The sequence below is a fragment of the Branchiibius sp. NY16-3462-2 genome (assembly GCF_001594145.1).
In the GTDB taxonomy this organism is placed as follows: Bacteria; Actinomycetota; Actinomycetes; order Actinomycetales; family Dermatophilaceae; genus Branchiibius.
Map to the genome: position 1 here is coordinate 1 of NZ_LVCF01000030.1, position 56,725 is coordinate 56,725.

Here is a 56,725-nt window from a genome sequence, read left to right on the forward strand (position 1 = left end):
CACCGTCTCCTTGCCCTCGGCGATCTGCCGCCAAAATCGGCGCTGGTCACCACGCAACGGTCCAAGCCGGGACATCCACATCACCCATTTCAAATCAGGGTGTTGCGCTGACCCTTTGAAGCTGCCGCGGAATCCGGCTCCAGAATCGTCGATCTCCTGCACAACCGTTCCGGTATCCACAAGGCCCTCAGCACCGCGGGCTGGCAAGCCCCACGCTGGCTGCATGGACCTTGGCGATCAAGTACTTCGATCCGGCGGGATTGTGCCTACCCGGCGGTTGCGCGCGGCTGGTGTCAGCGATCACCAGATACGACAAGCCCTCCAACAACGCACGATCCATCGCGTTCGCAAGGGATGGGTCGCCGTCGCGGAGGTCGACCGCGAGATCGTCCAGGCGATCCGCGCTCACGGAGTGCTCACCTGCATCAGCGAAGCCGCTCGTCGCGGTTTGTGGTCAATGGACGACGGCCAGTTGCACATCGCCGTCCACAGCCATGGCGGCAGGATTGCGACCGCCGGTTGCGTGGCGCATTGGGCGACACCATGGGTGCCACGCGATCCAGATGCCGCCGTTGATCCGATCGAGAACGTGCTGGTCATGGTGGCCCAGTGCCAGTCTCGCGAGAACGCTGTGGCCACATGGGAAGGCGCATTCCGCCGCAAACTGGTGACGCCGGACGTCATGCGTCGGCTGGCGCTTCCACCTCGTGGCCGGGAAGTACTCAAGGTCGCGTCGCTCTGGTCCGACTCCGGCCTGGAGTCAATCGTCACGGACCGGCTGCGCTGGTTGAAGCTGCGGGTGGTGCCCCAAGCCTGGATCGCAGACCACTGGGTCGACCTCCTCATCGGCGACCGGCTCGTCGTGCAGATCGATGGCACGCACCACGTCGACGGCCAGCGGGAGGAGGACATCGCTCACGACGCCCGGCTTGCCCTTCTCGGGTACACCGTCATAAGGGTCAGCTACCTGCAGGTAATGAACGACTGGCCGACCGTGCAGCACCGCATCATGCTGGCGGTGGCACAGGGCCTACACGTCGCCTGACGAGCGCGAACGGCCAGCTGTTTGGCAGGTCATCGATGATTTTGGAGCCGTTTGCTCGCGAAACTCCCTGCAGAACCTCGATCGCTCCAGAATCGTGACGATCGACGACGGCGTCTGACCGCCCGGCCGGTCAGCTGGGGTTGTCGAACCCGAGCCGGCGGGCGTTGCGCTGACGCATCCGGGAGGACCGCAGCCGCTGTAGCCGCTTGACCAACAGCGGGTCGACTTCGAGGGCTGCCTGCTGATCGATCAGGTCGTTGAGGATCTGGTAGTACCGCGTCGCGCTCAGCCCGAAGGTCTCGCGGATCGTCTGCTCTTTAGCGCCGGGCTGCCGCCACCAGTCGCGCTCGAACGCCAGGATCTGCCGATCGCGCTCGGACAAACCGCTGGTGCTCGCGGGCTCCGCGGACGGTGTCGGGGCGTGCAGCGGCTCACTCATGGCACCGATGCTAGCCGCGAACTACACCGATGTCATTCAGGACCCGGAACAGACCTCGATCGATTCGCCTCTGGACATCACCGGCCGGTTCCCTCGCGGCCCGGAGAGCTGAACGATGCGATCCTCGAGCTGCGCCACCGCGATCACGTCGCCCGCGAAGACATTCTGTGAACCAGTCGCGACGACGTCGATCGCAGCGGGCGTCTCGCTGTTCAGCCGCACGGCGACATCCTTCACGTCCGCTCCGAACGCGACGACCACCTGGATGTCGTTGGTGCCGGTGATGTCCTTGAAACAGCTGACCGTTTGCGCTTGCGGCACCCAGTAATCGCCCACCGGGTGGGTCAGCGCCGCTGCACCGATGAGGAACCGCCCGGTGAACAGCAGAAGCCCGACGTAGACAGCGGCAACCACAAGGACGCCCGCGAGCCACGTCTGCAACCGGCGCGGCTGCGCGTCCCGGATGGAGGGGCGTGACTCGGTTCCAACCGTCACGCCACCAGTAGACCAGCGCAGCAGCCGTTCATGCAGGTTGTGCCGCAAACAGGGGTCACCACGCCACGACCGACACCCACTGCTGCAGGTTGTGCCGCAAACGGGGCGACTCAGGCCATCGAGTCCAGGATCGCGTCGATATCCGCTTCCGACGTCTTGGGGTTCACGATCGCGAACCGCGCCAGCGTCTCCCCCGCGTGTGACGTCGGGACCACGAAGCCCTGCTGCGACTCCAGCAACGTGTCCGACCACGCGTAGTAGTCCGCCGGCTCCCACCCCAGCCGCCGGAAGACCAGCACCGTGAGATCGGCACCCCGCACCGCCTCGACGTACGGCCGCGCGGCCACCTGCTCCTCGGCGTACCTCGTCACGGAGAGGGTTCGCTCGATCGCCGCGGTGTAGGCGTCCGTCCCGTTGGACACCAACGAGAACCAGAACGGCAGCCCGCGAGCGCGCCGGGTCAGCCCGATGCTGTAGTCGGTCGGGTTCCAGTCCTCGGCGTCGTTGAGGACATCGAGGTACGACGCATGCTGGGTGTGCGCGGCCCGCGCCAGGTTCGGGTCGCGATAGAGCAGCGCGCAGCAGTCGAACGGTGCGAACAGCCACTTGTGCGGGTCGACGATGAAGGAGTCGCAGCGCTCGATCCCGGCGTACCGCGCACGCACGGACGGGGCGGCCAGCCCGGCCCCGCCGTACGCGCCATCGATGTGCAGCCAGAGGCCGAACTCCTCGCAGACGTCGGCGACGGATGCCAGGTCGTCGATGATCCCAAAGTTGGTCGTGCCGGCGGTGGCGACGACGGCGAAGAAGTCCTCGGTGCCCTCGGCCTCCAGCATCGCGCGCAGGTTCTCACCCGTCAGCCGCCAGTCCTCGACGTCCACCGGGACCAACTCGGCGTCCATCACATCGCACGCTGACTGGATCGAAGAATGCGCTCCGGCGGTCGCGGCAACGCGGTAGGGCCGGCGGCCGGTGCGAGCGCGAGCCGTGGCCCGGGCCGCCACCAGCGCCGACAGGTTGCCGATGGTGCCGCCGGGGACGAAGACCCCGCCCGCGGCCGGCGGCAGACCCACCAGGTCGGCGATCCAGCGCAACGCCTGGTTCTCGGCGTAGACCGCGCCGGATCCCTCCAGCCAGGAGCCCGCGTAGATCGAGGACGCACCCACGACCAGGTCGAACATCGCCGCCTCGCGCGTCGGCGCACACGGGATGAAGGACAGGTAGCGGGGGTGGTCGATGGACAGGCAGGCGGGGCCGAGGTCCTCCTCGAACAGCCGCATCGCGGCCAGTCCACCGATCCCGCCGGCGGAGATGGCGCCCGCGGCAACGGTGTCGAGTTCTACCTTCGTGCGCGGGAAGTCCAGCGGCACTGGGTCCAGGGCCAGACGTTCCTTGGTGTAGCGCAGTACCTCGTCGCCGAGCGCTCGGGTGGTCTCGTCGAATTCGTGCACGCCCCGAAGTCTAGGTTTGACCTTGTGACCACGACCGCCCTGCCGCCGCACATCGACGCTTCGTGGGCACCCGCGCTCGAGCCGGTGGCGGACAAGATCGCCGGTTGCGGAGCTTTTCTGCGTGAGGAGATCGCCGCGGGTCGGGGCTACTTACCTGCGGGAGACGCGGTGCTGCGCGCCTTCCGGGTGCCGCTACCCGACGTACGCGTATTGATCGTCGGACAGGACCCCTACCCCACCCCCGGCCACGCGGTCGGCCTGTCGTTTTCCGTTGCGCCACAGGTGAAACCGCTGCCCGCGTCGTTGCGGAACATCTACCAGGAACTCGTCGACGACCTGGACGTGGACGCCCCCAGCACCGGCGACCTGACCCCGTGGGCGGAGCAGGGCGTCATGCTGCTGAACCGGGTGCTCACGGTGCGACCGGGCGAGCCGGGCAGTCATCGCGGCATCGGCTGGGAGCATGTGACGGCCGCCGCAATCGGCGCCCTCGCCCAGCGGGGTGGTCCGCTGGTTGCGATCCTGTGGGGGCGGGACGCCCGCAACCTGGCGTCCCACCTCGGGCAGGTGCCGACCGTGCAGAGCGCGCACCCCTCACCCCTGTCCGCACGCGGCGGCTTCTTCGGGTCGAAGCCGTTCAGCCGCACCAACGAGTTACTCGAGGCGCAGGGCGCCGACCCGATCGATTGGAGGATCCCGTGACCTGGTCCCGTTACGTCGCGATCGGTGACTCGTTCACCGAGGGCATGAGCGACCCGTCGCCCGACCTACCCGATACGTACGTCGGGTGGGCCGACCGCCTCGCGGCGCACCTGGCGTCGAAGGCGGCTGACGAGGGTCGCGACTTCGGCTACGCGAACCTCGCGATCCGTGGCCGGCTGCTCGCGGACGTCGAGGGCCCGCAGCTGGACGCGGCCCTGGAGTTGCAGCCCGATCTGGTCAGCATCGTCGGCGGGCCCAACGACCTGCTGCGCCCGGGCGCCGACGTCGACGACCTCGCCGACCGGCTGGAGGCGGCCGTGGCGAAGATCCGGGCGACGGGTGCTGACGTGCTGATGTCGACCACCGCCGACCCGGGATACGCGCCGCTGCTGAAGAGGATCCGACCCCGGACCTCCGTCTTCACCGCGAACATCTGGGGTATCGCCCAGCGGCAGGGCGCCTACGTGCTGGACATGTGGAACCTGCGGGTGCTGCGTGACCCGCGTCTGTGGGCGACCGATCGTCTGCACCTGACCACCGAAGGCCACCAAAGGGTTGCCGCGCAGGCCGCCTGGGCGCTCGGAGACCGTGACACCGAGCGGGATTGGGCAATACCGTTGCCGCCAGCACCTCCCCTGTCACGACTCGCGGCGGTTCGCGGGCACGCAGAGTGGGCTCAGGAATACCTTGGACCCTGGGTTCACCGCCGGCTCACCGGTCGCAGTAGTGGTGACAACGTGGCGCCGAAACGACCCGACCTGACCCCGATCGACCCGATCGACCCAGCAGATGGAGACATCGCATGAGCTACCTGCCCACCCGCGTCGCCGCAGCCGCTGCCGCAGGGACCGTCCTGCTCGCCGGTTGCAGTTCGACCTCGTCATCGCCGGCGACCAACACCGGGACCGGGACCGGTACCACCACCTCGACCGGCAAGAAGACGGTGACGATCCTGGCTGCCGCCTCACTGACGGAAGCGTTCAAGAAGATCTCCGCCGACGTGATGAAGCAGCACCCGGACCTGGACATCAAGATCAGCTTCGGCGCGAGTTCGACCCTCGCAACCCAGTTGAACAACGGTGTCGACGCCGACATCATCGCGCTGGCCGACGAGAAGTCGAAGACCACCATCACGCCGTCGCTGATCGAGGGCAAACCCACCCAGCTCTTCGCGACCAACCGACTGGAGATTGCGACGCCTGCCGGCAACCCGGCGCACGTGACCGGTCTTGCCTCCCTGAGCAGTTCGTCGATCGACACCGTGCTGTGCGCCAAGCAGGTCCCGTGCGGCCGGGCGGCGCAGACCGTGCTGACCAAGGCCAACGTCAACCCGCACGTCATCAGCTACGAGACCGACGTGAAGGCCACGCTGGCCAAGGTCAAGACCGGTGACGCAGACGCAGCGATCGTCTACCAGACCGACGTGTCCTCGGCGGGTTCGGCTGTGACCGGTGTTGTGATCCCGGCGGACCAGAACACCGTCACCAAACTGCCCATCGTGCAGTTGACCGACACCGAGGGAGCCAAAGAGTTCTACGACGCGGTCATCTCCATCGAAGGCCAGGACGTCCTGAAAAGCCTGGGCTTCGGGCAGGTCTGACCCGCGGCCGCTGTGGCCACCAGCCACGGGCGCAGCCCCTTTCGCAGCCCACTAGCGCTTCTGGCGCTAGTGGGCTTGGCGTTATTGGCTATTCCTCTGGCATCACTGCTGATTCGTGTTTCGTGGACAACCCTTGGACCCGATCTGCAGACCGCCGGCGCCAAGGACGCCATCTGGTTGTCGATCCGGACCACGTTGACGACCGTGGCGCTCTGTCTGCTCTTAGGTACGCCGCTCGCCTGGGTCCTCGCGCGTAGCGAGGGCCGGTGGGTGCCCTGGGTCCGCGCCGTCGTCACAGTCCCTCTCGTGCTGCCACCGGTCGTCGGTGGTGTGGCACTGCTCCTGGCGTGGGGACGGACCGGGGTCATCGGCGGACCGCTCTACGACTGGTTCGGCTGGCGACTGCCCTACAACTGGTCGCGGGTCGTGATCGCCGAGGTCTTCGTGGCGTTGCCGTTCTTCGTGCTCGCCGTGGAGGGTGCGATGCGGTCCCTCGATCCGCGCTATGACGACATCGCCTCGACGCTGGGCGCTACTCCGACAAGGACATTCAGCCGCGTCGTCATCCCGCAGGTACTGCCGGGGATCGCCGCGGGAGCCATGCTCGCCTGGGCCCGTGCGCTGGGTGAATTCGGCGCCACCATCACCTTCGCAGGCTCCTTCCCCGGCACGACCCAGACCGCTCCCCTGGCGGTCTACCAGGCGCTGGACGTCGACCAGAACGCGGCGACCGCGTTAGCGGTGATCATGCTGCTGGTGTGCGTGGTCGTGCTGGCTGCGTTGCGGGGGAAGTGGCTGCGGTGAGCGTCCTTCTCGACGGCCGGGTCGAGCAGGGCAGCTTCACCCTCGAGGTGTCGTTGCCCTTCGAATCCGGAACGGTCACCGGCATTCTCGGTCCGAACGGCTCGGGCAAGACGACTTTGCTCCGTGCGATCGCGGGCCTCACCCCGCTCACGAGCGGCACGCTGACGGTTGATGACTCCGACTGGACTTCGCTTGCGCCACAGGATCGTTCGGTGGGTCTGGTGCTCGCCGACCCGGTCCTCTTCCCGCACCTGAGCGCCACCGACAACGTGGCATTCGGACCGCGCTCGCGAGGTGTTGCCACGTCAACTGCGCGCCAGCGTGCGCTCGAAGAACTCGACGCCCTCGGCATCGCGGACCTCGCGTCCCGCAAACCGAAGGCCTTGTCGACCGGTCAGGCGCAGCGGGTCGCACTGGCTCGGGCTCTCGCGACCGACCCCGCCGTCCTGCTGCTGGACGAATCCCTCGCCGGCCTGGATCCGCAGACCCGGACCTCCGTGCGGGGTGTACTCGCTTCTCGTCTGGCCCATTTCGACGGCACCACGATCATGGTGACGCACGATGCCGTGGACGCGTTGACCCTCGCGGATGAGTTGGTGTTCCTGGAGGACGGGCGCCTGACCCAGCGCGGCACCCCGGCGCAGGTGTCGGCCGCTCCGCGATCGACGTACGCCGCGACCCTGGTCGGCCTCAATCTCCTGCCCGGCAACGCAACGGGTGACGGTGTCGTCGCCACGGGCCTCGGCGAGGTTCGCACCACCTCGGACGTGACCGGCGGGTGTTGGGTGAGCATCCGCCCCAATGCGGTGTCGCTGTGGCGCTCGCCTCCCGAGGGATCACCTCGCAACGCGTGGCAGATGACCGTGATCGGCGTCGAGGTACTCGGCCAGACCGCCCGGGTCATGCTGTCTGCGGGCGATGCTCGCCTCGTGGCCGAGGTGACCACGCTGGCGGTCAACGAGTTGGGGCTAATTGCTGGCGCCCAGGTATGGGCCAGCGTGAAGGCCACCGAGATCGACTGCTACCCGCGTTAGCCGCCCAACGGCAGGTGGCTGACCGAGAAGCCCTTGGCACGCAGTTGCGGCAGTAGCCAACTGATCGCATCGAGTTCGGCGTCGTTCACCGAGGTGCGGCCGTCGTGGGACAGGATGATCATCCCCGAAGACGGATGAGTGAGGACGGCCTGGCACTCCTGGCGGCTGCCGCCGGTGCGGTGCGACCACAGGACGACCTCCTCCAGGCCCGCCTGGTGCGCGGCCCACAGGACCGGGGCATCCAGGCGCCCGTACGGTGGTCGCATCCTTGTCGGGGCGACTCCCGTCAGGTCGGTGATGGCGTGGCGGGTCTCCGTCAGGATCCTGGCCAATTGGGCTGGCTCGAGGGTCGTCATATCGGTGTGGTCGCCGCCGTGGACGCCGATCTCGTGACCGGCGTCGTGCACCTGACGGACCACGTCCGGATGACCCTTGATGAACTCGTGCAGCATGAAGAACGTGGCGGTCGCCTCGTGGCGATGCAGGATGTCCAGGACCTTCGGCGTCCATACCGGTGACGGGCCGTCGTCGAAGGTCAGATGCGCAGTGTGGGTTGCCGGGGCGTCCGTGTGCCAGGTGACCCGCACATTCATCGGCGTGGTCACAGTGTCCGGCATCGGCGAGACGCGGTAGGTCGGCGAGCGGTACGTCACGACCTCATCAGTGGCGGCTGCCGTACCAGTGGCGGTCACAACGGCAATGCCGGTGCCACCGAGGATGGCCGCGCGCCGACTCAACCCCCGTCCGCGGCCCCCGTCAGCCTCCGGCGTGCTTTCCACCCGCGCAGAATATGCCCGCTATCGCAAAGCCCGCACACAGGTTTCTTATAACAGCGCGCAGCACCCGCCAGCTTTGCGATTGGTTGTCCCATCGAGGCGAGAATCGTGGGTCAACAAATCCCAAGGTCGAGCGAACTACCCACCCGTGAGCGCTGCCCGGATCGCGGCGGCGAAGGTGTCGACGTCTTCTTCGGTCGTGTCCCAGGCGCACATCCACCGGACCTCACCGGTGGTCTCGTCCCAGAAGTAGAACCGGAAGGTCTCCATCAACTTCAGCGACACCTCTCGCGGCAGGACCGCAAAGACCGCGTTCGCCTGCGTCGGCCGCGGCAGCGTCACGACATCGGCGACCGCATCCGCCAACCGCGCAGCCATCGCGTTGGCGTGCCGGGCCGAAGTCAAATAGAGGTCTTCCGACAGCAACGTGAGCAACTGCACCGACAGGAAGCGCATCTTGGACGCCAACTGCATGGACTGCTTGCGCAAGAAGACGATTCCGTGCACCGCAGCAGGATTCAGCACCACCACGGCCTCCGCACCGAGCAGGCCGTTCTTGGTGCCGCCGAAGGACAGGATGTCCACCCCGGTGTCGGTCACGAGTTGCGCCAACGACACTCCGAGCGAAGCCACCGCGTTGCTGATCCGCGACCCGTCGACGTGCAACACCAGGTCGTGCGCATGCGCCCACGCCGCAACCTGGCGGATCTCCTCGACCGTGTAGGCCGTCCCCAGTTCGGTGGTCTGGGTGATCGACACCGCGCCGACCGGCGCCCCGTGTTCGTCACCCACCCGCAGCGGGAACGCGTCGAGCAACGCCGGCGTCAGCTTCCCGTCGGGAGTGGGAATCGTCTTCAGCTTCAGGTGCCCCACACTCTCCGGCGCGGCTCCTTCGTCGACATTGATGTGCGCCGTCTCCGCACAGATCACCGACTCCCAGCGCTGGGTGACCGCCTGCAGCGCAATGACATTCGCACCGGTGCCGTTGAAAACGGGGAACACCTCGACCGGCCCCTCGAACAACTCCGACATCCGGTCGCGCAATGCGGCGGTGTAGTCGTCCTCGCCGTAGGCCACCTGGTGGCCGCCGTTGGCCGCGGCCAGGGCGTCGAGCACCTCGGGATGGACTCCGGCGTAGTTGTCACTGGCGAAACCGCGCGCCGACGCGTCGTGCAGGGAATTCATACCGACAAGGTCACCACACGGCGCCGTTGATCTCGGCAGCGGGCCGGTCCCACAACCCGACCAGCTGTGCCGCCAGGTCATCGACATCGGTGAAGTTGCGATACGCCTTCGACGGATTCGCCTCGCGCATCTGCGCAGTCACCAGCGCCATGATCCGGATCACCGACGCTGCTGCTGCCGGGTCGTCCGAGGAATGTGCGAACGAGTCGGCCACCGACCGGGTCCAGGATTCGGCGGCCGCCTTCGCCGCGGCGTACGGCGCATTGGTCGCCGTCGGCTTGGCCACCGAGGTCGACGACACGATGGCCAGGCGACCCCGCGGGCTGGCCACCAACGCGTCGTGCAGCGCCCGCGAGGTGTGCTGCAAGGTACGAATCAGGTTCTCGTGCAACCAGTCCCAGTCGGCCAGGTCCGTCTCGACGATCCCCTTGCCGCCGCGCCAACCGCCCACCAGGTGCAGCAGACCGTCGACGTGGCCGTAGGTCTCGACCAGTTCGTGCCCCCACGCCAGGGTGGCGGCCTCGTCGGTGAGATCGACCACCGACGGTACGACGCCCGGCCCTTCCAGCGCCGCGAGGCGTTCCGCTGAGCGCCCGACCGCGACGACCGTTGCGCCAGAAGCCGCCGCGGCCCGGGTCGTGGCACGACCGAGATCACCGGCCGCGCCGGCAACGACGACGACCAGACCGGACAGATCCGTCACGCCGCGACAACCTGCGGGGCCAGGCTGACGCCCGTGATGCCGCGGGTCGAATTGATCACCGGAGCCATCTTCTTGCGCAGCGACTCGTAGAAGACGTTGAGCGGGAACTCATCGGGCTGCACCAGATCCACCAAGGCCTTGACCGGGCCGTCGAGCGGCAGGCTGGCGGCACCCTTCGCCCACGCCGACGCGGGGTGCGGCGCGACGTACGCGGTGACGAACTCGTACGACGCCAGCCAGTGCCCGACGCGCGAGCGGTCGATCCCGGTGCGGTAGAGCGTCTCGACCTCTTCACACAACTGCACGATCACCGACGGCACCCGGCGCCAGTCGAAGGACAACCGGTTGTCGGTCCAGCGCAACGCGTCGTGCTTGTGCAGGTAAGCGAACATCAGCTGGCCACCCAGCCCGTCGTAGTTGCGCACCCGGTCCCCGGTGATCGGGAAGCGGAAGAGCCGGTCGAAAAGCACTGCCAACTGGACGAATCGGGCGTAGGGCTGGCCCTCCTCCTCCAGGAGGACGGCCTGGCGGAAGGTGTTCAGGTCGCAGCGCAGTTCTTCCAACGCGTACATCCAGAACGGCATCCGCTGCTTGATCATGAACGGGTCGAACGGCAGGTCACCGTGACTGTGCGTGCGGTCGTGGATCAGGTCCCACATCGCGAAGGTCTCCTGCGCCAGCGACTGTGAGGCGAGCAGCCGCTCGGCATCCGGCGGCAGGTCCAGCGACAGCAGCGACGACGCCGCGGTGACGACCTCGCGGAAACGCGCACCCTCGCGGTCACAGAAGATCGCACCCCAGTGGAACTTCGGAACCTCCCGCACCGCAACGGTTTCGGGGAAGAGGACCGCTGAGTTGGTGTCGTAGCCAGGGGTGAAGTCGATGAAGTTGACCGGCAGGAACATCGTGTTGTCGTAGGTGGCCTCGACCTGCCCCAGCCAGTCCGGCCACATGACCTTGATCAGCAGCGCCTCGAACACCCGGTCGGGGTTGCCGTTCTGGGTGTACATCGGGAACAGCACCAGGTGCTCGACGCCGTCCTCGCGGCACAGGTCCGGACGGAAGAGCACGAGGGAGTCCAGGAAGTCCGGCTTGCCGAATCCCTCGTCACGCCAACGAGATAGGTCACCCGGCAGAGCAGCCAGGTAGTCCGCGTCGTGCGGGAACTGCGGCGCGAGTTCACCCACCCGGTCGATCATGATCTGGACGAGCTCGGCCGCCCGGGACACGTCGTACGTCGATAAATCGATCGAACCGTCCTTGGCCTGCATCAGGCGCAGCTCCTCGACGGCATCCTTCAGCGCGAACCAGGCCGGGGATGACGCGATCTCGCTGTGCTCGACGGGCGCAGCGGGCGCGCGACCGGCGGCCGACGCCCAGGTCACGACGTTGCTCCAGAAGCGTTTGTGGTCCAGCTCGGCGATGCTGTCGTCACCGACCAGATCCGAGTCGGCCAGGACGACGACCCGCCCTGCGTCGACCCGGGCGGCAACGGCGAGCGCCTCCCCCGCGGGGTACGCCGAGGCGCTGCTCCGCGCCAGAACCGTCACGTCCGCGTCGGCGGAGGTTTCGATCACGCCGGCGCGGTAGAAGCACAACTCACCGACCCCGGCCAGAAGTCCTTGACCCAGTCCCCCGGCGACCTCGCCGAGCACCCAGGTCGCGTTGCCCTGGTGGCGGTGGCCACCGTCGGCGCTCTCGTGCACCAGCGTGCTGCGCACGTGCAGATCGAAGCGGGCCAACAACTCGTTGACGTTGTTGCCATGGGTGTCCTGATCGCACTCGGCGAGCACGACCAGGCCGCCGCCGGCACGCACGAACGATTCGATGGCGTCCAGCTCAGCGGCGTCGAAGACCGGGGACAACGCCCCGGCGACACGCTCCGAGGCGGCCTGTGCGGGGTGGGCGATCACGTAGACATCGGCAACCCGCAGTTGGTCGGCAGTGACGGCGCCCCCCTCGCGCGCCACGACCTGCAGGCCACGGGCGCGCAGGGCATCAGCGGCCAGATGCAAAGAGGCGTCGGCGGGGTTGGCCGGGTTCATGGCGGCGGCCTGTGCGCGGTCCAGGGCCCAGGCGCTGCTGTGCGCCTGCTCGACCAGGACGGTGGGGAACTCACTCATGACGACCTCCGGGGTTGACGACGGTTGACGACTCGCGCCACGACGCGCGGAGAATTTGCGGTAGAGGCCAGGCTACTCAGAAATACTTACGGAATACTAACGCTGACCTAACACTTTATGTCCAACCGCCCGCTGCGTCGGCGGGAGGAAGCTCACAAACAACGAAGAACTATGGACCCGGCGGCGACCCCTAGACTGGGCCGCATGTCTTTGAACGTTCTACAAGTTGTCACGGTCAGCACCCGCCCCGGCCGCATCGGCGGCCCCATTGCCGACTGGTTCGTCGAGGCCGCTCGCGAGCACGGCGGGTTCGAGGTGGACCCGGTCGACCTGGCCGAGTTGGACCTGCCGATGATGAACGAGCCGAACCATCCGCGACTGCAGCAGTACACCCACGACCACACCAAGGCCTGGGCGGCGCGGGTCGAGCGCGCGGACGCCTTTGTCTTCGTGTCTCCCGAATACAACTTCGGCATCGCGGCACCGCTGAAGAACGCGCTGGACTACCTGCAGAAGGAATGGGCCTACAAGCCGGCGTCCTTCGTCAGCTACGGCGGCGTCTCCGGTGGCCTGCGTGCGGTGCAGATGGCCAAGCAGGTCATCACCACCCTGGGCATGTACGCCATCCCGCAGCAGGTCATCATCCCGTTCGCGATGAAGCAGATCGAGGACGGCGTCTTCACGCCCAACGACGAGCAGGCTGCTTCGGCGACCATCGTTCTGGACGAACTGCTGAAGCTGACCGACGCCCTGAAGCCGTTGCGCCAGGGGTGACCTACCGCGTCAGGCGCGGGACGACGTACGCCAGATGTTGATGCCGGCGTCCACGGCGTGCTGGTCGATCTGCGCCAGCTCGTCCGGCCCGAAGTCCAGGTTGTCCAGCGCGCCCAGGTTGTCCTCCAACTGCTCCACGCTCGAAGCGCCGACCAGCACCGAGGTCACCCGGTCATCGCGCAGCGCCCACGCCAGCGCCATCTGCGCGAGGGACTGACCACGCGCCTCGGCCAGCTTGTTCAGCGCCTTGACGTGCTTGATCGACTCCGGCTTCAGCAGCTTGGGATCCAGCGACTTGCCCTGGGAAGCCCGCGAGCCCTCCGGGATCCCCTTGAGGTACTTGTCGGTCAACATCCCCTGCGCCAACGGCGAGAAAGCAATGCAGCCAACGCCGTTGGCGCCGAGCACGTCCAGCAGGTCCTCCTCGATCCACCGGTTCAACATCGAGTACGACGGCTGGTGGATCAGCAGCGGAGTGCCCAGTTCGCGCAAGATCGCGAGGGCTTCGCGGGTGCGGTCTCCGGAGTAGGAGGAGATCCCGATATAGAGCGCCTTGCCCGCGCGCACCGCCGAATCGAGTGCACCGAGGGTCTCTTCCAGCGGGGTATCGGGGTCGAAACGGTGGCTGTAGAAGATGTCGACGTAGTCCACGCCCATCCGCTGCAGCGACTGGTCCAGCGACGAGAGCAGATACTTGCGCGAGCCGCCGCCCTGCCCGTAGGGGCCCGGCCACATGTCGTAGCCGGCTTTGGTGGATAGGACCAGTTCGTCGCGGTAGCGCTTGAAGTCCTGGGCGAAGATCGTGCCGAAGTTGCGCTCGGCGCTGCCGTAGGGCGGTCCGTAGTTGTTGGCCAGGTCGAAGTGGGTCACCCCGAGGTCGAACGCGCGGCGCAGCGTCGCCCGCTGCCGTTCGAGCGGGACATCGTCACCGAAGTTGTGCCACAGGCCGAGGGAGACCGCCGGCAGTTGCAGACCACTGCGTCCGCACCGTCGGTAGGTCATCTGGTCGTAGCGTCCGCGCAGGGCCTGGTAATCGTCACTATGCATGGTCACGGTCGCCAGTCTGCCCCTTCCCAGGGACGTACTAGCATCGAAGGTGCCGACAGAAGGAGCATGCGATGGACGAAAACCCGATTGCCCCGATGAGTGACGATGAAGCCTGGGAAGCCCTGCGCCAGCACGAATTCGGTCGCCTGGCCTTCCACCTGCTCGACGAAGTGCACATCGTGCCGATCAACTACGCCGTCGATGCCGGCAAGCGCATCATCTTCCGGACCGCCGAGGGGTCGAAACTGCTCGGCATGGCGATGAATTCCGACGTCGCCTTCGAGATCGACCAGTACGACGACGACAACGCCTTCAGCGTGATCGCCCGTGGTCAGGCCACCACCCTGGAGGGCAGCGCGGCGTACGTCGCCGATGACCTCCCGCTGCGCCCCTGGGTCCCCACGGCGAAGTTCAACGTCGTTGCCATCGAGGTGACTGAGATCAGCGGGCGGCGGTTCCATCTCGACAAGCCGTGGACCCACATACACATCAGTTGAGACGGGAAGGCTCACTGACGAGCCGACGGTTGGGTAGCCACAGCGCCCGGCGGTAGCCTTTCTACAGATGTAGAAAAGGAGGCGTCACCATGACGCAGTCAGTACCCACCACCAGTTCCATCGAGCGGGTCACGGTCCTTGGCACCGGGGTCCTCGGAGCCCAGATCGCCTTCCAGAGCGCCTACTCCGGCAAGAAGGTCACCGCCTACGACATCTCGGACGCGGCCCTCGACAAAGCCCGGGGCACCTTCGACGGTCTGGTCACGACGTACGTCAAGGAAGTGCCCGGTGCGGCCGACGGGAAGGCTCAGGCCGCCCGCGATTCACTCACCCTCACAGCGGACCTGCAGGCGGCGGTCGCCGACGCGGATCTGGTCATCGAGGCGATCCCGGAGGTCGTGGACCTCAAACGCGGAACCTTCGAGAAGATCAACGAGTTCGCCCCTGCGGCAACGATTTTCGCCACCAACTCCTCCACCCTGCTACCGAGTGCGATCACTGACGCCACCGGCCGCGAGGACCGTTTCCTGGCGTTGCACTTCGCCAACCAGATCTGGCGGGCCAACACCGCCGAGGTGATGGGGACGCCGAAGACTGACCCGGCGGTGTTCGACCGCGTGGTCCAGTTCGCCAGCGAGATCGGCATGGTGCCGATCCCGATCCACAAGGAGAAGGCCGGCTACGTCCTGAACTCCCTGCTGGTGCCCTTCCTGGGCGCGGCCCTCGAACTCGCCGCTGGAGGCTATGCCGAACCCAAGGACGTCGATAACGTGTGGCGTATCGGCACGGGCGCACCCTTGGGTCCGTTCCAGCTCTACGACATCATCGGCCTGGTCACTCCGTACAACATCATGAGCCACGGTGACGCGGACGCCCGCAAGCTCGCCGAATGGCTGAAGGTCAACTACATCGACAAGGGCAAGACGGGTCTCGCCTCCGGCGAGGGCTTCTACACGTACTGATACGAAGGAGTTTCGCCACATGTACTACAGCAGCGGCAACTACGAAGCCTTTGCCCGCCCGCGTAAGCCCGAGGGGGTGGATGACAAGACCGCCTGGTTCGTCGGCGCTGGCCTGGCCTCCCTGTCGGGCGCGGCCTTCCTGATCCGCGACGGTCAGATGGACGGTTCGAAGATCACCATCCTGGAAGAGCTCAAGCTCCCTGGCGGTGCGCTCGATGGGATCAAGGAGCCCAAGAAGGGTTTCGTGATCCGCGGCGGCCGCGAGATGGAGAACCACTTCGAGTGTCTGTGGGATCTCTTCCGCACGATCCCATCGATCGAGGTCGAGGGCGCCAGCGTGCTGGACGAGTTCTACTGGCTGAACAAGGACGACCCGAACTTCTCCCTCGAACGCGCCACGATGGACCGCGGGCAGAGCGCGCACACTGACAACAAGTTCATGATGTCGCAGAAGGCGCAGAACGAACTGGTCAAGCTCTTCATGGCCACGCGCAAGGAGATGGAGAACAAGCGGATCGACGAGGTCTTCACCGACGAGTTCTTCAACAGCAACTTCTGGCTCTACTGGCAGACGATGTTCGCCTTCGAGAAGTGGCACTCGGCGCTGGAGATGAAGCTCTATGTCCACCGCTTCATCCACCACATCGCCGGTCTGCCCGACCTCAGCACGCTGAAGTTCACCAAGTACAACCAGTACGAGTCGTTGGTGCTGCCACTGTACAAGTACCTGCTGGACCACGGGGTGACCTTCCACTTCGACACCACGGTCACCGATGTCGACTTCGACCTCAGTGACCCGGACAAGAAGAAGGCGACCTACATCCACTGGATCAAGGAAGGCGCCGAGGGCGGCGTCGACCTGGGTGAGAACGACCTGATCTTCATGACCATCGGCTCCTTGACCGAGAACTCCGACGAAGGCGACCAGCACACCGCGGCCAAGCTCAACACCGGACCGGCACCGGCCTGGGACCTATGGCGCAAGATCTCCGCGAAGCACGAATCCTTCGGTCACCCGGACGTTTTCGCGGGCGACATCGAGAAGTCCAAGTGGGAGTCGGCGACGGTGACCACGCTGGACCACCGGATCCCGGAGTACATCCAGAAGATCACCCAGCGCGATCCGTTCAGCGGCAAGATCGTCACCGGCGGCATCGTCACGGTCAAGGACTCCGCCTGGTTCATGAGCTGGACCGTCAACCGGCAGCCGCACTTCAAGCAGCAGCCCAAGGACCAGATCGTGGTCTGGGTCTACGCCCTGAACAGCGACACCCCGGGTGACTACACCAAGAAGTCGATCCAGGACTCCACGGGTGAGGAGATCGCCTCCGAGTGGCTCTACCACCTGGGTGTGCCCGAGGCCGACATCCCCGAGCTGGCAGCGAACGGCGCGAAGACCGTGCCGTGCATGATGCCCTACGTCACGGCGTTCTTCATGCCGCGCCAGGCCGGCGACCGCCCGGACGTCGTCCCCGAAGGTTCGGTGAACTTCGCGTTCATCGGCCAGTTCGCCGAGTCCAGGGAACGCGACTGCGTCTTCACCACCGAGTACTCCGTGCGGACCCCGATGGAGGCGGTCTACACCCTGCTCGATATCGAGCGAGGTGTCCCCGAAGTCTTCAACTCGACGTACGACGTGCGCAGCCTGCTCACCGCGACCAATCGGTTGCGCGACGGCAAGGAGCTCACTTTGCCCGGATTGAAGTTCGCCCAGCCGTGGATGAAGGCGAAGGTGACCAAGAACGAGGTCGGCGAACTGCTGACCAAGTACGGCGTCATCTGACCCGAAACCGCACCACACAGGGGAGCCCCGGCCGATCCGGCCGGGGCTCCCCTTGTGCGCGGCCGGGCCCGCGCACCCGTGAGTGTCCTGGGAGTCGGGCGGGTCGCTGTATCTATGCGGCAGCTGTGTGTCATGGTGTCCCTGCCGACATGGCGTCGGTCTGATGGAGCGGCCTCGGGGGTCGATACGTGAATACCACACGACGGGTGCTGGCCGGATGCGCCGCAACCCTGATCGCTGCGACGACCATTGGCGCGAATTCGGTTGCGAGCGCGAGTAATTCGACGGTTGCCGCGAAGCCGGCAGCCAGCAGATCCGCGGTGTCTGCAACGAAAGCCATCCGGCTCATCACCGGTGAGACGGTGCTCCGACGACAGGTGTCGGGCCATCCGGTGACGACGGTCATCCCGGCAGCCGGGGAACGCGGCGGCCTGGTGCGGATGAGCAACCCGAAACAGTCGTTGCTGATCCCCACCGCCGCGCTGCCGTATCTGGGCAGCGCTCTGGATCCGGCGCTGTTCGACATCTCGAAGGTCTCGAGCGGCCTGACGGTGCACGTCGCCGCCCCGAAACTGGCGAGCGTGAAGATCCCCGGTCTGCACGTCACCAAGCGGACGTCGACCGAGATCACCGGCACGTTCGACCGCAGCGGAAGCGCCGCGTTCGGCGCGGCTCTGCGCAAACAGGCCGCGGCCGATCGTGCCGCCCACCGCACGAGCACCAGCCTGTTCGGTGCGGCCCGGATCAGTGTGACGGCGGGGCCGGCGCACATCGTCAAGCCTGCCTTCGCACAGGTCACCACCCGGTTCGCGGTACGCGACCGCAGCGGGCGGCCAGCGAATTTCGCGATGCTCTTCCTGCTCAACCTGGACAACCCCGATAAGTTCGCCAATCCGGTCATGGTGATGGCCGGTCAGGCCAGGGCGAGCCTGCCCAAGGGCCGCTACACCGTGTTCGCCGTGATGAGCGACGACACCTCCGACTCGGTCGTCAGCCTTCCGCTGATCCACGCGAAGACCAACCTGCAGAAGTTCACCATCGACGCGCGGCGGGCGACGGCAAAGGTCTCGCTGGTGACGCCCCGACCGACGGCCGCCGACTACGAGCTGACCTCCCTCGATGTCGAGCAGGAGGTGACGTTCCAGGGCGAGGACTACCTGGGCCAGACCTACGTCGACAACGGGGTGATCGAGTTCGGCCGTCGCGACCTGTTCGTGGCCCCCAGCGCTGCACCGCCCGTCGGCACCCAGACCGTGAGCACCGCGTTCCTGTTCGGCAACGACCAGATGTCAGCGACGCCCTACTCCTATACCGCCTCCTATCAGGCCAGCGGTGCCATCTCGGGGTCCCAGCGGCACGTGGTGCGCGACGTCGCCACCCTCGCCATGAGCTACTACCCCAGCGCGCCGGGGGTCACCGGCGGTATCAGCCACATGGCGGTGCCTGCTGACGACGCACCCGTGTCGACGTTCGCCTGGTCAACCCCGCCAGGCGGCCGCGCGACCGACTACCTGGTCTCCCCGAAGGGGATGCTGTGGCAGGACGACTACCTCCCGTCGATGGACCTGATGGCTACGTCGATGGTCGATGTGCAGGATCTGCCTCGTGCGCGCGTGGCCGGGCAGACGTACCCCGTGGACTTCCTGCGCGGGCCGCTGGCACCGGGGCTGCCGGTCGCTGCGGTCGGTCCGGCGACTGTCTGCTACTCCTGTCGCTCCGATGACCAGATCTTCGTGGCTCTGGCCCCTCTCACCGACTCCGTGCCCGGCCACTTCGGGTCCGTGGGCATCGCCCCGGACGGTCCCACTGTGGCCGACTTCAAGGTCTGGCAGGACGGCAAACTGATCGACAGTGAGAGCAACAATTCCGCGATCATGCTCACAATGCCCGCACGGGCAACCACGGTCCGGGCCCGGCTCGAGACCTGGCTGCGACCAACCGGCTTCGCGCGGTCCCCGCACGCCGTGACCGACCTGACCATCCGCACCTCGGCCGCCGATCCGATCGCACCCGGCTCGTGGGACTGTGGCGACGACCCGTGGGGTGAACCCACGTCCTGCCGGGTCCCCGCCGAACTCACGACCTCTGTGCCGTTGCCGACCGCCCTGGACAGCACCATGACCGTGGGAGCGCACCCCTTCACGTTCTCGATCGCTCCGATCATCGGTAAGGCCGCGGTGACCGCGACACTGCAGATCAGCCTGGATGGTGGGCGTACCTTCAGCAACGTGCCGGTCACCGCCCTGGGCGGCAACCAGTTCCGCGCCGCGCTGACGAATTCGCCTGCGTCTGTAGGGAAGTCGGTGACGATCAGGGTCAGCGGGCACACCGCGGACGGTGCCTCGATCACGCAAACCACGGACTCGGCGTACGTCGTGAAGGGAGCCTGAGATGCATGCCGCCATGCGCAGGTTGCTGGTCCCGCTGCTGAGCGTGGCCCTGGCCGGACTGGGTGTCCTCGGCACCGAGCCAGCTATCGCTGGCCCCTCCCCGTTGCCCCCGAGCGGGACGGCACGGGACGCTTGCGCGGCTGTCCCGGCGGGCAAAGCCCGGTGCCTGGCGCAGTACCGCACCTCGACCTCCGGGCGCCGGATCAATCTGCCGCAGGTGATCCAGACCCTCGGACCCTCGCAGATCGCCTCGGCCTACGGCCTGCACGGTGGTGCGGTCGGCGTGACCGTGGCGATCGTGGGAGCGTTCAGCAATCCCCACCTGGAGAAGGACCTCGCGGTCTATCGCAAGCAGGCGGGGCTGCCGGCTTGTACCAGGGGCAACGGTTGTCTACGCATCGTCAACCAGCGGGGAGCGAGCGCCCCGTTGCCGCCGACGGATCCCGACTGGGGCCTGGAGGCGGCGCTGGACGTTGATGCCGTCTCCGCCGCGTGCCCGGCCTGCAAGATCCTGGTCGTGGAGGCCGACGACAACGACGACGTCTCGCTGGGCACCGCAGTCAACACCGCGGTCCGGCTGAAAGCAGCGGTCGTCTCCAACAGCTACGGCGGTCCCGAATACACCGCGGTGCGCAGCCTCGCCACCCGTTACTACCGACACCCCGGTGTGCCGATCGTCGCCTCGTCGGGTGACGACGGGTTCGAGCCGGCCAGCTTCCCGGCGAGTTCACCGACCGTGATCTCTGTCGGTGGCACGTCGTTGACCCGCAACCCGCGCACGGTCCGTGGCTGGAGTGAGTCCGCGTGGGAGAGCGGCGGCAGCGGCTGCTCGGCCTGGTTCGCCAAGCCGGCTTTCCAGTCGCGGCGGTTGACCCACTGCCCGACGCGCACCAGCACCGACCTGTCCGTGGTCGCCGACCCGTACAGCAACTTCGCCGTGTACGACACCTTCGGCACCCCCAACGACTGGCTGTTGGTCGGCGGGACCAGCCTGTCGGCGCCGTTGGTCGCGGGGATGATTGCCCGCGCCGGCCACGCGAAGTCCTACGGCGCGTCTGCGGCGCGGATCTACCAGCACCGTTCGTGGTTCCGCGACATCACGTCCGGAAGCAACGGCTACTGCGGCGGCGACTACCTGTGCACGGCCAGGAAGGGCTACGACGCCCCAACCGGAGTGGGAACGCCGCGCGGCCTGCGCGGCCTGTGATCTGCTCGATGTGACCGGGCGCACGCTGGTCCGCGACCGTCGAGGCGCAGACAGCGACCTACGATCGAAGAGCATGACGCGGTGCGCCAACCGCATCGTTGCCACCGTCTCACCGATGACGTCTGGGGCCCGAGCACCGGGACACCGTAGTGGACGATCCCCACGAAGGGATGAGCCGTCGGCTGCTGCTGGGAATAGCACCGGCGATAGCCGCAGGCGCAGTACTCGGTCCGCTGAGCGGATGCCGCTCCTCCCCGTCCGCTGCCGTAGCTGGCGCGACGGTGGCAACGCCGGGCGCTGTCTTCGACTCGGATCGAATGCACCGGGCACTGTCCGCGGTGCCGCACCGCCGGATGAGTGGGGTCACCGCACCCCGGCTCGCTGACGATCTCATCCCACCGACCAACCGGTGGTTCTCATCGCTTGCCCTGGGGCCGAGGTCGCGGCCGGTGTTCCCGCTTCCGTTGAGTTTTGCCTCTACCGCAGGGGGTTTCGCGTTCGGTGTGCCGGTGGTGACCACCACCGCCGACCAGATCACCGGCCCCGCGAGCAGCGATGTGACCGTGCTGCTGCCCGGTCTGCGCACGACCATGGTCACGGCGTACGACGAGGCCAGCGTGACCGTGACGTTCCTCGGTCCCCAGGGTGCCCTGGGCCACGTCGTGCTGGCCCGCGGATCGCCGTACCTCACCCTGACCGCGGACGCCGCACTGTCTGTCCGCACCAACCTGGCCTTCGCCGCGGACCGCGACAGCCGTGCTGGGTCGGGACGACACTACGGGGTGGTTGCCGACGGCTGCACGATCGACGGCACCCAGGTACGGCTGGCCCCCGGTGACCGGGTGACCTGGTTCCCTGTCCCTGACGGCACGACACGCACCAAGATGGCGGCGCACGCCATCCGCCTCACCGGTACCGATCTGGGCTACTCCGTCACCACTCAGTCGGCGACCACCCGGATCACCTACCGCGGCAACGGATCCGGCGCTTTCGGGGTTCTGCTGCACCACCGCGACGGGTTGGCCGACGGCATCTCGAACGACCTGGGCAGCCTGCCGACGGTCTTCGGGCGAATGGCTATCTGCAGCGGATCAGCGCTGCAGTGGAGCAGCCCCGTCCGGCCGTTACGCGCGGGACTGCCGGTCGAGTCGCTACCGACCGCCGATCGCGCCCGACTCGCATCGCAGGTGCGCGCCGACGTTGCTGGCGCTGCCTTCCCGGCGGACACGTACTACGGCGGCAAGGCGCTCCAACGCATGGCGCAGCTGTGGATGCTCGCGGGTCAGCTCAACCTGAAGGACGCGGCGGCGGCTGCCAAGGCCGCCCTGGTCGGCCAGCTCGACCTGTGGACCGACCCCGCCGGAGCAAGCAAACGGAGCAGCAAGTGCTTCGTCTATGACGACCGGGCGCGCGGTCTGATCGGCCTGCAGCCGTCCTTCGGCAGCGAGGGCTTCAGCGACCATCACTTCCATTACGGCTACTTCCTTTACACCGCAGGCATTCTGGCCGCTGAGGATCCGGCACTCCTCACGCGCTGGCAGCCGGTGATGGACCTGGTGGCTGCTGACGTCGCGAACAGCGGAGGGACAGGTCTGTTCCCCGACCGACGCACCTTCGATGCCTATGCCGGGCAGTCCTGGGCCAGCGGCAGTGCGCCGTTCGACCTGGGCAACGACCAGGAGAGCTCGTCCGAAGCAGCCAACGCGTGGATCGGACTGGCCTGGTGGGCCCGGGCAACCGGCAACTCCGGACTGGCCAGCGAAGCGGCCTGGATGCTGGCCGGGGAGACGCGGGCCGCTCTGAGGTACGGCCTCTATCTCGACGGGACGGACCCGGTCTACCACGGGTACCAGCATTCGATCGTCAGCCTGACGTTCGGGGCGCAGCGGTCCTACCGGACCTGGTTCTCCGACGCGCCGACAGCCAAACTGGCCATCCAGTTACTTCCCGCCTCTCCGACCGCCATGTCCTACCTTCGGTCAGTACCTCCTGATCGGATCCGCTGGAACGTGCGATCTGCCACTGCCAGTGGCGGTTTCGGTCAAACATTCGGCGACTACGCCCTGATGTACTCCGCTCTCGCCGGCACCAAGGATCGTTCGCAGGCACTCGCGGTCGTCCAGGACACCGGGTGGCGGCAGGTGGATCCGGGCAACTCCCTTGCCTATCTGCACGCCTGGTTGCTCACCGCATAGCAAGTGCGTCGCGGTCTGACAATAGCCGGGCGGTGAGTTCACCCGTTATCACGCTGTGGCAGTGATCACGGGGACCGATCTGCCGAAACCGTCTGCGCTGCGGTTGAATTGATGCATCGCCCCAGTCCGGTGCTGAACCCGGGGCAAGTGAACGGCATTCTGACACCGCTCTCGCGGACTCCCCCGGACGACGTCGCAGTCGACACCGTCAGCCCCTCGTTACCCGCACTCGCCAGGCCCGCTCCGCGGCCGCCCGGTGTGGTGCTCGGTGCACCCTGCGCAGGAGATTCAGATGACCTCAGCGACCATTGCACTGCCTCGTCTGTTCTCCACCGATCCGGAGGCACGGCGGTTCCGCCCGGATATCCAGGGGTTGCGCGCTGTCGCGGTGCTGGCGGTCGTGCTGTACCACGCCGGCGTACCGATGCTCACCGGAGGATTCGTCGGCGTCGACGTCTTCTTCGTCATTTCCGGTTTCCTAATCACCCAACAGTTGCTGCGCGAGTTGGCGTCGACCGACCGGATCTCGATCAGTCGCTTCTATAGCCGGCGGTTCAAGCGTCTGCTGCCGCCAGCGTTCGTGGTCATCCTCACCACCTTGTGCTTCGGCCGGTTCGTCCTGCCCCACGACCAACTGCTGTCGCTGACCTCCGACGCCTTCTGGGCCGCGGTCTACGGCATCAACTATCACCTTGCCCTCGAGGGCATCAACTATCAGACGGCGGCGACACCCTCTCCGCTGCAACACTTCTGGTCCCTCGCCGTCGAGGAGCAGTTCTACCTGGTGTGGCCAGGACTGCTGCTGCTGGCGGCGATGACGGTTCGGCGTTATCGGCGCCAGGCCACCATCACCGGCCTCCTATCCACGATCTTCGCCGTCAGCCTCACCCTGTCGATAGTGACCACTGCTTCGAACGTATCGATGGCGTACTTCAGCCTGCAGACCCGCGCCTGGGAACTAGCGGCTGGCGGCCTGCTCGCGATGGCGGCACACCACCTCCGCCGCGCGCCCGAACAACTACTGCGATGGCTCGGATGGGGCGGCCTGTCAGCGATCGTGCTCAGCGCGCTGCTCTACTCGGACGCCACCGCGTTCCCCGGGTGGGCGGCCCTGCTTCCGGTCCTCGGCTCTGCTGCGGTCATCGCCGGCGGAATGCAACCGGTGCACCGCTCGGTGGAGACGGTGCTTCTCGACCGGCGCGCGATGCAGTACGTCGGACGGACGTCGTATGCGTGGTACCTCTGGCACTGGCCGATGCTCATCCTGCTGCCGATCTGGTTGGGACGTGACCTGGCGCTCTGGGAACGCCTCGAGGTGGTGTTCATCGCCTACTGGTTCGCCGTGCTCACCTACTTCATCGAGAACGCGGCGCATCGCAGCTCCTGGCACCACCGGCGTTGGCTGGCGGCCGGGGCGGCAATGTCCGGCGGCATCATCGCCGCAGCCTCACTGGTGACGTTGCTGATGCCCTCCCTGCAGGGCACCGGATCGGTCGCGACGGCGAGCACGCTGCGGACTGCTGATTCCTCCACCGTGCAACAAGCGCTCGCGCGCAGCTTCAACATCACGGCGGTGCCCGCGAACCTCACGCCCACCTTGAGCAAGGCGGAGACGGACAGTCCATGGGAGGGTGACTCGCAGTGTTTCGCCCCCCTGGCGCGGACGACGCCGAAGGCGTGCGTCTTCGGTGACCCGAAGGGGACGAAAACCGCTGTGCTGATTGGGGATTCTCACGCCGACCAATGGCTCAACGCCCTTGAGGTGGGGGCCAAGGCGAATGGCTGGCGGATCATCTCCTTCACCAAGGCTGCCTGCCCGGTGGCTGATCTTCGGGTGTGGAACAACGACCTGAAACGCGATTACACCGAGTGCACCACCTTCCGCTCCGATGCCTGGGCGCGCATCAAAGAGCTGAAACCACAGCTGATCATCGCCAGCGAGGCTGACGCGGTCGGCGCGGCCACCTACGGCGCGCACAGCTGGGCCGACGCAACGCTTGCACAGATGAAGGTGCTCGCCGGACCCGACACCCGGCTGGCGTACCTCGGTGACTCGCCGTACATGCCCAAAGACGCCAACGGCTGCCTCGAACGCAACCTCGACGACGCTCGTCGATGCATCTACAAAGTTGATCAGAACCCTGCCTGGACCGACTTCTACCGCACCATGCGCACCACCATGCAGAAGGCCGGAGTGGGGTACGTCGACACCCACACCTTCTTCTGCAACCAGTACGTGTGTCCCGCGGTCGTCGACAACATGCTGACGCACCGCGATCAGGGTCACGTGACCCGCACCTATGCCGACTGGCTGGCACCGATGCTGACGCCGATCTTCGAGAAAGGTTCCCCATCATGACCGTCGTGAGAACTGATGCACAACCACTGCGGCTACGACTGCGCCGGCGCGCGCCCGTAGCAACCGCCGATGCCGAACTGCCATCGCCACCGGACGACAAGGAGGTCTGGCTCTACTACGGCCGGCAGCACCTGTGGTTCATCTGGCTCCGCAGCTTCGCGACCGTCAGTTCGGTGGCCAGTCTGCTGCTGTTCTCCCTCACCACGACGATCGTCTGGCTGTTCTGGATTCCGTTCACCATCTTTGTCGGGTACATGGTGCTCACCCACTACGCGACGACCCGCAAGCGGCGGTTCAGCCGACTCGACCATGAGCGCATTGTCGAGTTCTGGGCTCCGGAGAAGTATCCGAGCGTCGACATCTTCCTACCGAGCGCGGGAGAGGAAGTCGAGGTACTACGCAACACCTACCAACACGTCTCGGCAATGGCCTACGAGGGTGTGCTGACGGTCTACGTTCTGGATGACGGCGACCGCGCCGAAGTAGCCACACTCGCAGAGGAATTCGGCTTCCAGTACCTGGTGCGACCGGACCGTCCGCACATGAAGAAGGCGGGCAACCTCAAGTACGGCTTCAACCACTCGGACGGCGATCTCATCGTCATCTTCGACGCCGACTTCTGCCCGCGACCAGATTTCGTGCGCCAGTTGGCGCCCTACATGGACGACCCGAAGATCGGCATCGTCCAGTCACCACAGTTCTTCGACACCCACCGGGGGATGCCGTGGTTGCAACGGTGCGCCGGGGCAGTGCAGGAGAGCTTCTACCGCTGGGCGCAGGTGTCGCGCGACTACCTCGGCGCACCGATCTGCGTCGGGACGTGTGCGATCTATCGGCGAGCCGGGTTGGAGCAGTCCGGCGGCTTCGCCCAGATCGGGCACAGCGAGGACGTGCACACCGGTGTGAACCTGCTCAAGGTCGGTTTCACCACCATCTACGTGCCCGTCATCCTGGCGAAGGGGCTGTGCCCCGACCAGATGTCCAGCTTCATCTCCCAGCAGTACCGGTGGTGTGCCGGCTCGATGAGCTTGTTGCGGGACAAGAGATTCCATGACTCGCCGCTGCGATACCGCCAGCGGATGTGCTTTTTCACCGGCTTCGGCTACTACATCTCTACGGCGGTGGGAGCGTTCGTGCTGCCGCTGCCCACCCTGTTCATGTTGTGGGGCATGCCGGACCGGGTGAAGCTGTCCAACTTCTTCTGGCTCATCCCGACCTTCCTCATGTACCCGTTGATCCGCGCGATCCACAAGAGCGGTTGGGGCGCATCGACGCTGCGCGTCTACACGATCGCGTCGTTCAGTCACGCTGCAGCGATCTTGCACACCATGCGCGGACGAACGGCCGAGTGGGTCCCGACCGGTGAGTCACGGCGTACGTCGATGACCAGCAACACCATCATGGTGATGATCACCTGGACGGCCGTCACCAACCTGGGCATGCTGATCGGCATCCTGCACTTCGTCTGGGCGGGTTACAGCCCGGTCGATGCCACGCCGATCTTCGTCGTGGCCCTGCTGAACCTCAACATCTGGGTCCCCATCTCCGTGCTGGCGTGGCGCGAGCGGCGGATCCGTCGCGAGCAGATCCGGTCCACGACCTTGGTCGCCCCGGAGACCGCCTGACCTTGCGCCGACCCGCGCCTACTTCGACCAGACGATCGGGTCGTCGCGGTACTTGTTGTCCGAGTAGTCCTCGTAGTTCCACCGGCTGTCGTCGTAGGTGGCCCCGGTGACCTCATCGCCGGTGGGTGCCAGGACGATCGTGCAGCCGACGGCGGTCGCGCCGACGGGGATGGTCAGGTTGTCACCGCTGCCGGTGGCCTTGAAACTCTTGCTGTCACAAGGGCCAAGGCTGCCGAAGACGATCAGGCTCTGCGCCTCGGTGCCGTCCTTGAGGGTGCCGTCGACGCTGGGCACGCTGACGCCGAGGTTGGAGGCGCCCTTGGTGGACAACAGCTTGGCGTTGACCGTGATGTAGTACGGCGTCTGGCCCTTGAACTTCGCGGCGTTCTCCAACTTGGAAAGGTCTGACTCCGAACCCTTTTCGATCTTCGCGACGCTCAGCTCGACGGTGGTCTCGTAGTACTTCGGGTCCTTCGGGTCATCGCCGCGGTTGGTGTGGATGACGGCCGCCTGACCGACCTTCAGCTTGGTGCCGGGCGGGGTAACGGTGCCCGGAGTGCCCTCCGTCGCCCCACCGGCGGCCGAGGTGCTGGGCGCCTGCGCGCTCGAGGACGCGGTCTCCGAACTGGTCGGGGAGTCAGAGGTGCTGGGCGCGGCGCTACTGGAGGAGGTGGTGCTGGTCGTCGTCCCACCGCTGGGTGAGGAGACACTGACGCTGCTGCCACAGGCGGCCAGGCCGAGCACCGCGGAGGCGGCGCTGACGGCAATCAGTGGGCGGTGGATGGTGATGCGCATGGTGGGCCCTTCGGAGGTTTCTGCTGATCGGGTACGGCCTCGATACAAACAGAAACACCCAGCCAACTCACAGCCGAAAATGTGGGGAGTTCCCCCTACTTGTCGCTATTAGCCCAACGCGGCGAAACTTGCTACTGCGGTGGTCCGTCCCGCCCGGTCGCGCGCCTTCCGAGCGCCTGGTTCGTCGCCCGGACCGACGACCAGACCCTGAAAGTCGAACAGCGGCGAGACCAACCGGTAGTCGCAGTGCGTACCTTCGCCGGTGCGCACTCCGTCGCGACGAGCGCTCTCGGCCATCATCAGCGCCTGCAGCGGCCCGTGCGTCAACAACCCGGGATAACCCTCGACCAGGGTGGCGTACTCGCGGTCGTAATGGATCCGGTGCCCGTTGTAGGTCAGCGCCGAGAAGCGGAACAGCAGCGGCGGCGTGACCTCCAGGCTCCACTCCCCCTCGGCGGCCGGTTGATCATCGCCGATCTGTGCGATGGGCTGCGCCGCGACCATGTCCCGGTAGACCACGTCCTGTCGCTCATCGACGCAGAGCGTGTCACCCTGCGTGACCTGGTGGCGGACACTGACGAACGTCAATCGCCCACTGCGGCCATGCTTTTCAATCGTGTCAATGACTTGCGTACGCCGAGTGGCCACCTGGCCGAGCCGCAACGGTGCCAGCGTGCGCACCTGACCGCCGGCCCACATCCTGCGCCGCCCCGGCTCCGGTGGGGCGGGCAGCACGCCCCGCAGCGGATGCCCGTCGGGGCCGAGGTCGGCTTGCGCGGGCCGGTCCAGCAGGTAGATCCAGTGCCACATCATCGGCAGCGTGTCGCGTGGTACCTCGACACCGATGAGCCCGGCGAGTGCTTCGGCCGGGCCGGGAATCAGAATCTCAGACCGCTCGATGACTTCCGAGGTCACGCGACCACCTTTGCCAGCCGGGCGAATTCGGCGCGCAACGCCTCGTTGTGCGAACCCAGCGCCGGGACGTCACCCATCGCAGGAGTGGCGTCGGACAGGACGACGGGCGGAAGCAGCGCATCGATGGTATGACCGCCGGGGGTCATCACACTGCGCCAGCGATCCCGCGCCTGCAGCTGCGGGTGCTCGTGGAACTGGGCTGGCGTACGCATCCGGGCGCACGCGATCCCGACCTCGTCCAGCCGGTCGACCAACTCGTCCGCGTCGTACGCCGCGAACGCCTTCTCCAGCAGCACCGTCACGTCGGCGTCGTGCTCCACCCGTTCGGTGTTGTGCACGAAGCGCGGGTCGTCGATCAACGACTCATCGCCAATCACCCTGCGGCACAGTCCTGCCCACTCGCGGTCGTTCTGCACACTCAGGAAGATCGTGTTGCCGTCGCCGGCGCGGTACGGACCGTAGGGAGCGATCGAGGCGTGCTTGGCCCCCGTGCGCACAGTCGGCCGCTCTCCGTAGACCGCGTAGTAGGTGGGTTGCATCATCCACTCGCCCAGCGCGTCCAGCATGGCCACTTCGACGGTGGCGCCTTCGCCGGATCGGAACTGGCGCAGCAGAGCCGACAAGATGCCGGAGTAGGCGTACATCCCGGTGGCGATGTCCGCGACGGAGACACCGACCTTGGCCGGTTCGTCGGGTGAGCCGGTCGTGCTGAGCAGACCGGCCTCACACTGCACGAGCAGGTCGTAGGCCTTCTTGGACCGGAACGGCCCGTCCGGGCCGTAGCCGGAGATCGAGCAGTAGACCAGCTCCGGACGTTGCACTCGCAGTGTGGCCGCGTCCAGGCCGAGGCGCTCGACGGCACCGGGGATGAGGTTCTGCACGACGACATCCGCTTCGGCGATCATCGCGTCAAGAATCGCCCGGTCGGCGGTGTCCTTGATGTCGAGTTCGATCGACTCCTTGCCCCGGTTCAGCCAGACGAAGTAGCTGGAGTCACCGTGCACGGTGCGGTCGTACTCGCGGGCGAAGTCGCCGACGTCGGGGCGTTCGACCTTGATGACGCGCGCGCCGAGATCGGCCAGTTGCCGGGTTGCGAACGGTGCGGCGACCGCCTGTTCGAGGGAGACCACCGTGATGCCGTCGAGGGGAAGCATGTTCCAGTCCTAACTACAGATCGTTGATGGCGTGTCGTTGCAGGATCCGGCGGGCCCGCAGCACCACCGGCCGGTCGACCATCTGGCCGTCGACCTGCAGCGCCGTGGACAGGTCGTCCTCCTCGAGGCGTTCGACGCCGCCGATCGCGTGCGCGATCTGCAGTGCCCAGTCCAGTTGTTCGGCAGATGGCGCGAAGCCCACGTTGACCGGGACGACCTGCGAGGGGTGGATGCACAGTTTGCCGCCGAAGCCCAGTGCCCGGGCGGCAGCTGCATCGCGACCCGCCTGCTCCGGGTCCTTCACCGCCGTGCTGACCCCGTCGATGGGACCAGTGAGTCCGGCTGCCCGTGCGGCCAGAACGAGCGCGCTGCGGGCGAAAAGCATTGCCTCCCAGGTTTCTTCGGCATCGATGTCGACCGCGAAGTCGATCGATCCGAAGGCCAGGGTGACGACGCCGTCGCACCGTGCGATCCGGTCGGCCTCCTGCAGGCCGACCGCTGACTCGACCAGAGCGATCAGGGGCACGTCGGCACCCAGGTCTTGGCGCGCCGTACGCACACCGTCAACCGTCGCCTTGGGCACCATGACGCCCAGCGCGCCGGAACCTTTGATGGCCACCACGTCATCGGCGTACGCCGAACTGCCGGGAGCGTTGACCCGCACCCAGGCGTCGCGCCCGTCGCCGACCCATTGCGCCACGGCCTCGCGGGCGGCGGGTTTCGTCGCGACGGACACGGCGTCCTCCAGGTCGAGGATGACCTGATGGGCACCGGCCGCGTGCGCCTTGGCGAAGCGCTCGGGCCGGTCGCCGGGGACGAACAGCCACGACGACGAGGCGTCGACCGGGACGGCGCGGCCGGTGCGAGGTTCCATCAGATCAGTGTGCATGTCCGCGGGCCTGTTCAGCGTGCTACCGGGTTGCGTTTGACCAGTTGACGGGCGATCACACCGCGCTGGATCTCGTTGGTGCCTTCGCCCACGATCATCAGCGGGGCGTCGCGGAAGTAGCGCTCGACGTCGAACTCGGTGGAGTAGCCGTAGCCGCCGTGCACCCGGATCGCGTCGAGCGCGACCTTCATCGCGGTCTCCGAGGCGAACAGTTTGGCCATCCCGGCCTCCATGTCGGCCCGCTGCCCGGTCTCGTAGCGACGGGCGGCGTACTGCACCAGCTGACGCGCCGCAGTGAGTTGGGTTGCCATGTCCGCCAACAGGTTTCCCACCGACTGGTGCTGCCAGATCTGCTTGCCGAAGCTCTCCCGCTCCTGCGCGTAACGCACCGCGTCCTCCAGCGCTGCCTGGCCGACACCCAGGGCGCGGGAGGCGACCTGGATGCGGCCGATCTCCAGACCGCGCATCATCTGCGAGAAGCCCTGTCCTTCAACGCCGCCCAGCAGGCTGGCCTGAGGGGTGCGGAAGTCGTTGAAGCTCAGCTCGCAGCTCTCGACACCCTTGTAACCCAGCTTGGGCAGATCGCGGGAGACCTCGAAGCCCGGCCCGTGCTCGATCAGCAGGATGCTGATGCCCTTGTGCGCCGGCTGGGCGTCCGGATCGGTGCGGCACAGCAGGGCGATCAGCTGCGAGCGCCGCGCGTTGGTGATCCAGGTCTTGCCGCCGTTGACGACGTAGTCGTCGCCGTCCTTGCGAGCGGTCGTCCGCATCGCCTGCAGGTCGGAACCGCCGCCCGGTTCGGTGAGGGCCATCGTTGCGCGGATCTCGCCGGTGGCCATCTTGGGCAGGTAGCGGTCCTGCTGTTCCTGGGTGCCGTAGTTGACCAGCAACTTGGCCACGACGCTATGGCCGCCCATCGCCCCGGCCAGGCTCATCCAGCCGCGGGCCAGTTCCTCGGTCACCGCGGCGTAGCACGGGACGGAGACGCCGGCGTCGTTCCACGGTTCCGGGATCGCCAGGCCGTAGATGCCCATGTCCTTCATCTGCTCGATGAGGTCCTCGGGGTAGGTGTTGCCGTGTTCCAACTCCTGCACCACGGGCTTGACCTCGGCGTCGACCCAGTCGTGGACCAGTTTGACGATGGCGGATTCTTCGGCGTTCAGTTCGTAGGCGGTCAGATCAGACACGGGCAGTCTCCTTCGGTTCCGCACCATCGTGCTTGGTGATGATGTCGGCTGTCGAATACCGTTCGGTGATGACTCCATCAGTGCCGGAAACCGTGGGGTCCTGCGACTCCAGCGTCGAGTGCTTCGAGGTCTCCGGGATCAGCAGGATGGCCACCAGGGTGAGCGCGACACAGCCGATCACCCAGTAGAAGAAGGCGGATTCGTGTCCCGCGTTCTTCAGGGAGAGGGCCACCGTTTCCGTGGTGCCGCCGAAGACCGCCGCCACGAGGGCGTGCGGGACGCCGACGCCGATGGCGCGGATCTTGGTGGGGAAGAGCTCCGCCTTCACGATGGCGGCGAGAGCGGTGTATCCCGAGAGGAACACCAGGCCGATCATCATGCCGCCGAAGGCGACCAGGCCGCTGTGGGTGTTGCCGACGATGGTGAAGATCGGGACGGTGCTGATCATGATCCCCAGCGCGAAGAAGAGCATCACGGGCTTGCGGCCGAAGCGATCGGATATGGCACCGGTGAGCGGCTGCAGGAACATGAAGATCAGCAGCGCGATGAAGCTGACGACCGACGCCATGCTCTTGGGCAGGCCGGCGGAGTTGACCATGTACTTCGTGAAGTAGGTCGTGAAGGTGTAGAACGCGACCGTGCCACCGATGGCCAGGGCGAAGACCGCCGCCATCTGCTTGGGGTACTCGGTCAGCAGCGACTTCAGACCACGCTTCTCGATCTGCTCGCCCTCGTGGAAGGTCGCGGCCTTGTGCTGTTCCTTCTGGGCCTGGTCGGCCTTGAAGTGGTCGGTCTCGTCCATGGTCCGGCGCAGATAGAGCACCGCGAGGCCCAGGATCGCGCCGATGACGAAGGGGATGCGCCAGGCCCAGGCGGTGAGGACCGAGTCGGAGAAGATCTGCTGCATCACGATCATGACGATCAGCGCGAGCAACTGGCCCAGGACGATCGAGACGTACTGGAAGCTGGAGAAGAAGCCCCGTCGCTTGGGAGTCGCGATCTCGCTCAGATACGTTGCGCTGGAGCCGAACTCACCCCCGACTGACAGACCTTGGACCAGGCGTACGACGAGTAGCAGGATCGGTGCCGCCAGCCCGATACTCGCGTAGCTGGGGATCAAAGCGATCGCCAGGGAGCCACCACTCATCAGCAACACCGACAGGGTGAGGGCAGCGCGCCGGCCCTTCCAATCGGCGTACGCGCCAAGGAGCCAACCACCCAGCGGACGCATCAGGAAGCCGACGGCGAAGACTGCGGAACTGGCCAGCAACTGCGCGGTGGGACTCTCACCCGGGAAGAAGCTGGCGGCGAAGTAGAGGCTGAACGTCGCGTAGACGAACCAGTCGAACCATTCGATCGTGTTGCCGAGACAGCCGCGGATGACATTCGCCGCGACGCCGTGTCGGCGCGGGGCGATCGTCGGGGTCTGCACGCTCATGAGGTGCTCCTTCGGGGGCGAGGGTTGTGAGCCGTGCCACACATCATGAGCTGTGATTCAGCGCACCCTGTAATACTTCCTGGTGATGGATTGATAGCCGTAGCTCATGAGGGTGGCAATGGATCTGAAACAGCTCACCGCACTGGTGACAGTCAGCGAAGTCGGCAGCGTGACCAAGGCGGCCCAGGTCCTGCACATCGTGCAGCCAGCGGTGACTCGCCAAATCCGTTCTCTCGAAGAGGAATTCGGCGTCACGCTCTTCGAGCGCAGCCGTCAGGGGATGACCCTGACACCCGAGGGCGAGGTGCTGGTCGAGCGGGCCCGGCGGGCGCTGCAGGAGTTGGACCGAGCGCGCGCCGAGCTGCGGCCCAGCCCCACCTCGGTGCGCGGCATCGTCACCATCGGCATCCTGGAAAGCACCCTCGACCTGCTGGCGCAGCCCCTCGCGGACGCGGTGCGGTCGCACTATCCCGATATCGAACTGCGGGTGCTGTCGGCCTACTCCGGGCACTTGCAGCAGTGGATGGACGCCGGGGATGTCGACCTCTCGCTGCTCTACAACCTCGCGTCGACGCCATCGATCTCGGTGTCGCCACTGGTCAGCGAACCGCTGTGGGCGGTGGCGCCTGCCTCGGCGAAACTGCGCGCTGACCGGCCGATCCCGTGGTCGCGGGTGTGGCAGGAGGATGTGGTGCTACCCGTGGCCGGGCACGGGTTGCGGATCCTGATCGACCAGGCGCGCGCGACATCCGGGGCAACACCGCACGTGACCATGCAGACCAACTCGATGCACGTGCAGAAGCAACTGGTAACCGCCGGGTACGGGTGGACGGTCCTGCCGGCCGCCGGCATCGCCTCGGACCTGGGCGGCGGACAGGTGAGTGCCGCTCCCCTGGTCGAGCCGGAGATCAAGCGCTCGATGGTGCTGGGTCTGCAACGCGCGGGCCGGGTCCCCGCGCACGTGGAGGCCGTGGCCGCCGAGGTGGTGCGCGCCGTACGCCGAGTGGTCCGGGACGGCGCCTGGCCCAGCGCCGAATTAGCCTGAGTTACGGTCGCTTGAGTCCCACACGAGGAGCCGCCGATGGACACCCCGCCCGTCATCACCAGAGACGACGTCAGCGCCGCGCAGCAGGCGCTGCGCTACGAATTGACGACGCTTGCCTATCGCCTACCTGATGCGGAACGCGCCAAGGCGGGCATCGAGCCGTGGTTGGCTGCCCCTGACGCTGAGGGCCGACTGCTGGGCTGCTGGGAGGGCGAACACGGGCCGCTGGGACGCGTCTACGTCCTGCGCGGTTTCGACGACGAGGCGCAACTGTCGCGTGAGCGCGAGCGGGCCGCTCATAGCCGCGTGCCGTTCGGCGCCGGCCCGCACCTCACGGACCTCGCGATGCACGGCTACGCCCCGTTCCCCTTCATGCCGCCGATCGTGACCGGCGCGTTCGGCGCGGTATATGAGATCCGGGACTACCACCTGGTCCCCGGCGGGCTGCCAGCAACGATCGACGGCTGGCGCCAAGCGCTGCCTGCGCGCCATCTGGTGGACCCGATCACGGTCGTCATGTACGCGCTCGACGGACCAGCCCGGATCCTGCAGATCTGGCCGTTCTCCGGCTTGGACGAGCGCGTTGCGATCCGCCGCCGCCTTTACGACGAGGGCACCTGGCCACCCCCGGGCGGACCAGAGCACATCGCGGAAGCGAGCTCGGTGATCGCGTGGCCGCTACCGGGCTCACCATTGCACTAGGCGCCACCGACGTTTGATCAAGTGCTCGATGGTGCTGGGTCTGCAACGCGCGGGCCGGGTGCCCCCGGACGACCTGAGGAAAGCGGATGCTTTTCGAGGGCTTCATGACTTCAAGTCATGCATGAAGCCCTTCAGATTGATGCGTTCATAGCGAGTGACAGCACCTGGCGGGACGCCGAACTAGCCTGATAACCATGGCTCAACCTGTTGCTGTCCAGGCCTGGCACGCGTTCGTCACCGATCCGACGCCCGCCGGCCTCCGCGCACTCCTCGCCGACGATGCGGTGTTCCGCTCCCCGGCGGTTCACACCCCGCAGGAGGGCGCCGAGTTGACCTACGCCTATCTATGGGCGGCGGCGCAGGTGCTCGGCCCCACGTTGGTCTATCGCCACGAGTGGTACGACGAGCACTCGGCGGTGCTGCGCTTCAACGCGACCGTCGACGGACTCGAGGTCGACGGCGTCGACATCATCACCTGGAACGAGGATGACAAGATCACCGAATTCACCGTGATGACAAGGCCGTTCAAGGGGTTGCAGGCAGTGATCCAGGCGATGGGCGCCGCCCTCTCCCAGCAGCAACGCACGTAATAGGAAACGCTGTCCCTCGCGGCCGTCCCGGGTTGACCGGGTCCATCCGTCAGGCCGTGATTGCCGTACTGCTCCCGCCACTGCCGAGTAGGGCAAGAGGACGGGGTTAGCCGCGGGCCAGGTCCTTGAAGGCAGCCAGCATCGGTGCGACCATCGGCGCCCGGGCGGCCGGTGGAGCAGTCACCGCGAAGAGAGTTCGCGCGGGCGCACCCCGCACGCGACGTACGTGCACGCCATGGGTGGGATGGCACGCCGTACGGGGAATCAACGCCACACCCATCCCGGCCGCGACCAGAGACAACGCCACCTCGTAGGACTCACTCTGGTAGGCCACCCGCGGCTCGAACCCCGCGAGCGCCGCCAGCGCGTCCAGTTGCGTGCGGTGCCGACGCCCGGGAGCGCCGCTGACCCAATCCTCGCCCGCGAGCCCGCTCAGTCCGACCGGCGCGTCCCCACTCGCGAGGCGGTGGTCAGAGGGTACGGCGAGCATGAGCGGATCGCGCATCAACCGGTGCAACTGGATCGAGTCCGCGACCAGCGGCTCGGCGTACTCGGCCACGACGGCGACATCGAACTCGTCGCCGCGCACCCCGAGAATGCCCTCGTGCGAGCCGGTTTCGACCACGGACGGCTCGACGAGGGGGTGCCTCAATCGCACGTTCGCCAAACCGTCGGCAACCAATGGGCGCACGGTCGACGCCAGCGCCCCCACGCGCAGCCGGCGGGATCGCTGTCCGAGGTAGGTCTCCGTCCGTGCCTGAGCCCGGCCCACCAGCGCCGACACCTGTACCCCCTGCTCAGCGATCAATCGGCCCAACTCGGTCAGCGCAGCGCCACGGGGACCGCGATCGACCAACGGCGCACCGACCTTCGCCTCCAACCGCGCCAGCCGCTGAGTGACGGCCGCTGGCGTCAGACCCGACGCGTGCGCGACGGCGGCAAGGCTGCCCGTCGAGGCAATGGCGTGTAGCAGTTCCAGGTCCGCTGAGTCCAGCATTAACCCAGCTTAATGCTGTGCTAACGAAGAGCCGCTTCCGTTAACAAGCAGTTTCGCCGCACCATCGATCCATGACCGTGACAGACCAGACCTACCTGACCGGCAGCAGCTGGCAGGACGCCGTCTCCCGTGTGCTGCGCGAAGGCGGCATCCAGCAGATCGCCTACGTTCCGGACGCCGGACACTCCGTCGCCATCCGCGACGCCATCGCTGACCCCGACATGACCGACGTCGTCTGCACCACCGAGGAGGAAGGCGTCGCCATCGTCAGCGGAGCCTGGCTCGGCGGCCAGCGAGCAGCACTGTTGATGCAGAGCAGCGGAGTCGGCAACTGCGTCAACATGTTCTCCCTGCTCACCATGGGCGGCTTCCCGTTCCTCACCCTGGTGACGATGCGCGGGGAGTACGCCGAGTTCAACCCCTGGCAGGCCCCCATGGGCCTGGCCACGCAGCAAGCCCTCGAACTCATGGGCATCACCGTCTACCGGGTCGACGACCCCGCGGACGTCGAGGAGACCGTCAGCGCCGCGCTCGACACCGCCTTCCTCGCCGGTGGCCGCGTCGCGGTGCTACTCGGCCAACGACTGATCGGACGCAAGAAGTGGGAGCGCAACTGATGACCGCAACACTGACCGAGACCAGGGTCCGTATCGACCGCCGGGCGTTCGTCACCGACCTGGTGCAGCAACTGCCCGACGACGTGCTGATCGTCACCGGGCTGGGCTCCCCCAGCTACGACGTCTTCGCCGCCGGGTACCGACCGCGCACCTTCCACCTGTGGGGCGCGATGGGTGCAGCCGTTCCGATGGGCCTGGGATTGGCTCTGGCGCAACCCAATACGCCCGTCGTCGTCATCACCGGTGACGGTGAGCAGTTGATGGGGATCGGCGCGCTGGGCACGGTGGCGGTCCAGTCACCGCCCAACCTGACGATCGTCGTACTCGACAACGGGCACTTCGGTGAGACCGGCATGCAACGTAGCCATGCGGGCCTGACCACCGACCTGACCCAGGTGGCAAGGGGTTTCGGGATCTCGGACGCCGCCACGATCTCCTCCGCCGACGAGGCCGCCGAGCTTGCCGCCCTGATCACGGCTCAGAGTGGTACGGCGTTCCGCCGGGTCCTCATCGACGTCACCGAGCCGCCGCGCGCGCTACCGCCCCGCGACGGAGTCGCGAACAAGAACGCCGTCCGCTCCGCGCTCGGCTTCGAAACCTTCTGAGGAGATCGCATGTACGACGTCCCGATGTTCATCAACGGAGCTGAGCACCGCCCGGTCGACGGAGCGTGGTTCGAGAGCGACGACCCGTACACCGGAAAGCCCTGGGCGCAGGTTGCGTCGGGGTCATCGGCAGACGTCGACCTCGCGGTCGCGGCCGCAAGCGCCGCACTTGAAGCCGACGAGTGGGGTGGTTTGACCGCCACCGCACGCGGCGCACTATTGGTCCGTCTGGCCGACGTGATCGACTCTTATGCGGACGAACTCGCGCAGTTGGAAGTCAACGACAACGGCAAACTCCTGGCCGAGATGGCCGGACAGGTCGCCTACGTGCCGCAGTGGTTCCGATACTTCGGAGGCCTGGCCGACAAGATCGAGGGCCGGGTGCTGCCGATCGACAAACCCGGCTACTTCGCCTACACCCGGCGCGAGCCGGTGGGCGTCACCGCGATCATCACCCCGTGGAACTCACCGTTGCTCCTGCTGGCGTGGAAGCTGGCACCCGCCCTGGCCGCGGGTTGCACCGTGGTGGTCAAGCCCTCCGAATTCACCTCTGCCTCAACGGTTGCGCTCGCACGGTTGCTGCACGAGGGTGGCCTGCCCCAGGGCGTCTTCAACGTGGTCACCGGCTTCGGCAAGGACGTTGGTGCTCCGCTGGTCGAGCATCCGCAGGTCGCCAAGGTGTCCTTCACCGGCTCCGACGCCACGGGTCGATCGATCGGCGCGGCGGCCGGTGCCGGCATCAAACACGTCGCGTTGGAGCTCGGAGGCAAGTCGCCCAACATCGTCTTCGCGGACGCTGACCTGCAGTCCGCGGCGAACGGTGTCGTGTCCGGGATCTTCGCCGCCACCGGTCAGACCTGCATCGCCGGCTCACGGCTCCTGGTCCAGCGCGAGATCCACGATGAACTGGTCTCGCGCGTGGTCGAACTCGCCGCGACTGCTCGGATGGGCGACCCCCGCTCGACTGACACCCAGGTCGGCCCGATCACTACGCGGCCGCAGTACCAGAAGGTGCTGTCCTACATCGATGTGGCTCGTGAGGAGGGTGCGACCGTCGCCCTCGGCGGCGGACCGGCCGATCCTGCGGACGTCGGCGACGGCTGGTTCGTGCGGCCGACCATCTTTACCGGTGTCGACAACGGCATGCGGATCGCGCAGGAGGAGGTCTTTGGGCCGGTGCTGGCGGTCATCCCGTTCGACGATGAGGCGGACGCGGTCGCGATAGCCAACGACTCGGCGTACGGGCTAGGCGCCGGGGTCTGGACCAGCGACATGGCGCGAGCGCTGCGGATGGCGGACGCGATCAAGGCGGGCACGGTCTGGGTGAACACCTATCGCGCGGTCAGCTTCATGGCTCCGTTCGGCGGGTTCAAGTCCTCCGGCGTTGGCCGGGAGAACGGCGCCGAGGCGATCGAGGAGTACCTGGAGACCAAGACGGTCTGGATCAACAGCGGGGCGCCGGTGGGCAATCCGTTCGTCCTGCGCTAGGCGCGATCGCTGACTATCCTCCGCCCATGGGAATCGTGCTGCTCCATGGCGCCGACGGGTACGCCGAGGACCGGCTTCTCGCGCAACGGCTGGGTGACGCTCTCGGGACTGCCGTGGCCGTGCCCCAGCTGCCGCCGGAAGACATGTCCTACGAGGCCTGGGCATCGGCGATCAATGCTGCACTGAGCGATGCCACCGAGGTCGTGGCGCATTCGTTCGGTGGTTCTGTCCTGCTGAAAATGCTGTGCGAAGGACGCGCGTCGCTCCCCCGCGCAGCGGTCCTCGCCGCACCGGAGTGGGGCCCGAACGGTTGGGACTCTGAGCAATACGCGCTGCCCCACGACGCAGTGATTCCCGCCGGCACCCGCCTTTCGCTGCACCACTGCGCCGACGATGACATCGTTCCCGTGGCCCACCTGGACCTGCTGCACGCGATGCTGCCGGGCGCGAGCGTTCATCGGTATGAGACCGGCGGTCATCAGTTCCTCGGTGAGGCAATCCAGGCGGTCGCCGAAAAGTTGACCTGACAGGTGTCGTATTCGCGTGGCACCGTTCGTAGAACGGGTGACGGCACCGCACACCGGTGGTGCCGCACGAGAGGAGACCACCATGGCTTTGTACCTGATTGCCTTCAACGACGAATGGGTGCCGGAGCAGACGCTGGAGCAGTTGCAGGACAAGAGCAAGACAAGCAACGCCGTACTCGATGAGATGAAGGAGCAGGGCGTCTTCGTCTTCGCCGAGGGTGGTATTGATGCCTCCACGGCGATCTGCAGCGTGGAACTGGTCGACGGAGCACCGGTCTTCAGCGACGGTCCCTACGCCGAGACCAAGGAGCACCTCGGCGGTTTCACCGTGATCGACGTACCGGACGATGAGGCCGCGCGCTACTGGGCGGGGCGCATCACCCAGTCGCTGGACTGGCCGCAAGAAGTCCACCGCTTCCCCAGCGACGTCAAGGAGATCACCGACCGGCTGGGTCTGAGCTGAGCGCAATCAGACCCAGCCCATACACAGGGGATATACAGTCTCCGGGTGCGCGCTGCCCTTTCAATCGTCGGTACCTCTGTCGTGGTTCTGATCGCCGGCTGCTCGGCGCAGGCGACGGGTCCCACGGCTACACAGAAGCAACCCGCGAGTAGCGCATCTGCGCCGTCCACGACAGCGACACGGTTCAATCTCGCTGTCGCCATCGACTCGATCAACGCCGCGCCCACCATTACCTACCAACAGGATTGCACTACGAGCGCCGGTGGATCGGACCTCACCACTCATCGGACGATCACGGTCGATGCCCGCAAGGACCGGGCCCGAGTCGATCTGGAGCTACCGGACAGCGCGTCGGCGGCCGCGAAGAGAATGCATATGACAGTGATCAGTTCGGCGGAAGAATTCCTCATCACGTCGCCCGATTGGACCGGGTCACAAGCAGGCGCCTGGATGCGCGTCGATGGTAGAACCGCGCGGATTCAGGGGCTGACGCCCAGCCAGGCTGGCACCGTCCCGCGCGGACTCAACGCCTTCATCCAGAGCGGAAGGGCCACCTCGAACAGCATCTCCGGCACCGTCCCGGCCGAAGACGCGGTCTACGCGCTCGGCCTGACCGGGATGCTGAAGGACCCCGACCTCATCACCTCGCTCACGGGAGAGGTTCCTGCGACTGTCTTCTTCGATCCAGCCACGGGGGCGATTCAACGCCTCGAAGTTACCGGCGACGGGGGCGACGTCACCGGCCAATCAACGGAGAAATCAAAGGATTTGGTCGAGTCGGCCTTCCAACTGACTCACTGCACTATCACCATCGACCAGGTCGGCGAGCCGGTAGAGATCGCGTTACCGAAGAGCAGCGAGATTCGCGACGCACCCTAGGAACGACGCACCCAAGGAACTCAGTCGACGCCGATGTCCTCGTTCCACAGATCCGGGTGTTCGGCGATGAAGTCGGTCATCATCGCCACACACTCCGGGTCGTCCAATACGACGACCTCGACGCCGTTCTCGGCCAGCCAGTCGTGCCCACCGACGAACGTCTGCGCCTCACCGACGACCACCCTTGAGATGCCGAACTGACGCACCAGCCCGCTGCAGAACCAGCACGGGGAAAGCGTCGTGGCCATCGTGGTGCCGCGGTAGCTGCGCTGCCGACCGGCGTTGCGGAAGGCGTCAGTCTCCCCGTGTACCGATGGGTCGTCGTCCTGCACCCGGCGGTTGTGGCCTCGCCCGAGCAGAGCTCCGTCGGCGCCGAACAGCGCTGCCCCGATGGGGATTCCACCCTCGGCGAGTCCGGCGCGCGCTTCCTCGATGGCGACGGCCAGCATCTCCTGATCGGTGGTCATGAAACCAGTGTGCTCGACCTGGCCGGCAGCACCTTCCGCAGACCCGCATAGACGCCCGCCGCGAGCAGGAACCCGACCAGGTAGGTGATGTCGCCGACCTGGGGGTGCGCCGAGGGGATCGGGCCGGTGTAGTTGGCCTGGTTGGAGAACAACCACACCGACACCACGATGCCGACCAGCATCGCAATGGGTCCGGCCCAGTTCTGCCAGCTGCGGTCCTGGGCAATGGCGGTGAAGTCGGCGCCGCGGTTCAGCCAGCGATCGGTGAGTACGACGCCCAGCCAGGGGCCGATCCAATAGGCGATGACCAGCAGGAAGTTCTCGTAGTTCTCGCCAGCGTTGTCCACCCCGGCCAGCGCGAGGAAGAAGCCGAGGATGCCGAATCCGACCGCCACGAACGCCCGAGCCCGGTGCAAGGTGGTCCGGAACCCGATCGCCAACGCGGACATCGCACCGGAGTAGATGTTGAGCGCGTTGGCACAGATCGCCCCGATCGCGATGCACAACAAGGTGAGCTTGCCCAGCCAGGTCGGCAGCAGGCCGGTGTAGACGCCCGGGTCCACCGCGGCTGACTTGCCAGCGGCGGACACCATTGCGGCACCGGCGGATTCGAGGACAACACAGGAGATCAGGATGCCGAGGCCGGCGAACATTCCTGCTCTCCGGCCGTTCGCTGGCGGCTGGTAGCGGGTGAAGTCGCTGGCGTAGGGGTTCCAGCCGCAGGCGTATCCGAAGGAAGCACCGGTCATGAGGAGGAAGGCGCCGACGCCGGGGGTGCCGCCGGTGCCGACGCCGGGGTGCGACTTGCCGAAAACGATGACCGCACCGATGACAAAGACCACCGCAAGAACCGGGAAGGCCCAGCGCTCGAACGCGTGGATCAGGTTGTAGCCGAGGAAGGCAACGGCCAACTGCAGGAGTACGACGATCGCCAGGGCCACGCCCTTGGCTAACCCTGGGATGAGCGCATGCAGCGCTAACGCTCCGCTGATGCTGTTCACCGCGAACCAGCCGATGCCGGCGATCACTGCGTTCAAACCGGCCGGCAGGATGTTGCCGAGGAAGCCGAATCCCGTTCGGGACAGGACCATTTGGCACAGTCCCGACTCCGGACCCCACGAAGACAGGACGGCGTGCGTGAGCGAGCCGAGCGCCGTACCCAGAATGATGGCGGCCACGGTCTGCCACAGGTTCAGGCCCCAGAACAGGGGGCCCAGGATCCCGACACCAATCGTCGCGAACTCCATATTGGGCGACGTCCAGGTCCACAGCAGGTCGATGGGCCGGCCGTGCCGCTGGTCGGGCGGGATGACGTCCACACCGCCCGGCTCAATGGCCAGCACGTGGTGGCCATAGTCCTCGGCACTGATCGGATTGGTCTCGACGTCTGCGCTCACCGATCCAGCATCCCGCCGAACGGGACGCTGGATCGAGCGCCAGACGTTACGCGCACGTCAACATTTGCTGGGAGTTTGCTGGACGCGACTCACAGGCCACGGCCGCTGGGCGACACCAGGATCTTGACCGCCGTCTCATTGCGGTTGATCAGCGTGTCGAATCCTTCGTCGATGAGGTCGTCCAGACCGATCCGGCCGGTGATGAACGGTCCGAGGTCGACCTTGCCCTCCTCCACCAGCGCGATCGTGTCCGGGTGGGAGTTGACGTAGGCGATGGTGCCGCGCACGTCCAACTCCTTCAGCACGATGGCCTGCATGTCGAAACTGGCCCGCTTGCCCCAGATCGAGACGTTGACCAGGACGCCGCGTGGCCGCAGCGCCTCGACGAGGGTGTCCAGCGCCGGTTGCACTGAAGTGCACTCGAACCCGACGTCCGCGCCCCGGCCGCCGGTCGCTTCACGGACCTTCGCAACGACGTCGTCGGCTCCGGGGTCGAGGACCAGCTTGGCCACACCCGTCTGCTCGGCACGTTCGCGTCGCAACCGGCTCGGCTCACTGATGATGACCGTGGCACCGAGGGCCGTGAGCACGGCGGAGGTGAGCAGCCCGATCGGTCCGGCACCGGTCACCAGGGCGACGTCGCCGGCCTTAACCCCGGAGCGGTCGGCGGCGTGGTAGCCCACCGACAGCGGTTCAAGCAGCGCGGCCTGGTCAAGCGGCACAGCGTCCGAAACCTTATGCGCCCAGCGCCGATTCACCACGATCTTCTCGGCGAGACCGCCGCCACCGCCGCCCAGACCGATGAAGTTCATGTCAGGAGACAGGTGGTAGTCGTCGCTCGTGGGGCCGGTGTCGACGTCGTCGTGCACGATGTAGGGCTCGACGACCACGTGATCGCCGGGTGACAGGTCCTCGACACCGTCGCCCACGGCGTACACCACGCCGGACATCTCGTGCCCCAGGGTCACCGGCGCGGACTCCCCGCTGATCGGTTGCGGGTGGCCGGCCGGCGGGATGAAGATCGGCCCCTCGGCGTACTCGTGCAGATCGGTCCCGCAGATCCCGCACCAGGCGACATCGATGCCCACCTGCCCCGGCCCGACCTGCGGCTCGGGGATGTCCTCGATCCGGATGTCACCTCGGTCGTAGTAGCGCGCTGCCCTCATCTCGACTCCTTTGTCGCACGGTGCGGACTCGGTCGGTCCTGCAACCGAGCGTGCTCGCAGCAGGTTTCGGGGGCCAGCGTTGCGTCACGTTGCATCGATTCTTACTTAGCCCTTGCGTTATATAACTACATCGCTATGCTGGCAGAATGGACAGCGCGCTGAGGGCTCTCGCCGACCCGCATCGCCGGGTCATGCTGGAGCGGCTGAGCCAGGGCCCGGCATCCGCCGGGGAACTTGGCGCACTACTGCCCATCTCCCAACCTGCTGCCTCCCGGCACCTCTCGGTGCTGCGCGACGCCGGACTCGTGGCTGTCGAGCACGAGGCCCAACGCCGGATCTACCGGTTACGCCCGGAGCCGATGGCCGAGATCGGCGACTGGCTCGGGCAGCGCCAGCGCGAGTGGGAACACCGCTTCGCGGCACTGCACACCGAAATTGCCCGAGGCAAGAAACAGAGGAAATCCCCATGAGCACCATCACCCCCGCACTGCTCAGTTCGATCATCGAGTACGGCGATCGCGTGACTATCCGCGTCCAGGACGTCTACCCCACGAGCGTGACGGACCTGTGGGACGCGGTCACCGACCCGGCCCGCCTGGCCCGGTGGATCGCGACCGTGACCGGTGATCTGCGCGTCGGTGGCGAGGTCCACGTGACCTTCACCAGCAGTTGGGACGGGACCGGCGTCATCGAGTCGTGCGAGCCGCCGTACTCCTACTCCCTACGGATGGGGACCGAGCAGGAGTCCCGGATCGTCGTACGTCTGCAGGAGGAGGCGGGTGGCACGCGCCTGATCGTGGAGGACGCCGGCCTGCCCCGAGCCGAGCAACTCGCCCACGGCGCTGGCTGGCAGGTGCACCTGGAGGACCTCCAAGCGGCGGTTTCCGGCCAAGAGCCGGAGGCGTGGAAGCCCCGCTGGGAGGCGATGATGCCGACGTACGCCGCTGTGCTGGGTGAGCCGTCCAGCTCTCCTCGGTTGCTGGGGACGCTGCACTCCGACGGTTCGACTGGATCGATCCGACTGGAGGAACGCTTTGCGACCGACGTCGAAGACCTGTGGTCCGCCCTGACCGAGAAGGACCGGTTGGCCCGCTGGCTGGGCGAGTTCGAAGGCACGCTGGCCGTCGGAAACACCTACCGCTACAGGATGTTCGCCAGCGGAGCCGAAGGCGAGGACACGATCACCGAGTGCGAACCGCCCCGCCGCTTCGTGACCACCAGCAGTGACGGTCGGGAGTCGGTCGAGGTCACGCTGACCCCCGACGGTGACGAGACCGTGCTCACTGTCGAGCACCGCGGACTGCCTGCCAACATGGTCGCCGGCTACGGCGCGGGGACCCAGATTCACCTGGAGGACCTCGGCGCGTACGTCGCGGGGCTGGGTCGCTGCGACTCGGACGCTCGTATGGAAGTCCTCTACCCGGCGTACCAGGAACTGCCGGTCACCGGGGACTGACTGCGCTCACGATCAACGCGGCCAACTGGCGGTAGGCCTCCGCGTCGTCCAGACCCGTTCGCTCGCGCAGGTCGCCGGTCTGGATGGACTCCATCGTCTGCGCGGCGACTGCAGCGATGAAGTCTGCATCAACGGCACGTTGCGCTGGGGCGGCGTCCTGGACCAGTTCACGCACCCGGTCAGCAGCGAAAGCCGTGTTCTGCGAATAGATTTCGCGGGCGGGTGCAAAGGCTTGCAAGTCGTCGTAGAACGCTGCCCCAGCCGGCTGCAACGCCCGGCCGATCGCTGACAGGTACGCATCGATCCGCTGCACCGGGTCGTCGACCGATGCCAGGTCCGCCTCCACCTGGTCCGTCGCTCGCCGGAAGAAGGTGCGCAGCGCGGCCGCAATCAGTTGCTCCTTGCTGTCGGCCAGGTCGTAGAGCGTGGCTTTCGAGCACTGCAGCCGCTCGGCCAGATCAGCCACCGAGAACGCGGCGAAGCCCTCGGCGAGGAAGAGGTCGATCAGCCCGTCAAGGATCTGCTCCTGCCGGACCGACCGGCGGGGGTTGCGGCTGGCCACGTTCTGAAGTGTACTGATAACAGAACTTGAGTACACCTATCCGAACTCCACTGGAGGAGTCATGGCCGTCGAACGGCTGCTGGACGACGACGCGGCAGACCTGCTCGCACTGACCCAGGAGATCGCTGCCAAGGAGTTGGCGCCGTACGTCGATGAGGCCGAGCGCGAGGCGAGGTTCCCCCGGGAGGCCTTCCGGACGTTGGGCCGCGCAGGCTTGCTGGGGTTGCCCTACCCGGAGGAGTACGGCGGTGGCGGCCAGCCGTACGAGGTCTACCTGCAAGTGGTCGAGGAGATCGCCACCGCGTGGGCGGCGGTCGGGGTCGGCATCAGCGTGCACGCGCTCAGCTGCTTCGGCCTCTTCCACGCCGGCACCGAAGACCAGAAACAACGCTGGCTTCCCGACATGCTGGGCGGCGAATTGCTCGGTGCCTATTGCCTTTCCGAGGCCCACGCCGGATCCGACCCGGCCGCGATGCGCACTACCGCGCGTCGTGAGGGCGACGAGTACGTGATCAACGGCGCGAAGGCGTGGACCACCCACGGCGGCGAGGCGGACTACTACAAGGTGATGGCCCGCGCCGATGAGGGCATCACCTGTTTCCTGGTGCCAGCGTCGACCGAGGGTCTGGTGGCCGATCCGCCGGAGAAGAAGATGGGCCTGATGAGTTCGACGACCGCAACGATGCGGTTCGACCAGGTGCGGGTTCCGGTGGAGCGGCGGCTCGGCGATGAGGGTCAGGGACTGTCGATCGCGCTCGCCGGGTTGGACAGCGGGCGCCTCGGGATCGCCGCCGTCGCAACAGGTGTCGCGCAGGCGGCGCTCAACGTGGCCGTGGCCTACGCCAAGGATCGCGAGGCCTTCGGCGTGCCGATCATCGACCACCAGGGGCTCTCTTTCCTGCTCGCCGACATGGCGGCGGCCGTCGAATCAGCACGTGCCACTTACCTTTTCGCCGCTCGGCTGCGTGATGCCGGGCGTCCGTTCTCACGTCAGGCATCGATCGCCAAACTGGTCGCGACGGACAACGCGATGCGGGTGACCACTGACGCCGTCCAGGTGCTCGGCGGTGCGGGCTACACCAAGGACTTCCCGGTCGAGCGCTACATGCGCGAGACCAAGGTGATGCAGATTTTCGAGGGAACCAACCAGATCCAGCGCCTGGTGATCGGGCGCGATCTCAAGAAGAAGGGTTGAACATGGAGCTTCAAGGTACGTCGGCCGTGGTCTCCGGTGGCGCGTCCGGACTGGGTGCCGCGACCGCTCGAGCGCTCGCCGGGAAAGGGGCTGCGGTGTTCGCACTCGATCTCCCCGCTTCCATTCAGAAGGCCGAAAAAGTCCAGGGCGTAACGCTTCTCGAGGCTGACGTGACCAACCCCGAGCAGGTGCGGCAGGTGATCGCGTCGGCCGCGGAGTTCGCGCCGCTGCGGACGGCCGTCTCGTGCGCGGGCATCGGACCGCCGAAGCGGATTCTCAACCGGGAGGGTGTCGCGGACCTCGACCTGTTCTCACGGATCATCAACATCAACCTGATCGGCACCTTCACGGTGCTTGCCCTTGCGGCAGAGGCCATTTCGAAGACACCGGAGCTGGACCACGGTCAGCGCGGCGTCATCGTGAACACTGCGTCGATCGCCGCCTTCGAGGGCCAGATCGGCCAGGTCGCCTACGCCTCGTCCAAGGGGGGCGTGGTCGGGATGACGCTGCCGGCGGCACGCGACCTGGCGCAGTTCGGGATCCGGGTGAACACGATCGCTCCTGGGATCATCGACACGCCGCTGCTCGCCAGCCTTGGTGACGAGGTCCGGGACTCACTTGCCGCGAACGTGCCCTTCCCCCACCGCCTCGGCCAGCCGGAGGAGTACGCACGCCTGGTGACGATGATCGTCGAGCACGACTACCTCAACGGCGAGACGATCCGGATGGACGGCGCGCTGCGGATGGCGCCGCGCTAGACATAGACACATGACGTCCTTCATTTCGCACACCACCGTCGACTGCCGCAATGCCTACGAGCTCTCGGAGTTCTGGAAGCAGGTGCTCGGTTACGTTGACGTTGCGGACGATCCGAACGAGCCAGGGCACGAAGAGTGCATGATCCTCGACCCGGAGACCGACCACCACGTCCTGTTCATCGAGGTCCCCGAGGCCAAGACCGGCAAGAACCGGCTGCACTTCGACCTCATGCCGCATGACGGTAGTCGGGACATCGAGATCGAGCGGGTCATTGCGCTGGGTGCCACGATCGTGGACGACCTGCGCGAACCCTCCGGAAAGGGCTGGGCAGTCCTGGCCGACCCGGAGGGCAACGAGTTCTGCATCCTGCGCAACCAGAGGGAGCGTAACCAGCAGACGGCTGGTTAGTCAGCGTCGGAAGCCGACAAGACGATAACGGGGATGCGCCTTCCACCGGTGCGATCGGCGTACTTTGCCCGGGCTGGGTAGGTCTGAAGATCCAACTGCCACAGACGCTCTCGCTCGTCTCCGGTCGCCTCGTAGGCGACCATCGGGACCGACTCGCCCGCATGGGTCACGGTGCATTGGGGGTGGGCGCGCAGGTTGTAGTACCACGCCGGGTTCTGGTGCTGACCGAAGTTGGACGCCAGGACGACCAGCCGATCACCGTCGGGTACGGCGACCAGAGGCATCGTGCGCGGCTCACCTGACCGTGCGCCGGTAGTGGTCAGTTCGATGATCGGCAGTCCGGTGAGCAAGCCGGTCACCGAGGTCTTGCCGCCGGTGCGCTGCAGCAAAGGGTTGTCGACACGGTGCAGGACGCGCGCGAAGACCCAGGCCATCGGCTTGATTCCGCCAAGTTGTCTGCACGCCTTCTGGGCCGCGTTAGCCTCATCGAAACGCATCCGGTCACGATAGACCGGTGTCTACGGCTGGGGGCAGAGAAGTCATGAACAACACCGGTTTGCCAACCGATCCGGGGGTTGATTTCGGGTCTCCCCTCGATCCAAGTTCCGACTCGTTCGGCGGTTTCGGGATACCCGGTTGGTTTGTCGCCGTTTTCGCACTCGTCGCCCTCAGCATCGTGGGTCTGATTGCGCTCATGGTGATCCGGGGAATTCGGGAAGCGGCAGCGCCACGGATCAACGGACAAGGTCGCGTCGTCGCCAAAAGGACTCGCGTCGGCGGCGGCAGTCCGGCCACCGTCATCGGAGGCGGCGCACCGATGACCGGGGTCGCTGGCGGCCCAGTGACGACAGGTATGCCGATGGGCGGCACGAGCGCGTCGACCTGGTACTACGTGACGATCGAGGATTCGGTCGGCAACCGCAAGGAATGGCATGTCTCGGGCCAGCTGTATGGCCTAGTGGCCGAGGGTGATTGGGGACAGACGGTGACCAAAGGGACCCGGCTGATTGAGTTCAACCGGAGAATGGGCTAACACCCCGCCGCGGGTGCCAGCACGTCTGCCCGAGATGAGCAACGGGGCGATCGTCGCGGTGCTTGCCTGGCCGGGATCAGCGCGGCAACCGCACCTTCGACCCGGCCCTGATCCAGACCACCGCGATCTACTAGCCCGACTTAGACCCCGGGCCGGCCACGGCAAAACCCCCGGGCCATCAACGGTCCGAGGGCCTCGCAGGTAGTCAGTTTTAACTACTTCACCATCTTCTGAGCCATATCCACCCCGCCACGGTCCTGCACAATCACCCAGTCAGGGGTGCCGTACCGGCCCGGTTCGTTCAGATTCACGAGGTTCACCATGCCGCGCAGAATCTGCTTGGCAGGCTCCTTGTGCTGCTTGTTGTCAAAGTCGAGGCGTGTCTGAATCCGCAGCCATCCGTTGTCGTCGGTGATTGCGGTGACCAACCGTGCTTGATCGGCCGGGGCGCCCTGCTTGAAGTCGGCGAGGAGTTGGTCGGCGTACTTTTGGTCGACTGCCGCACTCGACGTCGACGGGGCACTACTGCTAGGCGCGCTGCTGCTCGGTGTGCCCTTAGGTGTCGGCGTCGTCGCCTTCGGTGTCGCAGCCGCACTCGAGGTCGTGGTCGCCGCCGGCTCAGCAGCATCACTGCCACCACCCGGGAGCATCGACCCCACCGCGAACAACACCGCTACGACGACCGTCCCGATCGTCCAACGCACCAGCATCGGCTTACCCGGCTTGGCCTGCGGGTTCATCTGCATCAGCGCCGCCACCTTCTCCTGCACCGGCTCTGAGCTCACCGGCTCCGACACGCCCTGTCGGGTCGGGTCAGGCGCATCAAGCATCGGAGTCGACTCCACGTCCTGCTCGTCACGTTCCTGCGCTGCGCGCTGCTCAGCTGCACGCTGCGCCCGAAAGAGATCGGCCTTTGCCGCCGACTCCTCCCGACGCGCCAACGCCTCCGCGATCCGGGTGTCCTCCTCGTATCCCGGCATTCCCCTCCGCGGGGTGTATGGACCGCCACCACGCTTCAAGTTGGTCCCGCACCCGCGACACTTGAGCCGCTTCGGCATCGCAACAACCCCCACGCCCAGCGTCAGGACACCGCCGACCTTCGCTTTGCCCGTGCGCTTATCCGAGAAATCGTTCGCACCACACACCGGGCACCGAACCGTACCCTGCGCATCTACCTGTGTTTCCTTCATCGTGAAACCAACTCCCCTTACCTTGACCAGGGCCACTCACTGGCCCGTGACTTCTTCATGTATCAACGCTGCGAGCACTCGCTCCGCTCGCAGCGTCGTGCTTAACGACCAGTGCGACGAGCACCCGACGCCGCAGTAATCTGCGAGACCCGGCCGGCGGTAATCCCCACGACTAGGGCAACGTCACGCACCGAGTAGCCGTGCTGCACCAATTGATGCACCGCATCGTTCGTGCGAGCCGCGATCTGCTCAGCATTGCGGGCATGATCCCGGCGCGCCTTACCCACCGAGGCGGCAGCGACCAGTTCCGGGAACCCGTCATCGAATTCCAGGTCAAGCTCGACCAGCGCATCGGCGGGCAGGTCGGCCGCGGTGATTGCGGCGTCCCGGAGTTTGTCGACCAGGCCGGGCAGCGTCGACGCGTGCGTGCTCGCGTCGTCCAGTTGTGGAATGTTCCCGTGCCAAGCGGTTCCGTGGCGGGTGACGTTCACGGTGAACGCGGCCGCGGTGTTATTGGTGTTCTCCTGATCCGCCATGGCTAGATTTTAGCAGCTAAACAGTAAAGCGCCTAAACACCGCCCTGCTATGCGAATCCGATTCCCCTGCAACGAGATCAACCCCGTCGGATGGTGCTCGACGTCGGGAATCCCGGACTTAAAGCGCCGCCTGGATCGATTTTGCGCAGGACATAGCGGTACTGGGCGGAGCCGGCGACAGGAGTCGAACCCGCGACATCCTCATTACAAGTGAGGCGCTCTACCAACTGAGCTACGCCGGCGTGCTCACCGAAGTAAGCCCGCACGATGCTACCTGGCATGAGAGGGTCACTCGTCACGTCGCCCCGGCGGCGGACGGTTATGGCGCGATCGGCCGACGGGCAGGTCCGATTGCCGGAGACTGGAAAGACCATGACCAGTACCGATGCCTTCGCCGACCTCGTCCAGTCGCTCCCCAAAGCCGAACTGCACGTTCATCTCGAAGGCACCATCAGTGCGGCCACCGCCATCCGGTGCGCTCGACGGAACAACGTGGATCTGCCGTGGCAATCCGAGGACGAGTTGAGGTCGGCGTACGACTTCCCGGACCTGCCGGGCTTCCTCGAAGTCCTGTGGGCCGCGGCCCGGACGCTGCGCACGCGTGACGACTTCTACGACATGACCATCGACTACCTGCGACGCGCACACCTCGACAACGTGGTCCGCGCCGAGGCGTTCTTCGGAGCACAGACCTTCCTCGACACCGGCGTAGAGATCGCGACGATGCTGGACGGCGTCTTCGCGGCGATCGATGACGCCCGGACCGAATGGGGTATCGACGCCCAGGTGCTCTGCACTGCGCAACGGCACCGCGAGGAAGCAACCGCGCTGGAGTTGCTCGACCTCATCGAGCCGTGGCGCGAGCGCATCCTCGGCATCGGTCTGGGCGGTGCGGAACGAGGCAATCCCCCGGCCAAGTTCGCGCGCTTCTTCGCCAAAGCGAAGCGACGCGGCTACCACCGGACCATCCATGCCGGCGAGGACGCCCCATCGACGTACGTCGAGCAAGCCCTTGATCTGTGCGACCCGGAGCGCATCGACCACGGCGTCACGGCAGCCCAGGACCCTGCCCTCATCCGCCGCCTTCGCGACACCGGTGTGCCCCTGACGGTCTGTCCGCTGTCCAACCTTGCGCTGGGAATCGTCCCCAGTCTCCGGCATCTCCCGCTGGCCGAGTTGCTCCGCGCCGGAGTGGTTGCGACCGTCAACTCCGATGACCCGGCGTTCTTCGGTGGCTACCTCAACGAGAACTACATCGCCACGATCAGCGCGCTCGACCTCACCCGGAAAGAGGTAATCCGCCTGGCGCGCAACAGCATTGCGGCGTCGTTCATGGAAGACGAAGAGAAAGCGCGCATCCTGGACGCGCTCAGCGGCTAGAAAAGAACCACAGCCCGGACCCGCGAAGGGTCCGGGCTGCAGTGACGAGAACGATCAGACGTCGTACCGATCGCTGTCCATGACCTTCGCCCACGCCGCGACGAAGTCGTTGACGAACTTCTCCTGCGCGCCGTCCTGGGCGTACACCTCAGCCACCGCACGCAATTCGGAGTTGGACGCGAAGACCAGGTCCGCGCGCGTGCCGGTCCACTTGCCGCCTTCAGCCTCGAACTGGTCGTTGGAACCCGCTGCGTGCCAGACGGTTCCGAGGTCGAGCAGGTTGACGAAGAAGTCGTTCGTCAGCTGACCCGGACGGTCGGTCAGGACGCCGTCGGTGGACCCGGCAGCGTTCGCGCCCAGCACCCGCAGACCGCCGACCAGCACCGTCAGCTGCGGCGCGGTCAGGTTGAGCAGGTTCGCCTTGTCGACCAGCAGGTACTCCGCCGGCAGCTTGGCGTCGGAGCGCACGAAGTTGCGGAACCCGTCGGCCTTCGGCTCCAGCCAGGCGAAGGATTCGACGTCGGTCTGCTCCTTGGTCGCGTCGCCACGGCCCGGCGTGAACGGCACCTCGACCGTGACTCCCGCTGCAGCAGCGGCCTTTTCGACGCCGACGTTGCCGGCGAGGACGACCGTGTCAGCGAACGTGATGTCGTTGGCGCCGGCGATCTCCTCCAGCTTGGCCACCACCGAAGCCAGTCGCTGCGGGTCGTTGACCTCCCAGCTGCGCTGCGGCTCAAGGCGAATCCGACCACCGTTGGCGCCGCCGCGCTTGTCCGAGTGGCGGTACGACGAGGCAGCGGCCCACGCGGTCGACACCAGTTCCGCTACCGAAAGTCCCGAGTCCGCGATCTGCTGCTTCACCGCGGCGATCGTCTCCGGGCTGGCGACGTGCGCCGGGGCCGGGATCGGGTCCTGCCACAACAACTCCTCGGTGGGCACCTCGGAGCCGACGTAGCGGGCGACCGGACCCATGTCGCGGTGGGTCAGCTTGAACCACGCGCGGGCGAAGGCATCCGCGAACTCGTCCGGGTTCTCCAGGAACCGGCGGGAGATCTTCTCGTACGCCGGGTCCTCGCGCAGCGCGAGGTCACTGGTCAGCATGGTCGGCTTGCGCTTGGCTCCGCCCTCGTCGGGCGCGGGGATGATGGCCTCGGCGTCCTTGGCGACCCACTGGTGTGCTCCGGCCGGAGAGGACTCCAGCTCCCATTCGTAGCCGAAGAGGATCTCGAAGAACCGGTTGCTCCACTGGGTGGGCACGTCGGTCCAGGTGACTTCCAGGCCAGAGGTGATGGCGTCCTTGCCGACACCGGAGCTGTAGGTGCTCAGCCAGCCCAGTCCCCCGGCCTCGATCCCGGCAGCCTCCGGCTCGGGTCCGACGTGCCCGTCGGGGGTCGCAGCACCGTGGGTCTTGCCGAAGGTGTGACCACCGGCGATCAGCGCGACGGTCTCCTCGTCGTTCATCGCCATCCGGCCGAAGGTGTCGCGGATGTCGCGTGCGGAGCCCAGCGGGTCCGGATTGCCTTCGGGGCCTTCCGGATTCACGTAGATCAGACCCATCTGGACAGCGGCCAGCGGGTTGTCGAGTTCACGGTCACCCTTGTAACGCTGGGCGCCGCCCTGCTCACCACCGAGCCACTCGGTCTCCGGGCCCCAGTAGACGTCGTCATCCGGCTCCCACGCGTCGACCCGACCACCGGCGAAGCCGAAGGTCTTGAAGCCCATGGTCTCCAGCGCGACGTTGCCGGTGAGAATCAGCAGGTCCGCCCAGGACAGCGCGTTGCCGTACTTCTTCTTGACCGGCCACAGCAACCGGCGGGCCTTGTCGAGGTTGGCGTTGTCCGGCCAGGAGTTCAGCGGCGCGAACCGCTGCTGACCGGTGCCGGCGCCGCCGCGACCGTCCTGGACGCGGTAGGTGCCTGCACTGTGCCAGGCCATCCGGATCATCAGCGGGCCGTAGTTGCCGAAGTCGGCGGGCCACCAGTCCTGGCTGTCGGTCAGGACAGTGGCGATGTCGGACTTCACGGCCGCCAGGTCGAGGGCGGCGAACTCTGCGGCGTAGTCGAAGTCAGCACCGAGCGGGCTGATCGCCGGCTGGTTCTTGGCAAGGATCTTGAGGTTGAGCCGCTCGGGCCACCAACCACGGTTGGCGTCACCCTGCGTCGGCTGAGCACCGGCGTCGTGCAGTACCGGGCAACCCGCGGGCGACTGGTCGTTCATGTCGCCGACTTCGGCGTTGGCATGGGTCTTGTGGTCGTCCGGGTAAGCGTCCGGAAGGTTGTCGGGCATGGCTGAATCCCTTTCAGTGAGTGGCAGATACAACTTGTGAAGCACAGTCGGGGCAGTGCCCCCAATAGGTGACCTCTGCTTCGTCGACGACGAAGCCATGCGAGTCCGAGGGCTCGATACACGGCGCCGCGCCGACTGCACAGTCGACGTCGGCGACGGCACCGCAGGTGCGGCAGACGATGTGGTGGTGGTTGTCGCCGACACGAAGCTCATAGCGAGCCACCGATCCGGCGGGCTGGATCTTGCGCACGATGCCGGCGTCGGCGAGTACGGCCAACACGTCGTACACCGCTTGTTGCGACACAGCTGGCTCCTGCGCGCGGACCGCTGTCAGCACGCTGGCGGTGTCGGAGTGCGGGTGGTGGCGCACGGCGTCCAGTACGGCGAGGCGGGGGCGGGTGACCCGCAAGTCCGCCGCTCTCAGCACTTGTTCGAAGTCGCTGTCATCCATTGATCGCCACCCTGCTGCCTTTTCTTGAATAATTCAAGTCTAGCCGTCGGGCGGGCGCGCGGCAGCCGTTTAGTGCAGCGAGAAGTTGCCCACGTCGCCCTTCGGCTCGACCCAGAAGTCCAGCGCCAGGTCCGCGTCGGTGGCACCGGGCAACAGGTACTTCGAGAAGTCGGTGACACCGGCGGCTTCCAGCACGTCGTCGTCGATCAGCAATTGACCGGTCCGCTCGCGGCTGGGGGTGGTGAGGATGACGTACGCCGCGTCCGCCATGATCTCGGGCGTCCGGCTGCGCTTCTCCTCACCCGGGGCGACGATGTTGCGTACGGCGGCCGTGTCGATCGCCGTACGTGGCCACAGCGAGTTGACCGCAACGCCGTCTTCACGCAGTTCCCCGGCCAGACCCAGGGTCACCAGGGACATTCCGTACTTGGCGATCGTGTAGGCGGTGAAACCGTTGAACCACTTGTCATCCAGCAGGATTGGCGGCGACAGGGTCAGGATGTGCGGGTTGTCCGACTTCCGCAGATGCGGGATCGCGCATCGCGACAGCAGAAACGCACCGCGGGTGTTGATCTGCGTCATCAGGTCGTACTTTTTCATCGGGATCGTTTCGCTGTCGGTCAGATCGATCGCCGACGCGTTGTTGACCACGATGTCGATGCCGCCGAACTTCTCCGCGGTCTGAGCCACTGCGGAGGCCACGAACTCGTCATCGCGGACGTCGCCCACCAGGGGCAGCGCCTGGCCACCGGCCTTCTCGATCGCCTCGGCCGCGGTGTAGATCGTGCCGGGCAGCTTGGGGTGCGGCTCGGTGGTCTTCGCCAGCAGTGCGACGTTCGCACCGTCCGCGGCCGCGCGCAGCGCGATGGACTCGCCGATCCCCCGGCTCCCACCGGACATGATGATGGTCTTGCCCTGCAACGACATTCGCAACTCCTTTGTTGTTTGCCAA

The 56,725-nt window shown here is 66.5% G+C and carries 55 protein-coding genes, 1 tRNA gene and 1 pseudogene; 31 read left to right on the forward strand and 26 right to left on the reverse strand.

What is annotated here, in order from left to right; all coding sequences use genetic code 11:
- Positions 1–223: 223 nt before the first annotated feature.
- A complete protein-coding gene (locus AZH51_RS07920; protein ID WP_291523039.1) occupies positions 224–1,045 on the forward strand; it encodes an endonuclease domain-containing protein in 822 nt (273 codons plus the stop codon).
- A 130-nt stretch (positions 1,046–1,175) separates the two neighbouring features.
- Here AZH51_RS07920 and AZH51_RS07925 read toward each other — a convergent pair whose 3' ends face one another.
- From AZH51_RS07925 to AZH51_RS07935, 3 genes are all read right to left on the reverse strand, one after another.
- Positions 1,176–1,484, reverse strand: a complete 309-nt coding sequence (locus AZH51_RS07925) for a DUF3263 domain-containing protein (RefSeq protein WP_291523041.1) — start codon at positions 1,482–1,484, stop codon at positions 1,176–1,178.
- A gap of 36 nt (positions 1,485–1,520) precedes the next feature.
- Positions 1,521–1,979, reverse strand: coding sequence for a hypothetical protein (locus tag AZH51_RS07930; RefSeq protein WP_291523043.1), 459 nt, complete (start codon positions 1,977–1,979; stop codon positions 1,521–1,523).
- A gap of 110 nt (positions 1,980–2,089) precedes the next feature.
- Complete coding sequence (locus AZH51_RS07935) at positions 2,090–3,430, reverse strand: pyridoxal-dependent decarboxylase (RefSeq protein ID WP_291523045.1); 1,341 nt, start codon at positions 3,428–3,430, stop codon at positions 2,090–2,092.
- 24 nt (positions 3,431–3,454) lie between these two features.
- On the opposite strand from AZH51_RS07935, the gene AZH51_RS07940 reads away from it, so the two are divergent.
- The 5 genes from AZH51_RS07940 to AZH51_RS07960 all read left to right on the forward strand — a co-directional run bounded on the left by AZH51_RS07940 (position 3,455) and on the right by AZH51_RS07960 (position 7,570).
- Entirely contained in the window at positions 3,455–4,132 is a 678-nt protein-coding gene (locus AZH51_RS07940; protein ID WP_291523047.1) for a uracil-DNA glycosylase, read from the forward strand.
- A complete protein-coding gene (locus AZH51_RS07945; protein ID WP_291523049.1) occupies positions 4,129–4,938 on the forward strand; it encodes an SGNH/GDSL hydrolase family protein in 810 nt (269 codons plus the stop codon). The genes AZH51_RS07940 and AZH51_RS07945 overlap by 4 nt, the downstream gene beginning before the upstream one ends.
- Complete coding sequence (modA, locus tag AZH51_RS07950) at positions 4,935–5,732, forward strand: molybdate ABC transporter substrate-binding protein (protein WP_291523051.1); 798 nt, start codon at positions 4,935–4,937, stop codon at positions 5,730–5,732. The genes AZH51_RS07945 and modA overlap by 4 nt, the downstream gene beginning before the upstream one ends.
- 84 nt (positions 5,733–5,816) lie before the next feature.
- Positions 5,817–6,536 (forward strand): molybdate ABC transporter permease subunit, encoded by a 720-nt coding sequence (modB, locus tag AZH51_RS07955; protein WP_291523053.1) that lies wholly within the window; start codon positions 5,817–5,819, stop codon positions 6,534–6,536.
- A complete protein-coding gene (locus tag AZH51_RS07960; RefSeq protein ID WP_291523055.1) occupies positions 6,533–7,570 on the forward strand; it encodes an ABC transporter ATP-binding protein in 1,038 nt (345 codons plus the stop codon). The genes modB and AZH51_RS07960 overlap by 4 nt, the downstream gene beginning before the upstream one ends.
- On the opposite strand, the gene AZH51_RS07965 is transcribed toward AZH51_RS07960, so the two are convergent.
- The 4 genes from AZH51_RS07965 to AZH51_RS07980 all read right to left on the reverse strand — a co-directional run bounded on the left by AZH51_RS07965 (position 7,567) and on the right by AZH51_RS07980 (position 12,357).
- Positions 7,567–8,349, reverse strand: coding sequence for a polysaccharide deacetylase family protein (locus tag AZH51_RS07965; RefSeq protein WP_291523056.1), 783 nt, complete (start codon positions 8,347–8,349; stop codon positions 7,567–7,569). The genes AZH51_RS07960 and AZH51_RS07965 overlap by 4 nt on opposite strands.
- 135 nt (positions 8,350–8,484) lie before the next feature.
- A complete protein-coding gene (locus AZH51_RS07970; protein ID WP_291523058.1) occupies positions 8,485–9,531 on the reverse strand; it encodes a low specificity L-threonine aldolase in 1,047 nt (348 codons plus the stop codon).
- Between the two features lie 10 nt (positions 9,532–9,541).
- Entirely contained in the window at positions 9,542–10,234 is a 693-nt protein-coding gene (locus tag AZH51_RS07975; RefSeq protein ID WP_291523060.1) for an SDR family NAD(P)-dependent oxidoreductase, read from the reverse strand.
- Positions 10,231–12,357, reverse strand: coding sequence for a DUF6421 family protein (locus AZH51_RS07980; protein WP_291523062.1), 2,127 nt, complete (start codon positions 12,355–12,357; stop codon positions 10,231–10,233). The genes AZH51_RS07975 and AZH51_RS07980 overlap by 4 nt, the downstream gene beginning before the upstream one ends.
- A gap of 204 nt (positions 12,358–12,561) precedes the next feature.
- Here AZH51_RS07980 and AZH51_RS07985 point away from each other — a divergent pair, with 204 nt between their 5' ends.
- On the forward strand, positions 12,562–13,131 hold the full coding sequence (locus AZH51_RS07985) for an NADPH-dependent FMN reductase (RefSeq protein ID WP_291523064.1): 570 nt from the start codon (positions 12,562–12,564) through the stop codon (positions 13,129–13,131).
- Positions 13,132–13,140: 9 nt separating this feature from the next.
- Here the strand turns inward: AZH51_RS07985 and mgrA are convergent, their stop codons facing one another.
- Positions 13,141–14,178, reverse strand: a complete 1,038-nt coding sequence (gene mgrA, locus AZH51_RS07990) for an L-glyceraldehyde 3-phosphate reductase (RefSeq protein WP_291523182.1) — start codon at positions 14,176–14,178, stop codon at positions 13,141–13,143.
- A 71-nt stretch (positions 14,179–14,249) separates the two neighbouring features.
- Between mgrA and AZH51_RS07995 the strand changes: the two genes are divergently transcribed.
- The 8 genes and pseudogenes from AZH51_RS07995 to AZH51_RS08030 all read left to right on the forward strand — a co-directional run bounded on the left by AZH51_RS07995 (position 14,250) and on the right by AZH51_RS08030 (position 27,196).
- On the forward strand, positions 14,250–14,675 hold the full coding sequence (locus tag AZH51_RS07995; RefSeq protein ID WP_291523066.1) for a pyridoxamine 5'-phosphate oxidase family protein: 426 nt from the start codon (positions 14,250–14,252) through the stop codon (positions 14,673–14,675).
- A gap of 86 nt (positions 14,676–14,761) precedes the next feature.
- Positions 14,762–15,637: pseudogene (locus tag AZH51_RS08000) on the forward strand (3-hydroxyacyl-CoA dehydrogenase); the annotation flags it as partial.
- Positions 15,638–15,656: 19 nt separating this feature from the next.
- Positions 15,657–17,420, forward strand: coding sequence for an oleate hydratase (locus tag AZH51_RS08005; RefSeq protein WP_291523068.1), 1,764 nt, complete (start codon positions 15,657–15,659; stop codon positions 17,418–17,420).
- Positions 17,421–17,608: 188 nt separating this feature from the next.
- A complete protein-coding gene (locus tag AZH51_RS08010) occupies positions 17,609–19,810 on the forward strand; it encodes a hypothetical protein (RefSeq protein WP_291523071.1) in 2,202 nt (733 codons plus the stop codon).
- A 13-nt stretch (positions 19,811–19,823) separates the two neighbouring features.
- Complete coding sequence (locus tag AZH51_RS08015; protein ID WP_291523073.1) at positions 19,824–21,017, forward strand: S8 family serine peptidase; 1,194 nt, start codon at positions 19,824–19,826, stop codon at positions 21,015–21,017.
- Positions 21,018–21,526: 509 nt separating this feature from the next.
- Entirely contained in the window at positions 21,527–23,212 is a 1,686-nt protein-coding gene (locus AZH51_RS08020; protein WP_291523075.1) for a glycosyl hydrolase, read from the forward strand.
- A 292-nt stretch (positions 23,213–23,504) separates the two neighbouring features.
- Complete coding sequence (locus AZH51_RS08025) at positions 23,505–25,571, forward strand: acyltransferase family protein (protein WP_291523077.1); 2,067 nt, start codon at positions 23,505–23,507, stop codon at positions 25,569–25,571.
- The gene (locus AZH51_RS08030) at positions 25,568–27,196 is read left to right on the forward strand and encodes a cellulose synthase catalytic subunit (RefSeq protein WP_291523079.1); all 1,629 of its coding nucleotides are present in this window, start codon (positions 25,568–25,570) and stop codon (positions 27,194–27,196) included. The genes AZH51_RS08025 and AZH51_RS08030 overlap by 4 nt, the downstream gene beginning before the upstream one ends.
- Before the next feature lie 18 nt (positions 27,197–27,214).
- On the opposite strand, the gene AZH51_RS08035 is transcribed toward AZH51_RS08030, so the two are convergent.
- The 6 genes from AZH51_RS08035 to AZH51_RS08060 all read right to left on the reverse strand — a co-directional run bounded on the left by AZH51_RS08035 (position 27,215) and on the right by AZH51_RS08060 (position 33,574).
- A complete protein-coding gene (locus tag AZH51_RS08035) occupies positions 27,215–27,991 on the reverse strand; it encodes a hypothetical protein (protein ID WP_291523081.1) in 777 nt (258 codons plus the stop codon).
- Positions 27,992–28,099: 108 nt separating this feature from the next.
- Positions 28,100–28,906, reverse strand: coding sequence for a MaoC family dehydratase N-terminal domain-containing protein (locus tag AZH51_RS08040; RefSeq protein ID WP_291523083.1), 807 nt, complete (start codon positions 28,904–28,906; stop codon positions 28,100–28,102).
- Positions 28,903–30,060 (reverse strand): CaiB/BaiF CoA-transferase family protein, encoded by a 1,158-nt coding sequence (locus AZH51_RS08045; RefSeq protein ID WP_291523086.1) that lies wholly within the window; start codon positions 30,058–30,060, stop codon positions 28,903–28,905. Before AZH51_RS08045 ends, AZH51_RS08040 begins: the two co-directional genes overlap by 4 nt.
- A gap of 13 nt (positions 30,061–30,073) precedes the next feature.
- A complete protein-coding gene (locus tag AZH51_RS08050) occupies positions 30,074–30,934 on the reverse strand; it encodes a CoA ester lyase (RefSeq protein ID WP_291523087.1) in 861 nt (286 codons plus the stop codon).
- 29 nt (positions 30,935–30,963) lie between these two features.
- A complete protein-coding gene (locus AZH51_RS08055; protein WP_291523088.1) occupies positions 30,964–32,136 on the reverse strand; it encodes an acyl-CoA dehydrogenase family protein in 1,173 nt (390 codons plus the stop codon).
- Positions 32,129–33,574 (reverse strand): MFS transporter, encoded by a 1,446-nt coding sequence (locus AZH51_RS08060; RefSeq protein ID WP_291523089.1) that lies wholly within the window; start codon positions 33,572–33,574, stop codon positions 32,129–32,131. The genes AZH51_RS08055 and AZH51_RS08060 overlap by 8 nt, the downstream gene beginning before the upstream one ends.
- Before the next feature lie 118 nt (positions 33,575–33,692).
- On the opposite strand from AZH51_RS08060, the gene AZH51_RS08065 reads away from it, so the two are divergent.
- From AZH51_RS08065 to AZH51_RS08075, 3 genes are all read left to right on the forward strand, one after another.
- Positions 33,693–34,619, forward strand: a complete 927-nt coding sequence (locus AZH51_RS08065) for a LysR family transcriptional regulator (RefSeq protein WP_291523185.1) — start codon at positions 33,693–33,695, stop codon at positions 34,617–34,619.
- Positions 34,620–34,655: 36 nt separating this feature from the next.
- The gene (locus AZH51_RS08070) at positions 34,656–35,321 is read left to right on the forward strand and encodes an NIPSNAP family protein (protein ID WP_291523090.1); all 666 of its coding nucleotides are present in this window, start codon (positions 34,656–34,658) and stop codon (positions 35,319–35,321) included.
- Between the two features lie 194 nt (positions 35,322–35,515).
- A complete protein-coding gene (locus tag AZH51_RS08075; RefSeq protein ID WP_291523091.1) occupies positions 35,516–35,911 on the forward strand; it encodes a nuclear transport factor 2 family protein in 396 nt (131 codons plus the stop codon).
- 106 nt (positions 35,912–36,017) lie between these two features.
- Here the strand turns inward: AZH51_RS08075 and AZH51_RS08080 are convergent, their stop codons facing one another.
- Positions 36,018–36,908, reverse strand: coding sequence for a LysR family transcriptional regulator (locus AZH51_RS08080; RefSeq protein WP_291523092.1), 891 nt, complete (start codon positions 36,906–36,908; stop codon positions 36,018–36,020).
- A gap of 71 nt (positions 36,909–36,979) precedes the next feature.
- Here AZH51_RS08080 and AZH51_RS08085 point away from each other — a divergent pair, with 71 nt between their 5' ends.
- The 6 genes from AZH51_RS08085 (at position 36,980) to AZH51_RS08110 (ending at position 41,487) form a co-directional block, all read left to right on the forward strand.
- Positions 36,980–37,525: a thiamine pyrophosphate-binding protein gene (locus AZH51_RS08085; RefSeq protein ID WP_291523093.1), complete on the forward strand. Its 546-nt coding sequence runs from the start codon at positions 36,980–36,982 to the stop codon at positions 37,523–37,525.
- A complete protein-coding gene (locus tag AZH51_RS08090; RefSeq protein WP_291523094.1) occupies positions 37,525–38,130 on the forward strand; it encodes a thiamine pyrophosphate-dependent enzyme in 606 nt (201 codons plus the stop codon). Before AZH51_RS08085 ends, AZH51_RS08090 begins: the two co-directional genes overlap by 1 nt.
- A gap of 9 nt (positions 38,131–38,139) precedes the next feature.
- Complete coding sequence (locus tag AZH51_RS08095) at positions 38,140–39,618, forward strand: aldehyde dehydrogenase (protein ID WP_291523095.1); 1,479 nt, start codon at positions 38,140–38,142, stop codon at positions 39,616–39,618.
- A 26-nt stretch (positions 39,619–39,644) separates the two neighbouring features.
- Positions 39,645–40,145 (forward strand): alpha/beta fold hydrolase, encoded by a 501-nt coding sequence (locus AZH51_RS08100; RefSeq protein WP_291523096.1) that lies wholly within the window; start codon positions 39,645–39,647, stop codon positions 40,143–40,145.
- Positions 40,146–40,227: 82 nt separating this feature from the next.
- A complete protein-coding gene (locus tag AZH51_RS08105; protein WP_291523097.1) occupies positions 40,228–40,608 on the forward strand; it encodes a YciI family protein in 381 nt (126 codons plus the stop codon).
- A 45-nt stretch (positions 40,609–40,653) separates the two neighbouring features.
- Complete coding sequence (locus tag AZH51_RS08110) at positions 40,654–41,487, forward strand: hypothetical protein (RefSeq protein WP_291523098.1); 834 nt, start codon at positions 40,654–40,656, stop codon at positions 41,485–41,487.
- A 20-nt stretch (positions 41,488–41,507) separates the two neighbouring features.
- On the opposite strand, the gene AZH51_RS08115 is transcribed toward AZH51_RS08110, so the two are convergent.
- From AZH51_RS08115 to AZH51_RS08125, 3 genes are all read right to left on the reverse strand, one after another.
- Positions 41,508–41,954 (reverse strand): nucleoside deaminase, encoded by a 447-nt coding sequence (locus tag AZH51_RS08115; protein WP_291523100.1) that lies wholly within the window; start codon positions 41,952–41,954, stop codon positions 41,508–41,510.
- Positions 41,951–43,351: a cytosine permease gene (locus AZH51_RS08120; RefSeq protein WP_291523102.1), complete on the reverse strand. Its 1,401-nt coding sequence runs from the start codon at positions 43,349–43,351 to the stop codon at positions 41,951–41,953. Before AZH51_RS08120 ends, AZH51_RS08115 begins: the two co-directional genes overlap by 4 nt.
- Positions 43,352–43,440: 89 nt before the next feature.
- Entirely contained in the window at positions 43,441–44,517 is a 1,077-nt protein-coding gene (locus tag AZH51_RS08125; protein ID WP_291523104.1) for a 2,3-butanediol dehydrogenase, read from the reverse strand.
- Positions 44,518–44,663: 146 nt separating this feature from the next.
- Here AZH51_RS08125 and AZH51_RS08130 point away from each other — a divergent pair, with 146 nt between their 5' ends.
- Positions 44,664–44,987, forward strand: a complete 324-nt coding sequence (locus AZH51_RS08130) for a helix-turn-helix transcriptional regulator (protein ID WP_291523106.1) — start codon at positions 44,664–44,666, stop codon at positions 44,985–44,987.
- Positions 44,984–45,973 (forward strand): SRPBCC family protein, encoded by a 990-nt coding sequence (locus AZH51_RS08135; RefSeq protein WP_291523108.1) that lies wholly within the window; start codon positions 44,984–44,986, stop codon positions 45,971–45,973. The genes AZH51_RS08130 and AZH51_RS08135 overlap by 4 nt, the downstream gene beginning before the upstream one ends.
- On the opposite strand, the gene AZH51_RS08140 is transcribed toward AZH51_RS08135, so the two are convergent.
- Positions 45,960–46,535, reverse strand: coding sequence for a TetR/AcrR family transcriptional regulator (locus AZH51_RS08140; RefSeq protein WP_291523110.1), 576 nt, complete (start codon positions 46,533–46,535; stop codon positions 45,960–45,962). The genes AZH51_RS08135 and AZH51_RS08140 overlap by 14 nt on opposite strands.
- 61 nt (positions 46,536–46,596) lie before the next feature.
- Between AZH51_RS08140 and AZH51_RS08145 the strand changes: the two genes are divergently transcribed.
- Genes AZH51_RS08145 through AZH51_RS08155 form a run of 3 tightly spaced genes read left to right on the forward strand, consistent with a single transcriptional unit; the run spans position 46,597 to position 48,897 of the window.
- Positions 46,597–47,730 carry an acyl-CoA dehydrogenase family protein gene (locus AZH51_RS08145; RefSeq protein WP_291523112.1) on the forward strand — a complete coding sequence of 378 codons (1,134 nt, stop codon included), beginning with the start codon at positions 46,597–46,599 and terminating at the stop codon, positions 47,728–47,730.
- Positions 47,731–47,732: 2 nt separating this feature from the next.
- Entirely contained in the window at positions 47,733–48,488 is a 756-nt protein-coding gene (locus tag AZH51_RS08150) for an SDR family oxidoreductase (RefSeq protein ID WP_291523113.1), read from the forward strand.
- Positions 48,489–48,498: 10 nt separating this feature from the next.
- Complete coding sequence (locus AZH51_RS08155) at positions 48,499–48,897, forward strand: VOC family protein (protein ID WP_291523115.1); 399 nt, start codon at positions 48,499–48,501, stop codon at positions 48,895–48,897.
- Here the strand turns inward: AZH51_RS08155 and AZH51_RS08160 are convergent.
- Positions 48,894–49,394, reverse strand: a complete 501-nt coding sequence (locus AZH51_RS08160) for a nitroreductase/quinone reductase family protein (RefSeq protein ID WP_291523117.1) — start codon at positions 49,392–49,394, stop codon at positions 48,894–48,896. The genes AZH51_RS08155 and AZH51_RS08160 overlap by 4 nt on opposite strands.
- Before the next feature lie 44 nt (positions 49,395–49,438).
- On the opposite strand from AZH51_RS08160, the gene AZH51_RS08165 reads away from it, so the two are divergent.
- Positions 49,439–49,930: a DUF2500 domain-containing protein gene (locus AZH51_RS08165; RefSeq protein WP_291523119.1), complete on the forward strand. Its 492-nt coding sequence runs from the start codon at positions 49,439–49,441 to the stop codon at positions 49,928–49,930.
- A 215-nt stretch (positions 49,931–50,145) separates the two neighbouring features.
- Here AZH51_RS08165 and AZH51_RS08170 read toward each other — a convergent pair whose 3' ends face one another.
- From AZH51_RS08170 to AZH51_RS08180, 3 genes are all read right to left on the reverse strand, one after another.
- Positions 50,146–50,910 (reverse strand): hypothetical protein, encoded by a 765-nt coding sequence (locus AZH51_RS08170; protein ID WP_291523121.1) that lies wholly within the window; start codon positions 50,908–50,910, stop codon positions 50,146–50,148.
- 311 nt (positions 50,911–51,221) lie between these two features.
- Positions 51,222–51,656 (reverse strand): hypothetical protein, encoded by a 435-nt coding sequence (locus tag AZH51_RS08175; protein ID WP_291523123.1) that lies wholly within the window; start codon positions 51,654–51,656, stop codon positions 51,222–51,224.
- 169 nt (positions 51,657–51,825) lie between these two features.
- Positions 51,826–51,898: transfer RNA gene (locus tag AZH51_RS08180), tRNA-Thr, on the reverse strand.
- Positions 51,899–52,028: 130 nt separating this feature from the next.
- Between AZH51_RS08180 and add the strand changes: the two genes are divergently transcribed.
- The gene (gene add, locus AZH51_RS08185; protein WP_291523125.1) at positions 52,029–53,036 is read left to right on the forward strand and encodes an adenosine deaminase; all 1,008 of its coding nucleotides are present in this window, start codon (positions 52,029–52,031) and stop codon (positions 53,034–53,036) included.
- Positions 53,037–53,090: 54 nt separating this feature from the next.
- On the opposite strand, the gene katG is transcribed toward add, so the two are convergent.
- From katG to AZH51_RS08200, 3 genes are all read right to left on the reverse strand, one after another.
- A complete protein-coding gene (gene katG / locus AZH51_RS08190) occupies positions 53,091–55,253 on the reverse strand; it encodes a catalase/peroxidase HPI (RefSeq protein WP_291523188.1) in 2,163 nt (720 codons plus the stop codon).
- Positions 55,254–55,335: 82 nt separating this feature from the next.
- Positions 55,336–55,773 (reverse strand): Fur family transcriptional regulator, encoded by a 438-nt coding sequence (locus AZH51_RS08195; protein ID WP_291523127.1) that lies wholly within the window; start codon positions 55,771–55,773, stop codon positions 55,336–55,338.
- Positions 55,774–55,842: 69 nt separating this feature from the next.
- The gene (locus tag AZH51_RS08200; RefSeq protein ID WP_291523129.1) at positions 55,843–56,700 is read right to left on the reverse strand and encodes an NAD(P)-dependent oxidoreductase; all 858 of its coding nucleotides are present in this window, start codon (positions 56,698–56,700) and stop codon (positions 55,843–55,845) included.
- Between the last annotated feature and the right edge of the window lie 25 nt (positions 56,701–56,725).

Coding starts and splice junctions, on each gene's coding strand:
- AZH51_RS07920 (WP_291523039.1), top strand. CDS start 224: ATGGACCTTGGCGATCAAGTACTTCGATCCGGCGGGATTGTGCCTACC.
- AZH51_RS07925 (WP_291523041.1), bottom strand. CDS start 1,484: ATGAGTGAGCCGCTGCACGCCCCGACACCGTCCGCGGAGCCCGCGAGC.
- modA (WP_291523051.1), top strand. CDS start 4,935: ATGAGCTACCTGCCCACCCGCGTCGCCGCAGCCGCTGCCGCAGGGACC.
- AZH51_RS07970 (WP_291523058.1), bottom strand. CDS start 9,531: ATGAATTCCCTGCACGACGCGTCGGCGCGCGGTTTCGCCAGTGACAAC.
- AZH51_RS07980 (WP_291523062.1), bottom strand. CDS start 12,357: ATGAGTGAGTTCCCCACCGTCCTGGTCGAGCAGGCGCACAGCAGCGCC.
- AZH51_RS07985 (WP_291523064.1), top strand. CDS start 12,562: ATGTCTTTGAACGTTCTACAAGTTGTCACGGTCAGCACCCGCCCCGGC.
- mgrA (WP_291523182.1), bottom strand. CDS start 14,178: ATGCATAGTGACGATTACCAGGCCCTGCGCGGACGCTACGACCAGATG.
- AZH51_RS07995 (WP_291523066.1), top strand. CDS start 14,250: ATGGACGAAAACCCGATTGCCCCGATGAGTGACGATGAAGCCTGGGAA.
- AZH51_RS08005 (WP_291523068.1), top strand. CDS start 15,657: ATGTACTACAGCAGCGGCAACTACGAAGCCTTTGCCCGCCCGCGTAAG.
- AZH51_RS08015 (WP_291523073.1), top strand. CDS start 19,824: ATGCGCAGGTTGCTGGTCCCGCTGCTGAGCGTGGCCCTGGCCGGACTG.
- AZH51_RS08025 (WP_291523077.1), top strand. CDS start 23,505: ATGACCTCAGCGACCATTGCACTGCCTCGTCTGTTCTCCACCGATCCG.
- AZH51_RS08030 (WP_291523079.1), top strand. CDS start 25,568: ATGACCGTCGTGAGAACTGATGCACAACCACTGCGGCTACGACTGCGC.
- AZH51_RS08035 (WP_291523081.1), bottom strand. CDS start 27,991: ATGCGCATCACCATCCACCGCCCACTGATTGCCGTCAGCGCCGCCTCC.
- AZH51_RS08045 (WP_291523086.1), bottom strand. CDS start 30,060: ATGCTTCCCCTCGACGGCATCACGGTGGTCTCCCTCGAACAGGCGGTC.
- AZH51_RS08050 (WP_291523087.1), bottom strand. CDS start 30,934: ATGGAACCTCGCACCGGCCGCGCCGTCCCGGTCGACGCCTCGTCGTCG.
- AZH51_RS08060 (WP_291523089.1), bottom strand. CDS start 33,574: ATGAGCGTGCAGACCCCGACGATCGCCCCGCGCCGACACGGCGTCGCG.
- AZH51_RS08065 (WP_291523185.1), top strand. CDS start 33,693: ATGGATCTGAAACAGCTCACCGCACTGGTGACAGTCAGCGAAGTCGGC.
- AZH51_RS08070 (WP_291523090.1), top strand. CDS start 34,656: ATGGACACCCCGCCCGTCATCACCAGAGACGACGTCAGCGCCGCGCAG.
- AZH51_RS08075 (WP_291523091.1), top strand. CDS start 35,516: ATGGCTCAACCTGTTGCTGTCCAGGCCTGGCACGCGTTCGTCACCGAT.
- AZH51_RS08080 (WP_291523092.1), bottom strand. CDS start 36,908: ATGCTGGACTCAGCGGACCTGGAACTGCTACACGCCATTGCCTCGACG.
- AZH51_RS08085 (WP_291523093.1), top strand. CDS start 36,980: ATGACCGTGACAGACCAGACCTACCTGACCGGCAGCAGCTGGCAGGAC.
- AZH51_RS08090 (WP_291523094.1), top strand. CDS start 37,525: ATGACCGCAACACTGACCGAGACCAGGGTCCGTATCGACCGCCGGGCG.
- AZH51_RS08095 (WP_291523095.1), top strand. CDS start 38,140: ATGTACGACGTCCCGATGTTCATCAACGGAGCTGAGCACCGCCCGGTC.
- AZH51_RS08100 (WP_291523096.1), top strand. CDS start 39,645: ATGGGAATCGTGCTGCTCCATGGCGCCGACGGGTACGCCGAGGACCGG.
- AZH51_RS08105 (WP_291523097.1), top strand. CDS start 40,228: ATGGCTTTGTACCTGATTGCCTTCAACGACGAATGGGTGCCGGAGCAG.
- AZH51_RS08115 (WP_291523100.1), bottom strand. CDS start 41,954: ATGACCACCGATCAGGAGATGCTGGCCGTCGCCATCGAGGAAGCGCGC.
- AZH51_RS08125 (WP_291523104.1), bottom strand. CDS start 44,517: ATGAGGGCAGCGCGCTACTACGACCGAGGTGACATCCGGATCGAGGAC.
- AZH51_RS08130 (WP_291523106.1), top strand. CDS start 44,664: ATGGACAGCGCGCTGAGGGCTCTCGCCGACCCGCATCGCCGGGTCATG.
- AZH51_RS08135 (WP_291523108.1), top strand. CDS start 44,984: ATGAGCACCATCACCCCCGCACTGCTCAGTTCGATCATCGAGTACGGC.
- AZH51_RS08145 (WP_291523112.1), top strand. CDS start 46,597: ATGGCCGTCGAACGGCTGCTGGACGACGACGCGGCAGACCTGCTCGCA.
- AZH51_RS08150 (WP_291523113.1), top strand. CDS start 47,733: ATGGAGCTTCAAGGTACGTCGGCCGTGGTCTCCGGTGGCGCGTCCGGA.
- AZH51_RS08155 (WP_291523115.1), top strand. CDS start 48,499: ATGACGTCCTTCATTTCGCACACCACCGTCGACTGCCGCAATGCCTAC.
- AZH51_RS08160 (WP_291523117.1), bottom strand. CDS start 49,394: ATGCGTTTCGATGAGGCTAACGCGGCCCAGAAGGCGTGCAGACAACTT.
- AZH51_RS08165 (WP_291523119.1), top strand. CDS start 49,439: ATGAACAACACCGGTTTGCCAACCGATCCGGGGGTTGATTTCGGGTCT.
- AZH51_RS08170 (WP_291523121.1), bottom strand. CDS start 50,910: ATGCCGGGATACGAGGAGGACACCCGGATCGCGGAGGCGTTGGCGCGT.
- AZH51_RS08175 (WP_291523123.1), bottom strand. CDS start 51,656: ATGGCGGATCAGGAGAACACCAATAACACCGCGGCCGCGTTCACCGTG.
- add (WP_291523125.1), top strand. CDS start 52,029: ATGACCAGTACCGATGCCTTCGCCGACCTCGTCCAGTCGCTCCCCAAA.
- katG (WP_291523188.1), bottom strand. CDS start 55,253: ATGAACGACCAGTCGCCCGCGGGTTGCCCGGTACTGCACGACGCCGGT.
- AZH51_RS08195 (WP_291523127.1), bottom strand. CDS start 55,773: ATGGATGACAGCGACTTCGAACAAGTGCTGAGAGCGGCGGACTTGCGG.
- AZH51_RS08200 (WP_291523129.1), bottom strand. CDS start 56,700: ATGTCGTTGCAGGGCAAGACCATCATCATGTCCGGTGGGAGCCGGGGG.